Source organism: Sciscionella sediminilitoris, from assembly GCF_000737195.2.
Lineage (GTDB): Bacteria > Actinomycetota > Actinomycetes > Mycobacteriales > Pseudonocardiaceae > Sciscionella > Sciscionella sediminilitoris.
Genome location: NZ_JALM01000081.1, coordinates 112,888 through 165,804, shown reverse-complemented (window position 1 = coordinate 165,804; position 52,917 = coordinate 112,888). Strand labels below are relative to the sequence as shown.

49 protein-coding genes and 1 pseudogene (1 of these 50 only partly in view) are annotated in these 52,917 nt (G+C 69.7%); 37 read left to right on the top strand and 13 right to left on the bottom strand.

The genetic code is table 11. The annotated features are described in order from the left end of the window. Window positions 1–279 (bottom strand): annotated as a pseudogene (locus AD72_RS28070) (MFS transporter); the annotation flags it as partial. Window positions 280–409: 130 nt separating this feature from the next. Here AD72_RS28070 and AD72_RS28065 point away from each other — a divergent pair. Both AD72_RS28065 and AD72_RS28060 read left to right on the top strand, forming a co-directional pair. After that, window positions 410–1,423 carry a LacI family DNA-binding transcriptional regulator gene (locus AD72_RS28065; RefSeq protein ID WP_031469627.1) on the top strand — a complete coding sequence of 338 codons (1,014 nt, stop codon included), beginning with the start codon at window positions 410–412 and terminating at the stop codon, window positions 1,421–1,423. 8 nt (window positions 1,424–1,431) lie between these two features. Beyond that, the gene (locus tag AD72_RS28060; protein ID WP_037347545.1) at window positions 1,432–3,249 is read left to right on the top strand and encodes a glycoside hydrolase family 2 protein; all 1,818 of its coding nucleotides are present in this window, start codon (window positions 1,432–1,434) and stop codon (window positions 3,247–3,249) included. Between the two features lie 3 nt (window positions 3,250–3,252). Here the strand turns inward: AD72_RS28060 and AD72_RS28055 are convergent, their stop codons facing one another. Further along, on the bottom strand, window positions 3,253–3,954 hold the full coding sequence (locus tag AD72_RS28055; protein ID WP_051899100.1) for a M50 family metallopeptidase: 702 nt from the start codon (window positions 3,952–3,954) through the stop codon (window positions 3,253–3,255). A 78-nt stretch (window positions 3,955–4,032) separates the two neighbouring features. On the opposite strand from AD72_RS28055, the gene AD72_RS28050 reads away from it, so the two are divergent. Then, the gene (locus AD72_RS28050) at window positions 4,033–4,572 is read left to right on the top strand and encodes an AAA family ATPase (protein WP_031469624.1); all 540 of its coding nucleotides are present in this window, start codon (window positions 4,033–4,035) and stop codon (window positions 4,570–4,572) included. 10 nt (window positions 4,573–4,582) lie between these two features. Here the strand turns inward: AD72_RS28050 and AD72_RS28045 are convergent, their stop codons facing one another. Beyond that, window positions 4,583–4,921, bottom strand: a complete 339-nt coding sequence (locus tag AD72_RS28045; protein WP_031469623.1) for a cupin domain-containing protein — start codon at window positions 4,919–4,921, stop codon at window positions 4,583–4,585. 149 nt (window positions 4,922–5,070) lie between these two features. Between AD72_RS28045 and AD72_RS28040 the strand changes: the two genes are divergently transcribed. Both AD72_RS28040 and AD72_RS28035 read left to right on the top strand, forming a co-directional pair. Next, window positions 5,071–6,048, top strand: coding sequence for an adenosine deaminase (locus AD72_RS28040; RefSeq protein WP_231644996.1), 978 nt, complete (start codon window positions 5,071–5,073; stop codon window positions 6,046–6,048). A 160-nt stretch (window positions 6,049–6,208) separates the two neighbouring features. Beyond that, on the top strand, window positions 6,209–7,564 hold the full coding sequence (locus AD72_RS28035; RefSeq protein WP_031469621.1) for an MFS transporter: 1,356 nt from the start codon (window positions 6,209–6,211) through the stop codon (window positions 7,562–7,564). Here the strand turns inward: AD72_RS28035 and AD72_RS28030 are convergent. Next, on the bottom strand, window positions 7,561–8,241 hold the full coding sequence (locus tag AD72_RS28030) for a GntR family transcriptional regulator (RefSeq protein ID WP_031469620.1): 681 nt from the start codon (window positions 8,239–8,241) through the stop codon (window positions 7,561–7,563). The genes AD72_RS28035 and AD72_RS28030 overlap by 4 nt on opposite strands. 111 nt (window positions 8,242–8,352) lie before the next feature. On the opposite strand from AD72_RS28030, the gene AD72_RS28025 reads away from it, so the two are divergent. Genes AD72_RS28025 through AD72_RS28000 form a run of 7 tightly spaced genes read left to right on the top strand, consistent with a single transcriptional unit; the run spans window position 8,353 to window position 16,449 of the window. Continuing rightward, window positions 8,353–9,867: a fumarylacetoacetate hydrolase family protein gene (locus AD72_RS28025; protein WP_082469196.1), complete on the top strand. Its 1,515-nt coding sequence runs from the start codon at window positions 8,353–8,355 to the stop codon at window positions 9,865–9,867. After that, window positions 9,864–10,829 (top strand): 4-hydroxy-tetrahydrodipicolinate synthase, encoded by a 966-nt coding sequence (gene dapA, locus AD72_RS28020; RefSeq protein ID WP_031469618.1) that lies wholly within the window; start codon window positions 9,864–9,866, stop codon window positions 10,827–10,829. The genes AD72_RS28025 and dapA overlap by 4 nt, the downstream gene beginning before the upstream one ends. Before the next feature lie 2 nt (window positions 10,830–10,831). Then, on the top strand, window positions 10,832–12,343 hold the full coding sequence (hpaE, locus tag AD72_RS28015; protein WP_031469617.1) for a 5-carboxymethyl-2-hydroxymuconate semialdehyde dehydrogenase: 1,512 nt from the start codon (window positions 10,832–10,834) through the stop codon (window positions 12,341–12,343). Next, window positions 12,340–13,389, top strand: coding sequence for a 3,4-dihydroxyphenylacetate 2,3-dioxygenase (hpaD, locus tag AD72_RS28010; RefSeq protein WP_031469616.1), 1,050 nt, complete (start codon window positions 12,340–12,342; stop codon window positions 13,387–13,389). Before hpaE ends, hpaD begins: the two co-directional genes overlap by 4 nt. A 46-nt stretch (window positions 13,390–13,435) precedes the next feature. Beyond that, complete coding sequence (locus AD72_RS28005) at window positions 13,436–15,322, top strand: FAD-binding monooxygenase (RefSeq protein WP_031469615.1); 1,887 nt, start codon at window positions 13,436–13,438, stop codon at window positions 15,320–15,322. Between the two features lie 21 nt (window positions 15,323–15,343). Then, on the top strand, window positions 15,344–15,541 hold the full coding sequence (locus AD72_RS37740) for a hypothetical protein (protein ID WP_156365401.1): 198 nt from the start codon (window positions 15,344–15,346) through the stop codon (window positions 15,539–15,541). A gap of 59 nt (window positions 15,542–15,600) precedes the next feature. Beyond that, the gene (locus tag AD72_RS28000; protein WP_031469614.1) at window positions 15,601–16,449 is read left to right on the top strand and encodes a vWA domain-containing protein; all 849 of its coding nucleotides are present in this window, start codon (window positions 15,601–15,603) and stop codon (window positions 16,447–16,449) included. Here the strand turns inward: AD72_RS28000 and AD72_RS27995 are convergent. Continuing rightward, on the bottom strand, window positions 16,416–17,975 hold the full coding sequence (locus tag AD72_RS27995) for a PucR family transcriptional regulator (protein WP_031469613.1): 1,560 nt from the start codon (window positions 17,973–17,975) through the stop codon (window positions 16,416–16,418). The two genes, AD72_RS28000 and AD72_RS27995, sit on opposite strands and share 34 nt — an antisense overlap. Window positions 17,976–18,111: 136 nt before the next feature. On the opposite strand from AD72_RS27995, the gene AD72_RS27990 reads away from it, so the two are divergent. The 9 genes from AD72_RS27990 to AD72_RS27955 all read left to right on the top strand — a co-directional run bounded on the left by AD72_RS27990 (window position 18,112) and on the right by AD72_RS27955 (window position 26,863). Further along, window positions 18,112–19,350, top strand: a complete 1,239-nt coding sequence (locus AD72_RS27990; protein WP_031469612.1) for an NAD(P)/FAD-dependent oxidoreductase — start codon at window positions 18,112–18,114, stop codon at window positions 19,348–19,350. 18 nt (window positions 19,351–19,368) lie between these two features. Further along, on the top strand, window positions 19,369–19,545 hold the full coding sequence (locus tag AD72_RS37275) for a hypothetical protein (protein WP_197285096.1): 177 nt from the start codon (window positions 19,369–19,371) through the stop codon (window positions 19,543–19,545). Further along, window positions 19,542–19,964 carry a GreA/GreB family elongation factor gene (locus AD72_RS27985; protein ID WP_031469611.1) on the top strand — a complete coding sequence of 141 codons (423 nt, stop codon included), beginning with the start codon at window positions 19,542–19,544 and terminating at the stop codon, window positions 19,962–19,964. The genes AD72_RS37275 and AD72_RS27985 overlap by 4 nt, the downstream gene beginning before the upstream one ends. Window positions 19,965–20,096: 132 nt before the next feature. Continuing rightward, window positions 20,097–20,843 (top strand): SDR family NAD(P)-dependent oxidoreductase, encoded by a 747-nt coding sequence (locus AD72_RS27980; protein WP_037347542.1) that lies wholly within the window; start codon window positions 20,097–20,099, stop codon window positions 20,841–20,843. Continuing rightward, window positions 20,840–21,520 carry a GntR family transcriptional regulator gene (locus tag AD72_RS27975; protein WP_031469609.1) on the top strand — a complete coding sequence of 227 codons (681 nt, stop codon included), beginning with the start codon at window positions 20,840–20,842 and terminating at the stop codon, window positions 21,518–21,520. The genes AD72_RS27980 and AD72_RS27975 overlap by 4 nt, the downstream gene beginning before the upstream one ends. Then, entirely contained in the window at window positions 21,517–22,992 is a 1,476-nt protein-coding gene (locus AD72_RS27970) for a xylulokinase (RefSeq protein ID WP_051899099.1), read from the top strand. The genes AD72_RS27975 and AD72_RS27970 overlap by 4 nt, the downstream gene beginning before the upstream one ends. 20 nt (window positions 22,993–23,012) lie before the next feature. Beyond that, window positions 23,013–24,470, top strand: a complete 1,458-nt coding sequence (locus AD72_RS27965; RefSeq protein WP_051899098.1) for an FAD-binding oxidoreductase — start codon at window positions 23,013–23,015, stop codon at window positions 24,468–24,470. Window positions 24,471–24,493: 23 nt separating this feature from the next. After that, entirely contained in the window at window positions 24,494–25,543 is a 1,050-nt protein-coding gene (locus AD72_RS27960) for a zinc-dependent alcohol dehydrogenase (protein WP_051899097.1), read from the top strand. Window positions 25,544–25,561: 18 nt separating this feature from the next. After that, window positions 25,562–26,863, top strand: coding sequence for an MFS transporter (locus tag AD72_RS27955; protein WP_031469605.1), 1,302 nt, complete (start codon window positions 25,562–25,564; stop codon window positions 26,861–26,863). A 9-nt stretch (window positions 26,864–26,872) separates the two neighbouring features. Here the strand turns inward: AD72_RS27955 and AD72_RS27950 are convergent, their stop codons facing one another. From AD72_RS27950 to AD72_RS27940, 3 genes are all read right to left on the bottom strand, one after another. Next, window positions 26,873–28,105 carry a cytochrome P450 gene (locus tag AD72_RS27950; protein ID WP_031469604.1) on the bottom strand — a complete coding sequence of 411 codons (1,233 nt, stop codon included), beginning with the start codon at window positions 28,103–28,105 and terminating at the stop codon, window positions 26,873–26,875. 27 nt (window positions 28,106–28,132) lie between these two features. Continuing rightward, entirely contained in the window at window positions 28,133–28,867 is a 735-nt protein-coding gene (locus AD72_RS27945; protein ID WP_031469603.1) for a helix-turn-helix domain-containing protein, read from the bottom strand. Window positions 28,868–28,980: 113 nt separating this feature from the next. Continuing rightward, window positions 28,981–31,302 carry a transketolase-like TK C-terminal-containing protein gene (locus AD72_RS27940; protein WP_031469602.1) on the bottom strand — a complete coding sequence of 774 codons (2,322 nt, stop codon included), beginning with the start codon at window positions 31,300–31,302 and terminating at the stop codon, window positions 28,981–28,983. Window positions 31,303–31,473: 171 nt separating this feature from the next. On the opposite strand from AD72_RS27940, the gene AD72_RS27935 reads away from it, so the two are divergent. After that, a complete protein-coding gene (locus AD72_RS27935) occupies window positions 31,474–32,244 on the top strand; it encodes an IclR family transcriptional regulator (protein WP_231644995.1) in 771 nt (256 codons plus the stop codon). A gap of 46 nt (window positions 32,245–32,290) precedes the next feature. On the opposite strand, the gene AD72_RS27930 is transcribed toward AD72_RS27935, so the two are convergent. Together AD72_RS27930 and AD72_RS27925 are read right to left on the bottom strand one after the other, a co-directional pair. Next, window positions 32,291–33,391, bottom strand: coding sequence for an oxidoreductase (locus AD72_RS27930; protein WP_051899096.1), 1,101 nt, complete (start codon window positions 33,389–33,391; stop codon window positions 32,291–32,293). A 15-nt stretch (window positions 33,392–33,406) separates the two neighbouring features. Next, a complete protein-coding gene (locus tag AD72_RS27925) occupies window positions 33,407–34,219 on the bottom strand; it encodes an alpha/beta fold hydrolase (RefSeq protein ID WP_031469599.1) in 813 nt (270 codons plus the stop codon). Window positions 34,220–34,347: 128 nt separating this feature from the next. Here AD72_RS27925 and AD72_RS27920 point away from each other — a divergent pair, with 128 nt between their 5' ends. Together AD72_RS27920 and AD72_RS27915 are read left to right on the top strand one after the other, a co-directional pair. After that, entirely contained in the window at window positions 34,348–35,544 is a 1,197-nt protein-coding gene (locus AD72_RS27920) for a dipeptidase (protein WP_031469598.1), read from the top strand. Window positions 35,545–35,565: 21 nt separating this feature from the next. After that, window positions 35,566–36,867, top strand: a complete 1,302-nt coding sequence (locus tag AD72_RS27915) for an MFS transporter (protein ID WP_051899095.1) — start codon at window positions 35,566–35,568, stop codon at window positions 36,865–36,867. Here the strand turns inward: AD72_RS27915 and AD72_RS27910 are convergent. After that, window positions 36,857–38,275: an amidase gene (locus tag AD72_RS27910; RefSeq protein WP_031469596.1), complete on the bottom strand. Its 1,419-nt coding sequence runs from the start codon at window positions 38,273–38,275 to the stop codon at window positions 36,857–36,859. The two genes, AD72_RS27915 and AD72_RS27910, sit on opposite strands and share 11 nt — an antisense overlap. 83 nt (window positions 38,276–38,358) lie before the next feature. Here AD72_RS27910 and AD72_RS27905 point away from each other — a divergent pair, with 83 nt between their 5' ends. After that, on the top strand, window positions 38,359–39,243 hold the full coding sequence (locus AD72_RS27905) for a polysaccharide deacetylase family protein (protein ID WP_031469595.1): 885 nt from the start codon (window positions 38,359–38,361) through the stop codon (window positions 39,241–39,243). A gap of 22 nt (window positions 39,244–39,265) precedes the next feature. Here AD72_RS27905 and AD72_RS27900 read toward each other — a convergent pair whose 3' ends face one another. After that, window positions 39,266–40,249, bottom strand: coding sequence for a LysR family transcriptional regulator (locus AD72_RS27900; protein ID WP_231644994.1), 984 nt, complete (start codon window positions 40,247–40,249; stop codon window positions 39,266–39,268). A 45-nt stretch (window positions 40,250–40,294) separates the two neighbouring features. On the opposite strand from AD72_RS27900, the gene AD72_RS27895 reads away from it, so the two are divergent. Genes AD72_RS27895 through AD72_RS27885 form a run of 3 tightly spaced genes read left to right on the top strand, consistent with a single transcriptional unit; the run spans window position 40,295 to window position 43,440 of the window. Further along, complete coding sequence (locus AD72_RS27895) at window positions 40,295–41,446, top strand: acyl-CoA dehydrogenase family protein (protein ID WP_031469593.1); 1,152 nt, start codon at window positions 40,295–40,297, stop codon at window positions 41,444–41,446. 12 nt (window positions 41,447–41,458) lie between these two features. Beyond that, on the top strand, window positions 41,459–42,619 hold the full coding sequence (locus AD72_RS27890; RefSeq protein WP_031469592.1) for a CaiB/BaiF CoA transferase family protein: 1,161 nt from the start codon (window positions 41,459–41,461) through the stop codon (window positions 42,617–42,619). Continuing rightward, window positions 42,616–43,440 (top strand): HTD2 family dehydratase, encoded by an 825-nt coding sequence (locus AD72_RS27885; RefSeq protein ID WP_031469591.1) that lies wholly within the window; start codon window positions 42,616–42,618, stop codon window positions 43,438–43,440. Before AD72_RS27890 ends, AD72_RS27885 begins: the two co-directional genes overlap by 4 nt. Before the next feature lie 17 nt (window positions 43,441–43,457). Here the strand turns inward: AD72_RS27885 and AD72_RS27880 are convergent, their stop codons facing one another. Continuing rightward, the gene (locus AD72_RS27880; protein WP_031469590.1) at window positions 43,458–44,345 is read right to left on the bottom strand and encodes a LysR family transcriptional regulator; all 888 of its coding nucleotides are present in this window, start codon (window positions 44,343–44,345) and stop codon (window positions 43,458–43,460) included. A gap of 71 nt (window positions 44,346–44,416) precedes the next feature. Here AD72_RS27880 and AD72_RS27875 point away from each other — a divergent pair, with 71 nt between their 5' ends. The 9 genes from AD72_RS27875 to AD72_RS27835 all read left to right on the top strand — a co-directional run. After that, window positions 44,417–45,211 carry an amidohydrolase family protein gene (locus AD72_RS27875; RefSeq protein WP_037347536.1) on the top strand — a complete coding sequence of 265 codons (795 nt, stop codon included), beginning with the start codon at window positions 44,417–44,419 and terminating at the stop codon, window positions 45,209–45,211. Next, a complete protein-coding gene (locus AD72_RS27870) occupies window positions 45,208–46,575 on the top strand; it encodes an MFS transporter (protein WP_031469588.1) in 1,368 nt (455 codons plus the stop codon). Before AD72_RS27875 ends, AD72_RS27870 begins: the two co-directional genes overlap by 4 nt. Window positions 46,576–46,604: 29 nt before the next feature. Further along, window positions 46,605–47,498, top strand: coding sequence for a methylisocitrate lyase (gene prpB / locus AD72_RS27865; RefSeq protein ID WP_031469587.1), 894 nt, complete (start codon window positions 46,605–46,607; stop codon window positions 47,496–47,498). Between the two features lie 108 nt (window positions 47,499–47,606). Continuing rightward, window positions 47,607–48,704 carry a FecCD family ABC transporter permease gene (locus AD72_RS27860; RefSeq protein ID WP_031469586.1) on the top strand — a complete coding sequence of 366 codons (1,098 nt, stop codon included), beginning with the start codon at window positions 47,607–47,609 and terminating at the stop codon, window positions 48,702–48,704. 25 nt (window positions 48,705–48,729) lie between these two features. After that, window positions 48,730–49,521: an ABC transporter ATP-binding protein gene (locus AD72_RS27855; RefSeq protein WP_031469585.1), complete on the top strand. Its 792-nt coding sequence runs from the start codon at window positions 48,730–48,732 to the stop codon at window positions 49,519–49,521. A gap of 25 nt (window positions 49,522–49,546) precedes the next feature. Then, a complete protein-coding gene (locus tag AD72_RS27850; RefSeq protein ID WP_197285095.1) occupies window positions 49,547–50,530 on the top strand; it encodes an ABC transporter substrate-binding protein in 984 nt (327 codons plus the stop codon). A 46-nt stretch (window positions 50,531–50,576) separates the two neighbouring features. After that, window positions 50,577–51,374 (top strand): class I SAM-dependent methyltransferase, encoded by a 798-nt coding sequence (locus AD72_RS27845; protein ID WP_037347533.1) that lies wholly within the window; start codon window positions 50,577–50,579, stop codon window positions 51,372–51,374. Window positions 51,375–51,406: 32 nt separating this feature from the next. Continuing rightward, window positions 51,407–52,195 carry a class I SAM-dependent methyltransferase gene (locus AD72_RS27840; RefSeq protein WP_031469582.1) on the top strand — a complete coding sequence of 263 codons (789 nt, stop codon included), beginning with the start codon at window positions 51,407–51,409 and terminating at the stop codon, window positions 52,193–52,195. Between the two features lie 4 nt (window positions 52,196–52,199). Beyond that, window positions 52,200–52,917 carry the 5' portion of an MATE family efflux transporter gene (locus AD72_RS27835; protein WP_031469581.1) on the top strand. 659 nt of this gene lie beyond the right edge of the window, so only the first 718 of its 1,377 coding nucleotides appear in the window; its start codon is at window positions 52,200–52,202; its stop codon lies beyond the right edge, outside the window.

The following is a 52,917-nucleotide window of genomic DNA, read 5'->3' as shown; positions in this document are numbered from 1 at the left end:
CTTGCGGCCGAGCCGGTCACCGAAGTGTCCGAAGAGGACACCGCCGAGCGGTCTGGTGATGTAACCGAGCGCCCCGGTCGCGAACGCGGCCAGGGTGCCGAGCAGCGGGCTCACCTCGGGGAAGAACAGCGTGTTGAACACGACCGCCGCCGAGCTGCCGAACAGGGAGAAATCGAACCATTCGAAGGTGGCGCCGATGAAGCTCGCCAGCACCACCCTGCGCATCTTCGGTGGGGAATGCTCGGCCGGACGTGCCGGGCCGGGGTCGCGGTAAGCCATCCGGACCTCCTCGGGAGCTGAATTCAGTACAACGTTGTAACGAGTACTGCAGGCTATGTCAATACTTTGACGACCAGCGGGCGACCAGTTAGATTCAACGTTGTAACGCCGCGAATACTCGGAAGGTGGCATGGACGTCAGGCTCAGGGATGTCGCCGAGCGGGCCGCCGTCTCGGTGAAGACCGTGTCCAATGTGGTCAACGGTTCACCGCGGGTCGCTCCGGACACGCGCAGCCGGGTGCAGCAGGTGATCGAGGAACTGGGCTATCGGCCGAACCTCTCCGCGCGGCATCTGCGGCAGGGGCGTACCGGCATCATCGCGTTCGCGGTGCCCGACCTGAACGTCCCGTACTTCTCCGAGCTTGCCTCTTCGGTGATCGCCGAGGCGAAACAGCGTTCGGTCACGGTGCTGATCGAGGACACCGGGGGAGACCGGGAGGCCGAGAGCGCGATCGCGCAGGGGCTCAGCTCGAGCCTGATCGACGGGGTCATCCTCAGCCCGCTCGCCTTGCGCCGTGCGGATCTGGCCGGGGCCGGGCGGGTGCCGCTGGTTCTGCTCGGTGAGCGGGACTACGCGAAGGCCAGTGATCACGTGGTGATCGACAACGTCGCCGCGGCCCGGGAGGCCACCGCGCATCTGCTCGAGCTCGGCAGGAAACGGATCGCCGTGATCGGTGCGGACAGGCAGGAAACGGGGCGCCAGCGGGTGATCGGCTACCGCGAGGCGCTCGCGGCCCACGGGGTCCCGGCCGATCCGGAACTGATGCCGGTCACCGGGGAGTTCACCAGGGCCACCGGTGCCGAGGTGATGCGCCGCTTGCTGGAGTTGCCCGAACCACCGGATGCGGTGTTCTGTTTCAACGATCTGCTCGCCCTCGGCGCCCAGCGGGTGCTGCTGGCCTCGGGGCGCAGGATCCCCGAGGATGTGGCGATCGCGGGTTTCGACGACATCGAGGACGGCAGGTACGCGACCCCCAGCCTGACCACCGTGGCACCGGACAAGACGCAGATCGCGCGGCTGGCGGTCACCCTGCTGCTGGACCGCATCGAGACCGCGGAACCCGGGCGGCAACCGGTGCTCGCCCAGGCCGGGCACGAACTGGTGATCAGGGAAAGCACCTCGGCGGACAGGACCAAGGAGTGAGGACGACAGTGCACCCACGGCCGCAGCTGACCCGGGAACAGTGGATCGACCTGTGCGGGGAATGGGAGTTCGACTACGACGATGCCGATCGCGGCCTCGACGAGCGCTGGCAGGAGCGCCCCGGCGAGCTGTCCGCGCGGATCACCGTGCCGTTCCCGCCGGAGTCCGCGGCCAGCGGCATCGGGGACAAGGATCCGCATCCGGTCGTCTGGTACCGCAGGCTATTCACCCTGCCCGAGGGGGAACCGGAGCGGCGCTGGCTGCTGCATTTCGGCGCCGTGGACTACCGCGCCACGGTGTGGGTGGACGGCCGGATGGTGGCCGAGCACGAGGGCGGCCACACCCCGTTCGGCGCGGACATCACCGCGGCACTGCGCGAGGACACCGCGGAGCACGTGCTCGTGGTGCGCGCCGAGGATCAGCCCGCGGACGCGAGTCAGCCGCGCGGCAAACAGTACTGGGGCAGGCATCCGCAGGGCATCTGGTATCACCGCACGACCGGGATCTGGCAGCCCGTGTGGCTCGAACCCGTGGCGCGGCGGCACATCGAATCGGTGCACTGGACTCCGGACGCGGCACGCGGCAGTCTCGGACTGCGGGCCCGGATCGCCGGGAGCACCGGGGAACCGCTGAACCTGCGGGTGCGGGTCAGCCTCGACGGGGAAACGCTTGCCGAGGACAGCTACGGGGTCGCCGGGGACACCCTCGAGCGCGAGATCGTGCTGAGTGCCGCGCGCGTCGGCGAGGACCGGGACCGTCTCTTGTGGACACCCGAGCGGCCGACCCTGCTGACCGTGGAACTGACGCTCTGCGCGGGGCAGCGGGTGCTCGACGAGGCGGGCAGCTACGCGGGGCTGCGCGATGTGGGCGTGGACGAGCGGCGATTCCTGCTCAACGGGCGGCCGTACTTCCTGCGGATGGTGCTGGAACAGGGATACTGGCCGGAATCCCACCTCGCCGCACCGAGCGAGGACGCGCTGCGCCGCGAGGTGGAGCTGATCAAATCGCTCGGTTTCAACGGCGCGCGGATCCACCAGAAAACCGAGGATCCACGATTCCTGTACTGGTGTGACCGGCTGGGCCTGCTCGTCTGGGACGAGATGCCGAGCGCGTTCGTCTTCGATCAGGAGACCGTGCTCCGGACGACGCGGGAATGGTCCGAGGTGGTGCGCCGGGATGCCAGCCATCCGTGCGTGATCGCCTGGGTCGCGCTGAACGAGAGCTGGGGAGTGCCCGCGATCGCGAGCGATCCGGCGCAGCGGGATCACGCCCTTTCCCTGTACCACCTCACCAAGTCGCTCGATCCGACCCGGCCGGTGATCTCCAACGACGGCTGGGAACACCCGAAAAGCGATATCTGGAGCATCCACGACTACGCGCCATCCGGGGCCTCGCTGCGGGAGCGCTACGGGACCGCCGAGGCCATCGCCTCCGTGCTGCGCGACGGACAGCCCGGACCGCGCCGGGTGCACCTCGGGGACATCGAGGGAACCCGGCGGCCGGTGATGCTGACCGAGTACGGCGGCCTCAGCTATGTTCCGGACGCGGGGGAGGAGTGGTTCGGCTACGGCACGGTGGACTCGCCGGAGGAATTCCTCGCCCGCTACCGGGAACTGACCGAGGCGCTGCTGGACAGCCCGGAGGTGGCCGGGTTCTGCTACACCCAGTTCACCGACACCGAGCAGGAGACGAACGGCCTGCTGCGTGCGGACCGCTCGGCCAAGCTCGACGCGGCTGCCCTGCACGCGATCAACACCAGGGCGGCGCGGTCCACGCCGCAGGAGGAACTTGCGGCGGCGGTCAAGACCCCGCCACCGGAGTCCTGAAGCTCAGGGCCACAGCCGGATCGCGCCCTGCCAGGTGCACCAGCTGGCGAGCACGAGCCACCCGAGTCCCCAGACGAACGCGGGGACCCGGGTGAGCTCCGCGAGCGTGTCCGCGTCATCGCGCTTCATGGCCCTGGACCGCATCCTGGGCACCAGCACATCCATCAGCACGCCTTCGAAGCCGGTCGCGATCAGCAGCCAGGCGACCAGATAGGCGAGCGCCACGACAAGCCAGGACCAGGCGAACAACACCACGACCGCGAACAGCACACCGATGAGCAGCACGGTGATCACGGTCCGGGTGCCGCGCGCGGCGAACAGCACCAGCAGGCACAGCGCGAAGCCGCCGGTGAGTACCCAGGCCGCGTAGCCGTCGGCGAGCAGTTGCGCTGCGCCGAGCCCGAGCAGCGGCGGAAAGCAGTACCCCGCGAAGGCGGTGAGGGCGTGCGCGAAGCGACCGCTCGGGACATGCCGGGTGTGGCCGCTCTTGCTGCCGGTCAGCTGAATGTGCTGCACCCCGCCGCCGCTGAGCACGGCAGCGGCGGCGTGCCCGAACTCGTGGGTGAGCGTGCCGAGCACGTTGATCATCTGCAACCAGCGCGACCGCGGCCAGGCGACCACGAGCGCGATCGCGGCGGTCGCCGCGACCACCGACAACTCCGGTGCCGGGGAGACGGCCGTGATCCGGTCGGCGACGTCGAGCATGGCCGTTGTCTACCAGACGGGCCGGGCGCGGATAGGCTCGACGCCTCCGGGAACGCCGAAAGCCGAGAGGGGCACCGCTTGACCACGCGCCGATTGCTCATCACCGGTGCCAGCGGTTCCGGCACCACCACCCTCGGCAGGGAGCTCGCCGGGCGTGCGCAGGTGCCGCACGCCGACGTCGACGATTACTTCTGGATTCCCACGGATCCGCCGTACGTTCGGAAACGCGCGGAAACCGAGCGGATCGAGCTGATGCGGGCGGTGTTCCTGCCGCGCGCCTCCTGGGTGCTGTCCGGATCCCTGATGGGCTGGGGCGATTCGCTGATGCCGGTGTTCGACGCCGCGGTGTTCCTGACGCTGGACCCGGAGATCCGGATGCGGCGGCTGACCGAACGGGAAACCCTCCGGTACGGCGGGGCGGACACGGCGGCCTCCCGGGAATTCCTCGACTGGGCGCGCGGCTACGACGATCCCGGTTTCTCCGGGCGCAATCTGGCCAGGCACGAACAGTGGCTGGCCAGATTGTCCTGCCCGGTGCTCCGGCTCGACAGCCGGGCCACGGTGACCGAACTGGCGGAGTCGGTGACCCGGTGGCTGGAGCCCGCCGCCGTGCGCTGAACGGCTCCGGTCACTGGTGCAGTGCGACGGTGAGCAGGACCGCGGCGTCGGTGAGCGCGGTGAGCCCGTGCCGCTGCGGCGGGATGACCGCGAGATGCCCGTCCTCGAGCACCCAGGCGTCCTCGCGGGTGTGCAGCCGTACGGTTCCGGTCACCACGTAGAGGGTCGCGGCGATCGGTGAATCGTGCTCGTTCAGCTCCGCTCCCTCGAGCAGGGCGATGAGCGTGGCGCGCTGCGCGGTCCCGGAGACCAGGGTGCGGGCCGCGCGCCGGGCGGGATGCTGGTTGGCCTCCGCGAGCATGGCCGGTGCGAGGGTGCCGACGGCGGTGACGGCCGGATGGTGAGTCATCGGATGCGCTCCCAACCACAGGGCGGACAGCTGCTCTCAGCATGCCACGCTCCGTTCGCCGCGCAACACGGGCGAAATTCCGGTGCGCACCGGGTCTGGCATGCTCGCCGGTGGACCTGTGGAAGCCGATACGAGGGGATGGCCGCGGCGTGCTCGATTGCTCCGCCTTGCCGAAAGCCGAACTGCACGTGCACATCGAGGGCACGTTCGAACCCGAGATGGTGTTCGAATTCGCCCGGCGCAACGAGATCGCGCTGCCCTACGGTTCGGTGGCGGAACTGCGGGACCGGTACCGGTTCACCGATCTGGGCTCCTTCCTCGAGGTGTACTACGCGAACATGGCCGTGCTGCGCACCGAGCGGGATTTCCGCGAGCTGGCCACGGCCTACCTGCGGCGCTGCGTGGCCCAGGGGGTACGGCGCGCGGAGATCTTCTTCGACCCGCAGGCGCACACCTCCCGGGGTGTCCCGCTGCGTACCGTGGTCGACGGGCTGGTGCAGGCACTCGAGGCGGTTCCCGAGGTCTCGGCCGAGCTGATCCTGTGTTTCCTGCGTGATCAGCCCGTCGCCGCGGCCGAACAGACGCTGCGGCTCGCCGAACCCATGCTGGACCGGATCATCGGCGTGGGCCTGGATTCCGCCGAGGTCGGTCACCCGCCGCAGGAGTTCGCCCCGGTGTTCGAACGGGCCCGCGCGCTCGGCCTGCGCACCGTGGCGCACGCCGGTGAGGAGGGACCGCCGAGTTATGTCCGTGAGGCGCTGGATTCCCTTGGTGTGGAACGGATCGATCACGGTATCCGGGCACTCGAGGACGCCGGTCTGGTGGCCCGGCTGCGCGCGGACCGGACCCCGCTGACGGTGTGCCCGCTGTCGAACGTGCGGCTCGGCTGCGTGCCGGACCTGGCCGCGCACCCCTTGCCGCGGATGCTGGACGAGGGGCTGATGGTCACCCTCAATTCCGATGACCCCGCGTATTTCGGCGGCTACGTCGCGGAGAACTTCACCGCCGTCGGCGCGGCGTTCGACCTCACCGAGACGCAGCTGCGCGAACTCGCGGCGAATTCGCTGCGCGCCAGCTTCCTCGAGGAGTCCGCACGGGCGGAATTACTCGCCGAACCGATCCCGTAGTCCGTCCCGGCCGGGCCGATCTTCCCCATTCGGGCTAGTCGTCGTGTACGGTTTCGTATACGATCTGGCGATCAGCTGCCCGGTTCGGCGTGACGGCTCTGGGGTAGGCCTCCCGCTCCGTGCAGGGCTCGACGCAGTTCTCGGACAAGGGAGTCTGGACATGTCCCAGCTTGCTGGCCGGCGCGCCGAACGGCGGGTCGCCATCGCGACCGTGGTCGGCACCACCGTCGAGTGGTACGACTTCTTCCTCTACGCCAGCGCCGCGGGCCTGGTGTTCAAACAGGCGTTCTTCGCGCCCGCCGGGCCGAGTATCGGTATCGTGCTCTCCTTCGCCACGGTCGGCATCAGCTTCCTGTTCCGGCCGCTCGGCGCGTTCCTCGCCGGGCACTTCGGCGACCGGCTCGGCAGGCGCGCGGTACTGGTCACCACGCTCATCGGGATGGGCGGGGCGACCACGCTGATCGGGTTGCTGCCCTCGTACGCCTCGATGGGCATCGCCGCGCCGATCCTGTTGGTGTTGCTGCGGATTCTGCAGGGTGTCTCGGCCGGCGGGGAATGGGGCGGCGCCGTGTTGCTCGCGGTCGAGCACGCGGAACCGGAACGCCGGGGGCGCACCGGTGCCTTCCCGCAGATGGGGGTGCCGATCGGGCTGTTGCTGGCCAACGGGATGCTCGCGCTGATGGGAGTGCTCGCTCCAGGGGACGCGTTCACCGCCTGGGGCTGGCGGATCCCGTTCCTGCTCAGTTTCGTGCTGGTGCTGTTCGGCTACCTGGTCCGGCGCACCGTGCAGGAGAGTCCGGTGTTCGCGGAGATCGCGCAGCGGCGCCAGCAGGCCTCGGTCCCGATCATCACCCTGTTCCGCAAGCACGCGCCCCTGGTGCTGCTCGCCGCGTTCACCTTCGCGGGGAACAACGCGGCCGGGTACATGACCACCGGTGGTTACATCCAGAACTACGCCACCGATCCGGACGGGCCGGTGCGGCTGGCCCGGGGGCCGGTGCTGCTCGCGGTGACCGCGGCGGCCGCGCTGTGGCTGCTGACGACCTGGGTGGGCGGGGTGGCCTCGGACCGGTTCGGCAGGAGGAACGTCTACATCCTCGGCTGGTTTTTCCTTCTCGCCACGGTGTTCCCGATGTTCGCCCTGGTCGACACCGGGAACGTCTGGTTGCTGTTCTGCGGTCTCTGCCTGTTCACCGTCGGCATCGGGCTGACCTACGGGCCGCAGGCGGCCTTCTTCGCGGAGCTCTTCCCGGCTTCGATCCGGTTCTCCGGAGTGTCCATCGCCTACGCGCTCGGCGCGATCATCGGCGGTGCGTTCGCGCCGACGATCGCCACCGCACTGGTGCAGGCGACCGGAACCACCGTCTCGGTCGGCGTCTACCTCGCCGGGATGGCGGTGCTCGCGCTGATCGCCACGCTGCTGTTGCGCGATCGCAAGGGAATCGACCTGGGCCCGGACAACGAGGCGGAACAGGCGAGCGGGGCGATCCGCGGCCGCTCCGCGATCGGGCGCTAGCCCGCTCGCCCGGAGCCGTGGTCGTGCTGGAAGCGCAGGAAGGCGTCCAGGGTCGCGGTGCGGTGCCTGCGGGCGGCGAGCTCGACCTCGATCGGGTCGGTGCCCTCGGCGATCAGCTCGACGATGTGCTCGTGCTCGGCGACCGATTCCACCGCCCGGCCCGGGACGAAGCTGAACGTGGAATCGCGCAGCATCCGCAGCCTGCTCCAGCCGCGCCGCACCAGATCGGTGATGTGCTCGTTCGGGCAGCGGCCGAACAGGATCGCGTGGAACTCCTCGTTGAGCTCGGTGAACCGGCGCGGGTCGAAGTGCTCGAGGCTGTCCCGCAGCCGCTCGTTCACCGCGTGCGCCCTGGCGAGGTCCTCCTCGGTGAGCAACGGCGCGGAGAATCCGGTCGCCGCGCCCTCCACGACCGCGAGGGTCTGCATCGTCGTCACGTATTCGCCCTCGTCCACCAGGGCGACCTGGGCGCCGATGTTCTTCTCGAAGGTCACCAGTCCCTCGGCTTCGAGGCGGCGGATGGCCTCCCGGACCGGTACCGTGCTGATACCGAGTTCACCGGCGATCTGGCTCAGCACGAGGCGGTAGCCGGGAGTGAAGCGGTGCGAGACGATGCGATCGCGGAGCCACTCGTAGGCCAGTTGGGACTTGCTGTTGGCCGGTACCTCGGTGGTCATGGCTCCTCGTTTCGCTGGCTTGGCATTCCATCATGCCCGAGCGGCGGTGTCCGCTGAGCGCGGCACGCCCTCGATCTTGAGATCAGATATCTCATCGTATACGATTTGGCCATGACGTACGACGCCGTCCGTTCGCCCACCGAAGGTTCCGCTGCTGCCGGGGAACCGGTCCGGCACCCGCTCGTCGGGCGCCCGGGCAAGGTGATCGCGCTGCACCTGAACTATCCCTCGCGGATCGCCCAGCGCGGCAGGGCTCCGGCCAAGCCGTCGTACTTCCTCAAGCCCGTGACTTCGCTGGCGGCCAGCGGGCAGACCGTGGAACGCCCGCCGGGTGCCGAGCTGCTGGCCTTCGAAGGGGAGATCGCGCTGGTCATCGGGAAGACCGCGCGCCGGGTCACGCCGGAACAGGGCTGGTCCTGCGTGGCCGGGGTGACCGCGGCCAACGATCTCGGCGTCTACGATCTGCGCGCCGCCGACAAGGGGTCGAATCTGCGCTCCAAGGGCGGTGACGGCTACACCCCGCTCGGCCCGGAGCTCATCCCGGCCGCCGCGATCGATCCCGCCACGCTGCGGGTGCGCACCTGGGTCAACGGCGAGCTCGAACAACAGGACTCGGCGGGCACCGTGGTGTTCCCCTTCGCCGAACTGGTCGCCGACCTCTCCCAGCTGATCACCCTCGAGCCCGGGGATGTGGTGCTGACCGGGACACCGGCGGGTTCCTCGGTGGTGGCGCCCGGCGATGTGCTCGAGGTGGAGGTGGATGTCCCGGACAGCGAGCACCGCAGCGGGCGGCTGCGCACCACCGTCGCCGAGGGCACGCACCCGCTTCCGGAGTACAGCGCGCAACCCGCGGTGGATGATCACCAGCGGGCCGAGGCGTGGGGGAGCCGCGAGGCCGCCGGATTGCCCGCGCCGTTCGAACTCACCGGGGAACTGGTGGCGAAACTGCGCACGGTCGGGGTGGCCACCCTGTCCGCGCAGCTGCGCAAGCACGGCTACAACCAGGTCTCGATCGACGGGGTGCGCACCAACCATCCCGGGCGGAAACTGATCGGGCGGGCCCGCACACTGCGGTTCGTCCCGGCCCGCGAGGACCTGTTCCGCGAACACGGTGGCGGGTACAACGCACAGAAACGGGCCTTCGACGCGCTGGGCCCCGGCGAGGTGCTCGTGGTCGAGGCGCGCGGGGAACGCGGCACCGGAACGGTGGGCGACATCCTGGCCCTGCGCGCCCAGGTCAACGGCGCGGCGGGGATCGTCACCGACGGCGGGGTGCGGGACTGGGCCGCGGTCGCCGAGCTGGACATCCCCACGTTCTCCGCAGGCCCGCATCCGGCCGTGCTCGGGCGCCGCCATGTGCCGTGGGACCGCGACATCACCGTGGCCTGTGGCGGCACGAGCGTGCAGCCGGGTGACGTGATCGTCGGGGACGACGACGGGGTCCTTGTCATCCCGCCCGCGCTGCTGGACACGGTGCTCGACGCCGCGATCGAGCAGGAGTCCGAGGAGGAGTGGATCGCCGCGCGCGTCGCCGAGGGGGCCGCCGTGGACGGGCTCTACCCGCTGAGCGGGCAGTGGCGGGAACGCTACGAAGCAGAGCGCACAACGAGGAAGGAATCCGAATGAGCAACCGAGCAGGTGCCTGGCGTACCCGTCCCGAGGAACTGACCGGATCCATCGCGCCCGTGGTGACCCCGTTCACCGCCGACGGCGCGGTGGACCACGCCTCGCTGGCGAACCTCGTCGAATGGCAGCTCGAGCAGGGCTCCGACGGGGTTTCCATCGGCGGCTCCACCGGTGAGCCGAGCGCGCAGACGGTCGCCGAACGGGCGGAGGCGATCCGCACCGTGGTCAAGACCGCCGGCGGGCGCGCCCCGGTCGTCCCGGGCACCGGTTCGGCGAAGCTGGACGAGACCATCGAGCTGACCGGTGCGGCCTACGATGCGGGCATCGACGCGGCACTGATCATCACGCCGTACTACGCGCGCCCCACCCAGGAAGCGCTGTACGTCTGGTATTCGCGGATCGCCGCCGAGTACCCGGATCTGCCGATCATCGCCTACAACGTGCCGAGCCGGACCGCGGTGGAGATCGCCCCGGAGACGGTCGCCCGGCTGCACCGGGATGTGCCGAACTTCGTGGGGGTCAAGGAGACCACCAAGGACTTCGAGCACTTCTCGCGCGTGATCAAGGCCGCGGGCCGGGATCTGCTGGTGTGGTCCGGGATCGAGCTGCTGTGCCTGCCATTGCTCGCGCTCGGGGGCACCGGGTTCGTCAGCGCCACCGCGAACATCGCCCCGGCGGCCACCAAGCGGATGTACGAGGCCTTCCACGCCGGACGGCTGGAGGACGCGCTGGACATCCATTATGGCCTGCATCCGCTGGTGGACCTGATCTTCGTGGAGACCAACCCGGCGCCGGTGAAGTGGGTGCTGCGCGAGCGCGGGCTGATCAGTTCCGAATACGTGCGGCCGCCGCTGATCACGCCGACCGAACCGGGCAAGGAGAAGATCCGCGCACTGCTCGCGGACGGCGCCGATTATCTGTCGCCGGTCGAGCAGAACAACACCATCGACGGAGGGGAATGAGCATGGCCGTGCAGCATGTGCCGGAGAACCTGCCGGAGCGGATCCGGCACTTCATCGCCGGGGAGTTCACCGACAGCATCGACGGAGACACCTTCGGCGTCCTGGACCCGGTCTCCAACGAGAACTACCTCGAAGCGGCGGCGGGCAAACAGGGCGATATCGACCGCGCCGTGGCCGCCGCGCGTGCCGCCTTCGACGAGGGCCCGTGGCCACGAATGCTGCCGAGGGAACGCGCCCGGGTGCTGAACCGGATCGCGGACATCGTGGAGTCCCGCGATGAGCGGCTCGCCGAACTGGAGACCTTCGATTCCGGGCTGCCCATCACCCAGGCGCTCGGCCAGGCACGGCGCGCCGCGGAGAACTTCCGGTTCTTCGCGGACCTGATCGTCGCCCAGTCCGACGACACCTACAAGGTGCCGGGCAAACAGGTCAACTACGTCAACCGCAAGCCGAAGGGCGTCGCCGGGCTGATCACGCCGTGGAACACCCCGTTCATGCTGGAGAGCTGGAAGCTGGCGCCCGCACTGGCTTCCGGTTGCACGGTGGTGCTCAAACCCGCCGAGTTCACCCCGCTCTCGGCGAGTCTGTGGCCGGAGATCTTCCGCGAGGCCGGGGTGCCGGACGGGGTGTTCAACCTGGTCAACGGAATCGGCGAGGAAGCCGGTGACGCGCTGGTCAAACACGAGGACGTGCAACTGATCTCGTTCACCGGGGAGTCCGCGACCGGGAAGCTGATCTTCGCGAACGCCGCGCCCACGCTCAAGGGCCTTTCCATGGAGCTCGGCGGCAAGAGCCCGGCCGTGGTGTTCGCCGACGCCGATCTGGACGCCGCGATCGACTCGACCGTGTTCGGGGTGTTCTCGCTGAACGGGGAGCGCTGCACCGCGGGCAGCCGGATCCTGGTGGAGCGCGCCGTCTACGACGAGTTCGTCGCGCGGTACGTACGGCGGGCGGAGAACATCAGGGTCGGCAACCCGCACGATCCGGCGACCGAGGTCGGCGCGCTGGTGCACCCCGAGCACTACGCGAAGGTGACCGAGTACATCGAGATCGGGAAGACCGAGGCGAAACTGGCCGCGGGCGGGGGCCGTCCCGCCGGGCTGGAATCGGGCAACTACGTGGCACCGACCGTGTTCGTGGATGTGCCGCCGAGCGCGCGGATCTTCCAGGAGGAGATCTTCGGGCCGGTCGTGGCGATCACCCCGTTCGACACCGAGGAGGAAGCGCTGCGGCTGGCCAACGACGTCAAGTACGGGCTCGCCGCGTACGTGTGGACGGCGGACCTGGAGCGCGCGCACACTTTCGGGCAGGGCATCGACGCGGGCATGGTCTGGCTCAACTCGCACAACGTGCGGGATCTGCGTACTCCCTTCGGCGGGGTCAAGGCCTCTGGGCTCGGGCACGAGGGCGGCTACCGGTCCCTGGACTTCTACTCCGACCAGCAGGCCATGCACATCTCGCTGGCGCCCGTGCACACCCCGAAGTTCGGCGCAGGAGAGGAGGACCGGGGATGAGCAGCACGCCACCCGACATTCTCCGCTGCGCCTACCTGGAGCTGGTGGTCACCGATCTCGCGGCGTCCCGGGAGTTCTATGTGGACACTCTGGGGCTCGTGGTCACCGAGGAGGACGAGAACGCGATCTACCTGCGTTCGCTCGAGGAGTTCATCCACCACAATCTGGTGCTGCGCAAGGGACCGGTGGCCGCAGCGGCCGCGTTCGCGTTCCGGGTGCGCACCCCGGAGGACGTGGACCGCGCCCAGGCATGGTTCGCCGCGCGCGGCTGCCGCACCGAACGCCGCGCGGACGGTTTCGTGAGGGGAATCGGCGACGCGGTGCGGGTCACCGATCCGCTCGGGTTCCCGTACGAGTTCTTCTACGAGGTCGAACACGTGGAGCGGCTGGCCTGGCGCTACGACCTCTACACCCCGGGCGCCCTGGTGCGGCTGGACCACTTCAACCAGGTCACCCCCGATGTGCCGAAGGGGCGGGAATACCTGGAGGAACTGGGTTTCCGGGTCACCGAGGACATCAAGGACGAGGAAGGCACAACCTACGCGGCCTGGTTGCGGCGCAAGGACACCGTGCACGACACCGCGCTCACCGGCGGGGACGGTCCGCGACTGCACCACGTGGCGTTCTCCACCCACGAGAAGCACAACATCCTGTCCATCTGCGACAAACTCGGGGCGCTGCGCAAGTCCGACGTCATCGAACGCGGTCCGGGACGGCACGGCGTGTCCAATGCCTTCTACCTCTACATCCGTGATCCGGACGGGCACCGGGTGGAGATCTACACCCAGGACTACTACACCGGTGACCCGGACAATCCCGTGGTGACCTGGGACGTGCACGACAATCAGCGGCGCGACTGGTGGGGCAATCCGGTGGTGCCCTCCTGGTACACCGAGGCCACCCCGGTGCTCGACCTGGACGGTGAACCGCAGCCGCTGCAGCAGCGCACCGACAGCAGCGAGATGGCCGTGACAGTGGGCGCCGACGGGTTCTCCTACACGCGCAAGGACGAGAGTTCGGGTTTCAAACTCGGCAATTCCCTGTGACCGGCACCGGCGCGTGCACTGCGGAGAGAGGTACTGAGGAGCAACGGTGCAGTTTCACCACCATGGATACGTCTCCGGCGATCCCCGGGTGCAGCCCGCGGCGGGCACCGGGATCGACCGGCCCGCGGAGCTTCCCGATGAGGTCGATGTGCTCATCGTGGGCAGCGGGCCCGCGGGGATGATCGCGGCCGCCCAGCTGGCCCAGTTCCCGAGCGTCGTCACGCGGATCGTCGACCAGCGCCCGGGGCGGCTGGAAATCGGTCAGGCGGACGGCATCCAGGCGCGCAGCGTGGAGACCTTCCAGGCCTTCGGGTTCGCCAACCGGATCGTCGAGGAGGCCTACCGGATCACCGAGATGGCCTTCTGGAAACCCGATCCGGAGCACCCGGAGAACATCGTGCGCGCCGCGCTGGCACCCGATGACCCGGAAGGGGTGAGCGAGTTCCCGCACCTGATCGTCAACCAGGCGCGGGTGCTGGACTACTTCGCCGAGTCGGCACGGAACGCACCCGCGCGCGTGGAACCGGACTACGGCTACGAGTTCGTCACGCTCGATATCGCCGAACAGGGGGAGTACCCGGTCACCGTGACCCTGCGCCGGGACGGGGAACCGGAACGGAGGGTCCGCGCCAAGTACGTGATCGGCTGCGACGGCGCGCGGAGCAGGGTGCGCGAATCGATCGGCCGCGAGCTCACCGGGGATCAGGCCAACCACGCCTGGGGTGTGATGGATGTGCTCGCGGAGACCGATTTCCCCGACATCCGCACCAAATGCGCGATCCAGTCGCACGACGGCGGCAGCATCCTGCACATCCCGCGCGAGGGCAATCACCTGTTCCGGATGTACGTGGACCTGGGCGAGGTGCGCGAGGACGACGGCGGAGCGGTGCGGAACACCACGCAGGAAGAGGTGGAGGCGCGCGCCAACGTGATCCTGCATCCGTACACGCTGCGGGTGAAACACGTCGCCTGGCGCAGCGTGTACGAGGTCGGGCACCGGCTCACCGACAAGTTCGACGATGTACCGGCCGAGCTCGTCGGTGCCCGCACGCCCCGGGTGTTCATCACCGGGGACGCCTGCCACACGCACAGTGCCAAGGCGGGGCAGGGCATGAACGTGTCCATGCAGGACGGCTGGAACATCGCCTGGAAGCTCGGGCACGTGCTGGACGGGCGGGCACCCGAGACGCTGCTGGACACCTACTCCGCGGAGCGCCAGGTGATCGCGCAGGACCTGATCGAGTTCGACCGGCGGTGGTCGAGCCTGATGGCCGCGAAGCCGGACGAGCTCGACGATCCGGCCGAACTGGAGGAGTTCTACGTCAAGACCGCCGAGTTCCCCGCCGGGCTGATGACGCGCTACGAGCCCTCGATGATCGTCGGCGCGGACAACCACCAGGATCTGGCGGGCGGATTCCCGGTCGGCAAACGGTTCAAGTCCCATCCGGTGACCCGGGTCTGTGACGGGAACCCGGTGCATCTCGGCCACCATCACCGCGCCGACGGGCGCTGGCGGATCTACGTGTTCGCCGACCGGTCCGCGGCCGGTGACCCCTCGGGTGCCACCGAGTTCGCCGAGTGGATCAGCGGATCCGCGGACTCGCCGGTGCGCGCGTACTCGCCGCCGGACGGGGACGTGGACGCCTGGTTCGATGTGAAGGTGATCTATCAGCAGCCGCACACCGGTGTGGATCTCGGCCGGGTGCCGCGGGCGTACCTGCCGAAGGTCGGCCCGTATCAGGTGGTCGACTACGAACTGGTCTACGCCGCAGATCCGGACGCGGACATCTTCACCGCGCGGGAGATCGACCGGGACGGCGCGATCGTGCTCGTCCGCCCGGACCAGTACGTCGCCGGGGTGTTTCCGTTGCGGGCGACCGGGGAACTGGCGGAGTTCTTCGCCGGGCTCTGCGGGGTTGCCGAGGGCAGGTGACGGACCGGTGATGAGGTCGGTGTGAAGCGTTCCGCGGCACCGGTAACACGGGCGCGGGCGGCGGCGACACACAGGATGAGCCGTTATCGAACGGTGACCTCCCTGGCCAGCCCTGACCCCGAAAGCCGATCCATCGTGCAGGAAATCATCGTCATCGCCGTTCTCATCCCCGTCTTCCTGGTGCTGGTGCTCGCCGGTCGCGGTCAGCACGATCACTGATCACCGCGGGATGCGGGGCGTTCACCCGCTCCGCATCCCGGGTGCGGTTCACTGGTGGGGTGGGCATCGATGGATTCGGGAAACCGCTGTGGTTCGTGCTGCTCGTGCCGATCGCCGCGCTGGTGCTCGGTTATGTGCTGCTGGCGCGCAGACACCGGCTGCCGCCGACCGGGCACGCCGGGGCCGTACTGGGCTTGCTCGGCTGTCTCGCGCTGACCATCGGGTTCGCCGAACCGCTCGCGCCGAACCCGGTGCCGCGGAATCAGGGAGAGCTCACCCTTGCCCTGGACGGAGCACGCCCGGGACACGGACTCGCCGCGGCGAACGGGCTCGTCTGGACCACCACCCCGGGGATCGCGCTCGGCCTGGTGACCGGTTCACCTGCCATCGCCGTCCCGCCGACCCCGGAACGGGCGCCGATCCTGGCCGCGCTCGAACGGGCGGGTCAGGAACACAGCGCGGGACAACCGGACATGGTGGCCGAGGCGCTGCGGGTGACCCGCTCGACGGTGCCCGCGACCCCGGTGCCGGAGCGGATCCTGCTGCTCGGGGACGGTACCGGGATCGGGCCGGAGGAGTTCGCCTCGGCGGCGGAGTGCGCGCGGGCGCACATCCCGGTGGACACCTTCCGCGTCGGTGCCGCGGATCGGGGCAGCGGCCCGGACGCGCTGCGCAGGCTCGCGGCGGTGTCCGGCGGGACCTCGGTCAAGGCGGACAGTGTCCCCGAACTCCAGCAGGCCTACTCCGCGCTGCGCGACCGGATCGGCTACGACGTGGTCCGCTCCAGTGTGAGCAGGCCGTTTCTCGGGATGGGGGTGGCGGCGCTGATCGCGGCCGCCCTGCTCGGGCTGTTCGCCGGTGAACGGGCGCGCGCTCATTCGTTGTCCAGGGGTGCCCCGGCCTCCTGATCCGCGGCCGCCAGCATGATCATCATGGCCAGCCTGCGCTGCGGGTCGTCCAGGTCGAGCGCGGTGACCTCGCCCATCCTGCGCAGCCGGTGCCGCACCGTATTGGGGTGCACGTCCAGCCGCTGCGCGGTGCTGGGCAGTTCGCCCTGGGTGAGCAGCCAGGCCCGCAGGGTCGGCAGGTACTCGGTGCCGTGCGCGGCGTCGTGGCCGGCGAGATCGGCGATCGGTCCGCGGCTCGGGGTGCGCCCGGAGGCCGCGGCGGTGCGCAGCCGCTGCAGCACGATCCGGTCCCAGGACTCGTCGTAGCAGACCGGCGGGGTCGTCGGCGCGCTGCTGTGCAGTGCCAGGCTCTCCTCGGCCTCCCGCCTGCTCGCGGCCAGTTCGGCGGGCAGGGCCGGGGCGCCGATCCCGGCCGTGGCGTCGACGTGCGCGGGCAGGCTCGCGAACAGCTCGGCCAGCCAGTCCTGGGCGGGCGTGGGGTCGTCGCCGCAGGGCAGGACGGTGTAGACGCCCGCGCCGAACAGGGCACTGCGCCCCGGGCGGGACCAGCCGAATCCGGTGGTGGCGTGCTCGAAGGCGAGCATGATCGCGGCATGCCGTTCCCCGCCCGCGTGCGCCTGCACGGCGATCACCCGCGCGGGCCCCGGTGGTAGGCCGAGCTTGCCGATCACCGCGCCGGGATCCGGCCCGGCCTCCAGCAGCTGGATCACCAGTTCGGACTCCACCTGCCGTTCCAGGTCGGCGCTCACCCGGGACCGCAGCAGGTGCAGCGCCACCGTGTGCGCGCTGTCGCACAGCAGCCGCGATGGCGTGCTCGACAGCGGCGCGTCGCAGGTCACCCAGAGCGAGCCGAGCAGTTCCCGGCCCGCCCGCACCGCGATCACCATCCGCCCGCGCAGCCCGTGTTCCGGGGCGGCCGGGACGAACAGCGGCGCATCGGAATTCGCGAGGTGCGTGAACACGCCGCGCTTCTCGAACAGTTCGCGGACCGCCTCGGGCACCCGCCTGCCCAGGATCGTCTCGTGCCGCACCGGATCGGCGTCGTGCTGCCTGCTGGAGTAGGAGATCACCCGGCAGAGCCGGTCCTCGATGGTCACCGGGGCGCCCACCGCGGCCGCGACCGTGTCGGCGAGGGCGAACAGATCACTCGGGCCACGGCCGGACTCGGTCTCCCGGCCCTCGAAGACCATCCCGTACACGACCTCGGCGAGCTGGCTCCAGGACACCGCGGGATCGGCGGTCAGCACCGCGATCCGGTGCCCGGCCGCCACGGTGCCCAGTTCCGCGGCCGTTTCCGGATCGGTGCGCACCACGAGCACCGCGGCCCGGGCCGCCTCGGCCAGCCGCACGGCCTCGGCCGGATCGGGAACACCGACCGCGAGGAACACATCCCCGGTCGCGGGCGTCTCCTCGGTGCCGTCGTGCATCGCCACGCTGCGCAGGTCGGTCTCGCCCGCGGGCCGGGGCCCGACCAGCCGGGCGCCGTAGCCGCCGAGCACGGTGATCAGGCGGTGCAGTTTCACCATCGGTTCCCGATCCTCCGTACCGGTGGAAATCCGACAATTCCGATGCCGTCGATTGTACGAAGACGACAACACCTCGGGCGCTCCGGTCGGCCACGCTCGGTGTTAACCGAACGGCGTACAGACATGGAGGTGGCGAATGGCGGGAACGACCGGTGAGCCGAGGTCCGCGGTGGTGGTCGGGGCGGGGGTCGTCGGCCTGTCCACCGCCTGGTTCCTGCAGGAGCGCGGGGTCGAGGTCACCGTGGTGGACCGGGAAGGGGTGGCCGCCGGGGCTTCCTGGGGGAACGCCGGTTATCTGTCGCCGGGCCTCGCGGTTCCGCTGAACGAGCCCGGGGTGCTGCGCTACGGACTGCGCTCGCTGCTCGATCCGGGCGCCCCCTTGCATGTACCGATGACCCCGGATCCCGGACTGTGGCGCTTCCTGCTGCGGTTCGCTGCGCACTGCGGTTGGGGGAGCTGGACCCGGGCGATGCGGGCGAACCTGCCGCTGAACGAGGAGTGCCTGGAGGCCTTCGACGTGCTGACCGCCAATGGGGTGGCGGCGCGGACCGAGCGGGCACCGATCACCGCGGTGTTCGAGAACGGCCGGGAGGCGGTCGGGCTGCTGCGCGAGTTCGAGCGGCTCACCTCGGCCGGGCAGGAGCTCGGCTATGCCGCCCTGACCGGACCGGAGGTGCGTGCGCAGCTGCCGCAGCTTTCCGAGCGCATCGGCGCGGGGATCCGGCTGGACGGGCAGAGCTACGTGGACCCGGGCGGGTTCGTCGCCGCGCTGGCCGATGCGGTGCGCGAACGGGGAGCGCGGATCCTGGCTCCGTTCGAGGTCGTCGAGGCGGGCCGGATCGGGGTGCGTACGCGGGCCGGCGAGTTCCTCGGCGCGGACGCGGTGGTGCTGGCGACCGGAGCCTGGTTCGGCGGCCTCGCTAAGGACTGGGGTATCCGGGTGCCGGTGCGGGCCGGGCGCGGCTACTCGTTCACCGTGCCGACCGAGGAACCGGTACCCGGTCCGATCTACCTGCCCGGGGTACGGGTGGCGTGCACGCCGTACCAGGGCGCGCTGCGGGTCGCCGGGACCATGGAATTCCGCGGCCCGGACGATCCGCTCTACCAGGCCAGGATCGAGGCGATCATCGCCTCCGCGCGCCCGCTGCTGACCGGTGTGGACTGGGAGCGGCGGCACGACGAGTGGGTGGGACCGCGGCCGGTGAGCCCGGACGGCCGCCCGCTGATCGGCGCGGTCGCGCCCGGTTGCTATGTGGCGGGCGGGCACGGCATGTGGGGCTTCACCCATGGACCGGTCACCGGGCGGCTGCTCGCCGAACAGATCACCACCGGCAAACAACCCGAGGTGCTGCGCGCCTTCGATCCGTTGCGGTAACAGGGAAGGAATGAGGTCATGTCGGTATCGCATCCGGAGAACGGGGCCGCGCTCGGTCCGGCGGAGCTCGCCGAACTGCACTGGCTGCGTTCGGAGAACGAACTGTTGCGCACCGAACGGGACGCGCTGGTCCGGCTCGCGACCGGATTCGCCAAGGATGTCGGGCTGCTGCGCGGAAAGGAAGAGGACCGATGACGACCTGGCTGAGTGAGCAGGACTACGCCCGGTTGCGCGCCGAGCTGGCGGAGCTCACCGATGCCGGTGCCACGGAGCAGACCGGTGGCCCCGACCATCGCGGCGCGCGCATCCGCACCCTGCGGGCACTGCTGGACGACGCGGTGGTGGGCACTCGGCCACCGGACGACGGGATCGCCGAGCCCGGCATGGTGCTCACCGTCCGGTTCGACGACGATCCGGAACCGGAGACCTTCCTGCTCGGCGCCAGCGCGGGCGAGGACAGCGCGCTCGCCGCGTATTCGCCCGAATCGCCGCTCGGTGCCGCCGTGCTCGGGGCCCGGCAGGGAGAGCGGCGCGCCTATCAGGTGCCCAGCGGGGCCACGGTCGGAGTGACCCTGGTTCGCGCGGTGCCCTACGGAGTGGATTCCCCGCACTGAACACGGCGGCTGCCCGGAGCTCTCCGGCGCGGGGAGCCCCGGGCGACCGCCTGACCGTTCTCCCCGGCACCCGTTGACTCCCTGGTACCCAAGCCTGTATACAAGCTTGGGTACAGATTCTTGGAGGGTGTCATGACAGCGGAGCAAGCCCGGACGGTGCTGGTCACCGGCGGCGCATCCGGTATCGGCGCGGCCTGTGTCGCCAGTCTCGCCGCGCGCGGTGATCAGGTGTTCTGTGTGGACCGGGAGATCCCGGAGCGCACGGTTGCCGGGGTGGAGTACCGGCGCGGGGATGTGACCGATGAGGCGGGGGTGCGGGAGCTGATCGACGGGATCGGCACCCTGCACGGTCTGGTGACCTGTGCGGGGATCACCCACCGCGAACCGGCGCTCTCCCTGGCGATGAGCGATTTCCAGCGGGTACTGGATGTGAACCTGCGCGGCACCTTCCTGTGTGCCCGGACCGCCGCCGAGGCGATGACCGAGGGCGGATCGATCGTCACGATCGCCTCGATGCTGTCCCACTACGGCACGCCGAACCTGGCCGCGTACTCGGCGGCCAAGGGCGGCGTGCTCGCGCTGACCAGGGTGCTGGCCGTGGAGTGGGCGAGCGCGGGTATCCGGGTCAACTCGATCAGTCCCGGCTATGTGCGCACCGAGTTCATGGCCGGTGTGCTGGAACGGAATCCGGAGTACGCCGAGCAGATCCGGGCGCGCACCCCCGGCGGAAGGCTGGCCGAGCCCGAGGAAGTCGCCGAGACGGCCGCCTGGCTGCTCGGCACCGGATCGGGATTCGTGACCGGGCAGGACATCGCGGTGGACGGCGGAATTCTCGCGGGTGACCGCCGCCTGGCCGGTGTGGCGAAAGGCGGCGTATGAGCAAGCAGTCGTTGTCCGCGCGGGTGTACGACCAGCTGCGGGCGAGCATCGTCGAACTGCGGCTGACCCCCGGGCAGCGGCTCAGCGAGAACCGGCTCGCGGACCGGCTCGGGGTGAGCAGGACACCGATCCGGGAGGCGCTGCACCGGCTGGCCGACGACCGGCTCGTGGTGCGCAACGAGGAGGGTGGCTTCGAGGTCGCGGTGCTCAGCCATCACGACGTGGATTCGCTGTGCGATCTGCTCGAGGTGGTCGACGCCTATCTGTTCGGCCGCGCGGCACGGCTGGCGGGGACCCGTCCGGAACAGGCGGAGGCGCTGCGCGGGCTGGCCGAGCGCATGGGATCCGCTGCCGAGCAGACCGATCTGGACGCGTGGAGCGCGGCGGACTCCGAGTTCCACCAGACCGTGAACACCTTGGCGGACAACGAATGGGCCAGTGAGGTCGCGCTGCGTTCGCGCTCCCGGCTGCACCGCTTCTGGCTGAACCACTCGGCCCGCAGGCAGCGCCTGCAATCGTGCAGCGCCGAACACGTGGAGCTGGCGCTCGCCGTGGCCGAGGGGGACAGCGAGCGGGCGGCCACCCTGGTGCGCGGGCACATCGGGCACATGCGGGAGAGCCTGCACGGTCTGCTGGACGCGGCCGCGCCGTTGTTCGGATCCGGGGACTGGCCATGAGTCTGCTGCTCGGTATCGATCTCGGGCAGACCTCCACCAAACTGATCGCGCTGCGGCCGGACGGCACGGTGGCCGCGACCGCCAGCGCGGGCTATCCGGTGCACTATGCCGGAGCGCACGGGGTGGAGCAGGAACCCGACGACTGGGTGCGCGCCGTGGGCACCGCGTGCGCCGAACTGTGCACGGCGATCGACCCGGCCGAGATCCGGGCGATCGGACTGAGCTCGGCGGCCCATCACGGGGTGCTGCTCGACGAATCGCAGCGCCCGGTGCGGCGGGCCATCCTGCTCACCGACGGGCGTTCCCAGCCGCAGGCACGGGAACTGGAAAGCCTTGCCGGGCAAGAGATCCTGGAACGCTCCAGGAACGCGGTCTCCGCATCGTGGACGCTGGCGCATCTGCGCTGGATCGGTGCGCACGAACCGGAAGCCCTGGCCAGGGCGCGGAAGCTGGTGTTCGCCAAGGACTACGTGCGCCTGGCGCTGACCGGGGTGCTCGCCACCGACCGGATCGAGGCCGAGGGGAGCATGCTCTACGCGGCGCGGACCGGGGACTGGGATCCGGAACTGGTGCGCCTGGCCGGAATCGGTGCCGAGCTGCTGCCGCCGATCCACGAACCGTCCGAAGTGGTGGCCGAGCTTTCCGCGCGCGGCGCGGAGATCACCGGTCTGCCACGCGGGATTCCGGTGGTCGCGGGGGCTTCGGACACCGCGGCGGAGGCGTTCGCCGCCGGTGCGGTGCACCCGGGTGACGCGGTGATCAAACTCGCCACGGCGGGGAACGTGAACGTGATGACCGAGCACCCGCGGCCCTCGCGGAACTGGCTGACCTACAGCCATCCGGTTCCCGGGCTCGCCTATCACTGCCAGGCCACGAATTCCGCGGCGACCGCGCTCGGCTGGTGGCAGCAGCGCTGCGGTCTGCCGTTCGCGGAGCTGCTCGCCGAGGCGGAGCAGAGCGTTCCCGGCGCGGGCGGGGTGCTGTTCCACCCGTATCTGCTCGGCGAGCGATCCCCGGTGTGGGACGCGGATGTGCGGGCCAGCTTCACCGGGATCGGCGCCGCGAGCACCCGAGGGGACCTGACCCGCGCGGTACTCGAGGGGGTTGCGCTCTCGCTCGCCGAATGCCTGCAGGGCTATCGCGCCGAGGGCGTGCGGGTGCCGTCCGCGGTGATCATCGGCGGCGGTGCGCGAAACCCGTTGTGGCGCCAGATCGTCAGCGATGTGCTCGGTCTGCCGCTGCGCTATCCGGCGCTCGCCGATTCCTCGGCCGGTGCCGCGATGCTGGCCGGGATCGGCACCGGCGTGCTCCCCGCCCCGGCGGGCGGGCTCGCCGAACTTCCCCCGCTGGACGAACACATCCCGGATGAGGCGGCCACCGCGGGCTATCGGCGGCTGCTCGGGCTCTACACCGAGATCCGGACCCGGCTGGCCGATGTCCGGACCCGGCTGGCCGAAATCAAGTACCAGTGACAACACGAGGAGAGAATCCGTTGAGCGAGAAGGACGCGCGCCTTCGTTACCGGCACCAGACCCTGCGCCACGAACTGGGCGCGGTGGTCGGCCACGAGCGGGTCAGCTCGGACGCCGAAGAACTGCGCGAACAGGCCATGGACTGGTCCTGGTACGCGCGCTACCTCGAATACCGGGACATTCCGGTGCCGACCGCGGACGTGGTGGTACGCCCGGACACCGCCGAACAGGTCGCCGAGGTACTCCGGATCGCCTATGACCACGGGGTCGCGGTGGTTCCCCGGGGCGGCGGCTCGGGAACCCAGGGCGGCACCCTGGCGCCGTTCGGCGGGATCGCGCTCGATCTGCGCGGGCTCGACCGGATCACCGAGATCGACCGCACGAGCCTGACCGTCACCGCCGAATCCGGAACCGATGGCGCGGAACTCGAGGCCGCGGTGAACGCCGAGGGCCTGACCCTGGCGCACTATCCGGGAAGCGCGCACCGCGGGGCGACCCTCGGCGGGTATCTCGCTGCCCGCGGTTCGGGCGTGGTTTCCACCAAGTACGGCAAGGCCGAGGACATGGTGCTCTCGGTGGAATCCGCGCTCCCGCCGGGAAGGCTCGTGCGCACCCCGGCCACCCCGAGCCATGCGGCGGGACCGGGCCTGCTTCCGCTGCTGGTGGGGGCCGAGGGCACGCTCGGAGTGCTGACCAGTGCCACCATGCGCCTCGATCCGCTCCCGGAAGCGCGCGCCTTCCTGAGTTTCGGCTTCGCCGATGTCGATGCCGGTCTGCGCGCGGGGCGGGAGATCATGGCCGCACGCTGGCGTCCGGCCGCGATGCGGCTCTACGACCCGGCGGGCACGGAATACCTGCGGCGCAGCGTGGAGATCGGCACCGACGGCGTGGTGCTGCTGGTGGTCTGCGACGGCGCGCAGCGGCTGGTGGACCTGGAAACCGAGGAGATCACCGCGCTGGTACGCAATGCGGGCGGCACCGAACTGGGCGAGCAGGCGGCACGCACCTGGTGGGACGGCAGGGAGAACCCGCACGCCGAGTCGAACGCGCCGAAACCGCCGCTGCTGTACGGCACCGCCGACGCCTGCTGCACCTTCGACCGGATCGGTGAGCTCTACGCCGCGAAGAAGAAGGTCGTGGAAGACGAGTTCGGCGCGCGCTACACCGCGCACTTCTCGCACTGGTACCCGTGGGGCGCGATGATCTACGACCGGTTCTATGTGGACAGTCCGCCCGCGGACCCGGACGAGGCGCTCGCGCTGCACGACCGCATCTGGGACCGGCTCGCCGCGACGAACCTGGAATGCGGCGCGGTGCTCAACGATCACCACGGAGTGGGCGCGAAACTGGGCCGGTTCATGCGGGCGCAGTACGGCACCGGTTTCGACGTGTTGTGCGACATCAAGCGCAGCATCGACCCGCGCGGACTGATGAACCCCGGGAAGCTGGGTTTCCCGGTCCCGGAGAACCTTCGCTGAGCGGCTGGACAAGGAGCGAGAGCATGGACAGTGCTGTCCGGGATTCCCGAACATCCGGGATCGCCTATCTGGACAAGGACCGGATCGCGACCGTCGGTCCGGGAGAACTACCCGCCGAGCGCCCGGGAACCGGTGTCGGTGATGTGTGTCTGGACGTGGCCTACACCGGCATCTGCGGAACGGATCTGCTCGTGTGGCACGGCGGGCTGCAGCGCGTGGTGCCGCCGGTGGTGCTCGGTCACGAGTTCGTCGGCCGGATCGCCGAACCGGGTTCGAGCGGGCTGGCCGTGGGCGCACCCGTTGCGGTGGAACCGTTGCTGCACTGCGGATCCTGCTGGGCCTGCCGGAACGGGGCCGCGCACGTCTGCCGGAAGCTGCGGCTGATCGGGGTGGATGTGGACGGCGGAGCGGCCGGGCAGGTCCGGGTGCCTGCCGGGAAACTACATCCCCTTCCCGCCGATGCGGATCTGCGCACCTTCGCGCTGACCGAGCCGACCGCGGTCGCGGTGCACATGGTGCACCGCTCGGAATTCCGCGATGGCGACTACGTGCTGATCTTCGGCGGTGGCCCGATCGGCGCGCTGATCGCCTTGGTGGCGCGGGAAAGGGGAGCGCGCGGCCTGGTGCTCGCCGAACCCAATCCGGTGCGCCGCGGGCTGTTGAACGAACTCGGGATCCGCACCGTGGATCCGGACGAGGTCGCCGGAATCGTGGAAACCGAGACCGATGGCGAGGGCGCGGACGTGACCTTCGACGTGACCGGGCATCCCTCGGCGATCGCGGTGGCGCCGCTGCTGACCCGGGTGCGCGGCACCGTGCTGGTCGGCGGACTGTTCGGCACCCCGCCGGAGGTGCCGCTGCAACCGGTGACGTTACGCGAACAGCGTCTCGTTGGCGCCCGGGTCTACACCCCGGAGCACATGGACGAGGCGATCGCATTGCTCGCCGCGGGCAGGCTTCCGGTCGACGGCCTGATCACCCATGAGGTCGGGCTGGACGAGGCCGAGCGGGCGTACCGGATGCTGGACGCCGACCGCTCGGCGATGAAGGTCCTCATCCGCGTTCGTCCCTGACCCGTATTGGAGCCGATGATGTCCACTCCAGCGCAGGCCTCGACGAGCGGGGCCGAACGGACCCGTGGCCTGCTGCGCCCGGTGATCGGTGCCTCGATCGGGAACGCCATCGAATGGTTCGACTATTCGGTCTACGGCTACCTTTCCGCGAGCATCGCCACGGTGTTCTTCCCCAAGGCGGATCCCTCCGCCGCGCTGCTTTCCACCTTCGCGGCGTTCGCGGTCGCGTTTCTCGCCCGTCCGTTCGGCGGGTTGTTCTTCGGTTCGCTCGGGGACCGGCTCGGGCGGCGCAATGTGCTCGCCACGGTGGTCCTGCTGGTCAGCGGTTCCGCCTTCGCGGTGGGGCTGTTGCCCGGGTACCAGTCGATCGGGGTGGCGGCACCGATCCTGCTGGTGCTGTTGCGGCTGCTGCAGGGTTTCTCGGCGGGCGGCGAGGTGGCCGGTTCCACCGCGTTCCTCGCCGAGTACGCCCCGGACCGGCGGCGTGGTTACTGGATCAGTTTCCAGAACTTCTCCGCCTTCTGCGGGGCGCTGCTCGGTTCGGCCCTGGTCACCGTGCTGACCAGCACCCTCGGGCAGGACGTGGTCACCGCCTGGGCGTGGCGGATTCCGTTCCTGGTCGCCGCGCCGCTCGGGCTGGCGGCGCTGTATCTGCGGCTGCGCCTGGACGACACACCGGCGTTCGCGCGGTTGCGCGAGCAGGGTGTGGTCGCGAAGGCGCCACTGCGCGAGACGGTGCGCGGCAACGGGGCGAACATCGCCCGGGCCTTCGCGCTTTCCGCGGCGCACAATGTGCCGTACTACCTGATCCTGACCTATATCCCCACCTATCTGGCCACACACACCGATCTGCTCGGCGGTTCCTTTCTCGCGGCGGGCGTCGCCCTGCTGGTGGCGATCCTGGTGCTGCCACTGGCCGGGCGGATCTCCGACCGGATCGGGCGCCGTCCGGTTGCCGCGGCCGCCGCACTCGGTTACGTGGTGTTGTCCTATCCGCTGTTCGTCCTGCTGAACACCGGGGACCTGACCGCGGTGCTGCTCGGACAGGCGGTGCTCGGTGTCCTGTTCGGTACCTTCGGCAGCGCACCGTTCGCGATGATGGTGGAGCTGTTCCCCACCAGGACCCGCTACAGCGCCATGTCCGTCGGCTACAACCTGGCCGCCGCGGCGCTCGGCGGGACGGCTCCGCTGATCGCCTCGCTGCTGGTCGAGGTCACCGGGGACAGCCGTTCGCCCGCCTACTACCTGATCGCGGGCGCGCTGCTGGCACTGGTCGCGATTCGCAGTTCCCCGGAGACGGCACGGGATCCGCTGCGCTGATTCTCGAGCTCAGGTGGCCGGACGGACCTCGTCCCAGGAGACCGGCAGCCCAACCGGTCCGTAGACCGAGGTGTCGGTGCGGAACTCGATCTCCTCGAGCGGCTGCGCCAACCGCAGCGAGGGGATGCGGCGGGGCAGGGTGGCCAGCACCGCGGTCAGTTCCATCCGCGCGATGTGCTGGCCCGGGCACTGGTGCGGGCCGTGCCCGAAAGCGAGGTGCTGGCCGCGTTCCCGGGTGAGCGCCAGCCGCTCGGGTTCGGCGAACCGTTCCGGATCGTGGTTGGCCGCCTGTGCCGCGGCCACCACGTAATCGCCCGCCGCGACCGGGGTTCCGCCGATCTCGGTGTCGGCCGTCGCGACCCGCAGCATCCCGGAACCGGCGCCGAGCAGGCGCAGCAGTTCCTCGGTGGCGTTGGCGGCGAGCGAGGGATCCTCGCGGAGTGCGGCGAACTGTTCGGGATGACTCAGCAGAGCCAGAGTGCCGTGCGTGATCGCGCGGGCCGTGGAGTCGAACCCGGCGGCGAGCAGGGCGGCCGCGATCTTGGTCAGTTCGAGTTCGGTGAACGGCTGCGCGGATTCCGCTGCCTTGGCGGCCATCACGCTGATCACGTCCTCGCCGGGTTCCCGCATGCGTTCGGTGACGAGGCCGTGCAGGTATCCGAACAGCGCGAGCTGGGCCGCGCCGAGATCGGCGGTATCGGTGCGGCCGTCGAACAGCGTGCCCGCGAGTTCGGCGAACCGGGATCGGTCGGCGGCGGGAACATCCAGCAGCTCGGCGATCACCGAGGAGGTGAGCGGATTCGAGAACCGCTCGTGCAGGTCGAGCGGCGGGGTGGCGCCCGCCAGTTCGTCCAGCAGCCCGTCGAGGATGCGTTGCACGATCGGCCGGAATAGCTCGGTCCGTTTGACCGTGCTGATCGCGGGGCCCATGACGCGCCGGAAGCGCAGATACTCCGTGCCGTCCATGCGGTGGAAGTCGCCCTCTTCGACCGGGGCGTCCGGCGGCTGGTTGGCGAGCAGGTGACCGGCCATCCCGCCGCGCGAGCTGAACCGTACCGGATCCCCGAGCACCTCACGGACATCGGCGTACCGGGTGACCAGCCAGGCCTCGATTCCGGTCGGGCAGGTCACCCTGGTCACCGGTGAATGCCTGCGGAGTGCGGCGATCTCGGGCGCGGGCCCGAACGGGCAGGCCCGCTCATCGGGCACCGGCAATGGGCGGGCGGTGTTCGGGGACGACATCGACTCTCCTTCGGACGGGTGTGCGCCTCAACTCTGTTCCTCGGCGGCGAGCAGGGCACCGAGCCGGGCCATGACATCCACCTGCGCCGGGTTGTAGATCTCCGCGAGGGCCGTTCCTGCGGTCTGTTTGGCGAACTGTTCACCGCGCGGGGCATCGGCGGGCAATGTGCGCAGTCCGGGATGCTCCCGGTAGAGCGAGCGCACGAAGGGAACCATGCGCTCGGCCAGTTCCGCACGGGTCCGCTCGCCGGCGTCGGCGGGCAGGTTCTCGAATTCGGTGGCGGTGGGATCGGTGACGGGGTTGCGCATCAGGCCGGTGTAGGCCTCGATGCCTTTCGGGCCGAGTATCCGGCTCAGCACGGTGAAAAAGGAGCGCTCCGTCTCGGAGATCGGCTGGTTCGCCGCCGCGGTGGCGAACTCCGCTGGCAGATCGGCGGGGACCGACTCCGCCAGGATGAGGCCGAGCTCCACCCTGGCCCGCTGCAACCGTTCGATGGTGGCCGCGAGTTCGGCGTCGAGAGTGCGCAAGGCCTCCTCGGGATGGTGCTCGGTCTCGCCCATCTCGGCGATCTGGGGCAGTGAGAAGCCCAGGTCCACGAGGCGTTTGATGCGCAGTAGCCGGACCAGGTGCGGCACGCCGTACTGCTTGTAGCCGTTGGCGCGGCGTTCGGGTTCGGCGAGCAGGCCCACCTCGTGGTAGTGCCGAACGGCCCGCAGGCTGGTTCCCGCGAGCTCGGCGATCTCCCGCGTACTCCACGCCATGACGTCCCACTCCGTTCGGCCGTTCCGACCCCGCCATTCCAAACCATGCCGTCGCGGCATGGTCAAGAGCGAGTCCCGTATTCGGCCGAAAGTGGGCTATGTCACGTCCGTGGTCAGGCGAGGTCGAGTGCGGCGCGGACGATGCTGTCGGTGTCGATGCCGTGCTGGCGGTAGACGTCCTCGAGCGAACCGGACTGGCCGTACCGGGTCACGCCGAGTGCGGTGGTCGGCACCCGGTTGACGGTGGCGAGGAAGGACAGGGTGTGCGGGTGCCCGTCCAGGACGGTGACCAGCGGCCTCGCCCGGTCCGCGGGAAAGACTTGGTCCAGGATCCAGGAATCGGCGTCCTCGTGCCCCTGGCGGGCGCGCACCGCGCGGTAGAGCAGGTCCGGGCTGGTGACGCAGATGACCTCGGCGGGGATCCCGTTCGCTTCGAGCCGGTCGGCGGCGGCGAGCGCCTCCGGGGTGACCGCGCCCATCGCGGCGATGCTGATCCGAGCGTCCTCGCGGCGCCGCAGTGGGTACGCCCCGGCGACGACCTGGCGCCTGCGGCGTTCGCGCGCCGCGGGGTCGGCGGGCAGTTCCGCGAGCGCCTGATCCACCGGGCGGGTGGACAGCCGTAGATAGGCCGAGCTGCCGTCGGGTTTCCCGAGCTGGGCGAGCGCGGCGAGCAGGGTCCATTCGGTGTCGATGGCGAACGCCGGTTCATAGGTCACGCAGCCGGGCTGTTCCAGGCCGATCGAGGGGGTGGTGATCGACTGGTGGGCGCCGCCCTCGGGGGCAAGCGAAACCCCGGACGGGGTGCCGAGCAGGATGGACTGCCCGCCCGCGTAGATGCCATAGGACCACGGTTCCAGGGCACGTTCCACGAACGGGTCGTAGAGGATGCCGATCGGCAGCAACGGTTCGCCCCAGCGGCTCCAGGTGGCGCCGAGTTCGCCGAGCAGGCTCACCAGATTGGTCTCGGCGATCCCGAGCTCGATGTGCTGCCCGGCCGGTTTCTCCCGCCAGTGCAGGATCGTCTCGGCGTCATCGGCGAACCAGTCGTGCCGCTCGTCCGGGGACCACACGCCGACCTTGTTCACCCAGCCGCCGAGATTGGTGGTGGAGCTGACATCCGGGCTGACGGTGACCACGCGCCCCGCGGTTTCCGGTGCTTCGCGGGTCAGGTCGAGCAGCACCCGGCCCAGCGCGGCCTGGGTGGTCGCCGTCCCGGTCGGGGTGCGCCCGATGTCCGCCGGTACCGGGAGAGGGGTGCGTGCCTCGGTTCGCGGGCGCTGCAGGCGTTCCGCGGTGCGCGCACACAGGATCCGGGCCGCGCTGCCCTCCGGGAAACGCTGCCACGGCCGGTCCGGGTCGGTGCCGAGCCGCGCGGCCAGCTCGCCCAGTTGTTCCTCGGTGAGCAGTGCCGAGTGGTTCTGCGGATGTCCCTTGGTGGCCAGTCCGTATCCTTTGACGGTGTAGGCGAAGATGACCGTGGGGCGGGTGTCCTCGATCGCCTCGAAGGCGTCGTCGAGGGCGCCGAGGTCGTGCCCGCCGAGGTTCGCCATGGCCTCGATCAGGGTGTCGTCGGGGAGTTCGGCGAGCAGTTCGGTGATCCGGGCGGCGTCCTGGCCGGTTCCGGGCAGGCGCTGGCGCAGCTCCCGGGCGGGGCAGCGCAGCAGCCGCTGGTATTCCGGATTGGTCATGGCATCGATGCGTTGCCGCAGCGCCGTTCCGCCGGGGCGGGTGAACAGTTCCTCGAGCAGCTGCCCGTACTTGCAGGTGATCACCTGCCAGCCCGCCGCGGCGAACATCCCCGCCAGCTTGTCGGCGGCGATACCGGGGACGACGCGGTCGAGCGACTGCCGGTTCAGGTCCACGATCCAGACGGTCTCGCCCAGTTCGGCGACCGTCGGGTCCAGCACGGCCTCCCACACCGCGCCCTCGTCCAGTTCGGCGTCCCCGACCAGCGAGTACTGCCTTCCGGTACCGGTGTTTCCGCCGCGGGAGTTCACATAGCGCCGGGACACCGCGCCCCACATCGGCGCGGTGGCACCGATTCCGACCGAACCCGTCGAGTAGTCCACCGGGTCCGGATCCTTGCTGCGGCTGGGATAGCTCTGCAGGCCGCCGAACTCGCGCAGCCGGGGCAGATAGGACTCGTCCAGCTCGCCGAGCAGATAGTTGATCGCGTGCAGCGCCGGTGCGGCGTGCGGTTTCACCGAGACCCGGTCCTGCGGGCGCAGCCTGCGGAACCACAGCGCGGTCATGATGGACACCATCGAGGCCGAGGAGGCCTGATGACCGCCGACCTTGAGCCCGCTCGGGTTCGGCCGCACCCGGTTGGCGTGATGGATGATCGCCGAGGAGAGCCACAGCACCCGCTGCTCGATTTCGCGCAGTGCCTGGAAATCGGTGTCGCGGGACTGCGGGCTGATCGCCGGGCTGCTCATGGCCGGTACTCCGATCTGTGCTGTCATGCAGAACAATGTTCTATAATCTGGCACAGAGGATACTCATTCCGGCGCGCCGGTGCCACCGGGTGTCGTGCCGGAATGCGGGACGGTTTGCCGGAGGCTTGGTAAGCTCCGGCACTCGACAGCGAACGAAGGCGTCAGGTGACGGTGACCGAGAAGACGAACAGCAGCGCGATGAACAGCGTGCTGAGCACCCTCCGCGTGCTCGAGGAGGTCGCGGCGCGCCAGCCGATCGGGGTTTCCGAGCTGGCGCGGGTGATGGAGATCCCGAAGAGCTCGGTACAGCGCTGCCTCGTCACGCTCCAGCAGGCGGGCTGGCTGCGCATCGTGGATCCCGAGCGCACGCGGTGGGGTGTGACGATGAAGGCGCTGGCGATCGGGCTGCGCGGGGCGGGCGAGGAGGACCTTCGGGAGCTGGCCAAGCCGGTGATCAAGCGGCTGGCCGCGGACACCGGTGAGACGGTGCACTTCGCGTTGCGCGACGGGGACGACATCGTGGTGATCCTGCGTGAGGACAGCACGCATGCGGTCCGCGTCTTCGTGGAAGTCGGGGCGCGGCTGCCGCTGCGCGCGACCTCGGCGGGAGTGGCGATCCTGGCCGCGCTCGGCGAGGACGAGGCCAGTGAGGTGCTGGGCCGCGAGGTCAAGGATTTCCCGGAGCCGCTGCCGAGCGTCACGGAACTGTGGGCCGCCATCGACAGGTCCGCCGAGCGTGGTTATGCGGTCAACATGTCCGCCTGGTACCGCCCGCACGTGGCCTCGATCGGGGTGGCCGTCACCAACGCCGCCGGGCGGCCCATCGCCGGAATCACCCTGTCCATCCCGGAACTGCGCTACGAGCCCGAGCACGAGGAAGAGCTGGCGCAGCTCGTCCGTGCGGCGGCGGCCGAGATCGGCGAACAGGTCTCGGCCGTCTGAGAGCACGTCTGAGGGCATGTCCGAGGCACGTCCGGGAGTGCGGTGCTCAGAACGCGCGGTGGTACTGCTTCGGCCAGGACTCGCGCGGTTCGGCGTTCCGCGCGCGCAGCGCCCAGTACGGGTCGCGCAGGATGGCCCTGCCGACCAGTACCGCGTCCACGAGGCCGGGGATCGCCTCGTCGAGCTGGTGTGCCTCGGTGAGCAGTCCGGAGGCCGCCGTCCGGATTCCCGCGGCCCGGAACCGCGGCCCGTACGCCGCGTTGTGCAGTGGCTCGGTCAGGCGGCGGGCGGCCGGGGACAGCGCGCCGGAGGACAGGTCGACCATGTCCACCCCGGCCGCGGTCATCCGGCTCGCCACCTGCAGCATGTCCTCGACCGTGAGTCCGCCGTCCATCAGGTCCTCGGCGGGCAGGCGCAGCAGCAGCGGTTTGTCCTCGGGCCATCCGGAACGCAGCGCCCGCACCATCTCCAGCGGGAACCGCATCCGGCCTTCCAGGTCCCCGCCCCACTCGTCGGTGCGGTGATTCGCCAGCGGGGAGAGGAACTCGTGCAGCAGATATCCGTTGGCCCCGTGGAATTCCAGCGCCTCGTAACCGGCGCGATGGGCATAACGGGCCGCCTGTTCGAGATCCCCCAGCACCCGTGCACCGTCCGCGGCGGTCATCTCGGCGGGCACGGCGAGATCGGCGAACGGGACCGGTGAGGGCCCGATCGGCTGCCAGCCGCCGTTTTCCGGGGCCAGCGGGCTCCGGGTTCCGGTGTTGTCCCAGGGAACACCGTGCGAGCTCTTGCGCCCGGCCGCGCCGAGCTGCAGCGCCGGGATGGAGCCGATGGTCCGGATCGCGTTCGCGAGCCGCCGATGGCCCTCCAGCTGGTTTTCGGTGTACAGCCCGAGATCCCCGGTCGTGGTGCGCATATCGGGTGCGACGCCGGTGCATTCCACGAACACCATGCCGACGCCGCCCGCGGCCCGCGCACCGTAGTGGGCGAGGTGCCAGTCCGTCGGTGCGCCGTACTCGTCCGCGGAGTACTGGCACATCGGGGAAAGCCACACCCGGTTGGGCACGGACAGCTCCCGGAGCCGGATCCCGGTCCACGCCGCGGTGGCCGTGGCCGTCGATGCTGTCTGTGTCGCTGCCTCTGTCATGAATACCTCCGGTTCTCAAGCGTCTCGATCACTCGAGGGCACGGCGAGCAGCAACTCCGCGGTCTGCTCGGGCGCCTCGAGGTGGAAGTGGTGGCCGCCGAGTTCGTGCACGACGAACTCGATCCGGTCGCCGTAGCGGTCGACCGCGGACGGGTCCAGCAGTCCGCGCACGGCGAGCGTGCTGACCGGTGCGGACACGGCGGCGAGCGCCTCGTCCATGTCCCAGCGCAGGATCCCTTCCAGGGCAGGGATTCCCACCGATTCGGGAATGCCCGCCATCTTCGCGAAGATCTCCTCGGTGAAGCCGGGATCGGCGCCCGGGACCGAGCCCATGTCGACCAATCCCCGCACGCCCGCGGGGAAATCGGCCGCGAACTCGTCGAGCAGCCGCCGGGCCGCGGTCTCCGCGACCGGCGGGTAGAGCGAAAGATAGTGGAACGTGTCGATGCCGATCACCCGCTCGGCCACCGCGGGCCGCAGCCGGGCGAACTCGACCGCCACCGCCCCGCCCATGGAGTGCCCGACCACGGTGGCGTGCCCGACGCCTTCCGCATCGGTGACCGCGGCGACATCCCGGGCGAACTCCGTCATGCTCCAGACCTCGCGGGTGGAACGGGAATCACCGTGCCCGGGGAGGGCGACGGCGATCACCCGGTGGTCCTCGGGGAGGTTGGCCGCCAGTGCGGTGAAGTCCGCGCGCCGGCAGCCCCAGCCGTGGATGAGGACCCAGGTGTGCCCGGCTGCGGGACCGCGCACCGTGTAACGGATCGAGGTCGTGTCGTTCCGTTCTACGGCACGCACGGCGCCGAACTCACTCTGCGTGGACATATCAACCCCGTTCTGTCTGCTCGCTGGGCCTGTCGATCGGACAACACGAGACGATAGCCATTTGTTCCCTTCTGCAGCACGACGTTTCGTATTATGGTACATCGACATTCGCAGCAAGGGAGGCGATGATGCCAACCAAGCGGTACACCGGTTACCAGTCCTTCGCGTATCTGGAAGCGGGGACGGACTACCCCGAGTTCACCCCCGCGGCCGATGTGGATCGGTTGCCCGCGCACGATCTCGGGCTGAGCTCCGGGGAACGGGTGCGGGCCGAACGGCTGCTGACCGAGAACATCGCGGTGTCCCTGCACGATCACCCGGTCCGGCTGCCCCGCGACACCCGCGCCGAACTGCTCGCGTGGAACCGGGAAGCACGGCTGGCCTACGGCTACGAGGGGCTCAGCCGCTCCGGGCTCGACGCGGTGTTCGACAACCTCGGCTGGGGTGCGTGCGAGTCCCGGAACGGGTGGAAGTGGGACGACGTCATCACCGATCTCGGCATGCGGTTCTGCGATTTCGCCCACCAGGACTACGTGATCCGGGCCGAATCGGTGGCCGATATCCGGCGCGCGCACGCCGAGGGACGGCTTGCCGTCATCGCCGGGCTGGAGGGAGCGGCCCTCATCGAGAACGAGATCGACCGGCTCGACGTGCTCTACGGGCTCGGCGTCCGGCAGATCGGGATCGCCTACAGCGAGGCGAACGCGCTCGGCGGCGGGCTGCGCGAGACCCGCGACGGTGGGCTGACCGCGCTCGGGCGGCGCGCGGTCCGCCGGATGAACCAGCTCGGGATGGCCATCGACGTCTCGCACGCGGGGGACCGGACCGCGCTCGACGTGATCGAGGCCAGCGAGGTGCCCGTACTGATCACCCACGCCGGGGCCAGGGGACTCTGGGACACCCCGCGGATGAAACCCGACGAGGTCATCCGGGCCTGTGCCGAATCGGGCGGCATGATCGGCATCGAGGCCGCCCCGTACACCACGGTCAGCCCGGGCCATCGCAGGCACGGCATCGAGTCCGTGATGGATCACTTCCGCTACTGCGCCGAACTCGTGGGCATCGAGCACGTGGGGTTCGGCCCGGACACCTTCTTCGGTGACCATCTGGACCTGCACGACGTGATGAGCCGGAGATGGGGAGTCGCCGACACCATCCGCTCCGGCCCGGAGTTCGAGACCGTCGACGCGGTCGCCGGGCTGGAGAACCCCGGGGAGAACTTCCGCAACATCACCGGATGGCTGGTCAAACACGGCTTCGGCGATGCGGAGATCGCCGCGGTCATCGGCGGCAACGCCCTGCGTGTGCTCGACGAGATTTGGTAACCCCTTCCCCACGGAGTTGTGATGCAACAGCAGGCAAAACACCGGAAAGTCCTCGGCGCCGCGATGATCGGGCACGCCGTGGAGTCCTACGATTTCGTCATCTACGGATCCTCGGCGACGATCATCGCGAAACACTTCTTCCCCGCGGGGAACCCGGCGCTGGCGATCCTGTCCACGCTCGCGGTCTACGGCCTCGCTTTCGTGGTGCGCCCCCTCGGGGCCGCCGTGTTCGGCAGTGTCGGCGACCGTCTCGGCAGGCGCGCTGCGCTGTCCTGGGTGGTGCTGATCATGGCGGTGTCCACCGCGGCGATCGCGGCGCTGCCCGGCTATGCGAGCGCGGGGATCGCCGCGCCCATACTGTTGCTGTGTGCCCGTCTCGCGCAGGGCATCTCGATGGGTGCGGAATACACCAGCGCGGCCTCCTATGTGATGGAGCAGGCGCCACCGGCCAGGCGCGGGCGCTGGATCAGTGTCGTGGGCAGTGCCACCTTCATCGGCTCCGCCTTGGCGACCTTCGCGCTGCTGGCCCTGGAACTCGTCTCACCGGCCGCGTACGCGGACTGGAGCTGGCGGCTGGCCTTCCTGTTCGGCGGGATCATGGCCCTCGTCGGGCTCTACATGCGGCTGCGCCTCGACGAGACGAGCACCTTCCGCGAACTCGAGGCCGAGGGGGAGACCTCGGCCCGGCCGGTGCGGGACAGTTTCCGCCAGTGGCGGGTTTTCCTGCTGCTGTTCGCGATCTTCGCGCTGCTCGCCGTGCTGGTCCACAATCTGCTCGGGTATCTGCCCACCTATCTCACGACCACCGGTGGACTCGGCGGGCGCACGGTGCTCATCGCGGGCGGTGTCGCGCTCGTGGTGTGCGCGGGCGTGTGCCTGCTCGCCGGGATGTTCGCCGATCGCTTCGGGCGCAGACCCTTGCTGCTCGGCGGGGTGGCGATCGCGGTCGCCGGTTCGGTGCCCGCCTATCTGCTCGCCGGCGGCGGCACCCTGGTGTCCACCCTGGCGGCCGAGATCCTGCTCGTCGTTCCGGCCGCACTGGTCACCATCGCGGCCACGACCATCGCGGTGGAACTGGTGCCGCCGCGGGTGCGCGCCACGAGCACCGCGCTCGCCTACAACGTGGCCTACGCGGTGTTCGGCGGGACCGCGCCACTGCTCGGTGCACTGCTCACCCAGCGATTCGGGCAGCTGGCCCCCGGCGCCTATATCGCGGTGGTCGCGGCGATCGCGCTCGTCATCCTCGTCCTCGCGCTCCCGGAAACCCGTGACCGGGCGGCAAGCGATTTCCGGGAGCATGCAAGGAAATCCGTCACACGCTGACCGGGGTGAGCGCCGCACCCATCCAGCGGGCGATGGCGACCATCCGGGCATCCGTGCCCGGCTGGCCCATCACCTGCAGCCCGAACGGGAGACCGCCGACCGCCATCAGGGGAACGTTCACCGCGGGTGCGCCCAGCAGGGAGCTCGGGAAGTTGAACGCCGGATCCCCGGTCGGCCACCGGGCGGGTGGTTCACCGGGAACATCGCCGAGCCATTGCGGAGCGGAACCACTGGAGGTCGGTGCGATCACCGCGTCCACGCGCGGTCCCAGCTGCGCGTGGGCGGCCTGTACCGCGGCCCGGTCGCGCAACGCCTCCTCGTACCCCGCGGCGCCCAGGTTCTCGGCGGCCTCGATGAAGAACCGCTTGGCGCGCGCACTGACGCCGTCGGGGTTGTCCGCGACCACATCACGGAACGCCCAGTAGTGTTCCCAGGCGAGAATTCCGCTGCCGAGTTCGGCCGCACCGAGCAGGGCTTGTTCGAACCGTTCCAGCACGGGGTCCCCGGTGCGTCGCAGCACGGTCACCCCGGCCGCCGCCAGCTGCGCGAGAATCTGCTCGAAGGCGCCCCGGCTGGTGGCATCGAGGCGTTGCCAGCCCTCGGTTTCCAGTACGGCGAGGGTCAGCGGGCGGTGCGCGGGCGGCGGGGTGGCGGGCCCGGAGAGCGCGGGCTTGCCCGGATCACCGCCGGCGCGGGAGGCGATCGCGATCGCGATCTGCCACATGTCCTCCGGGCAGCCGGCGAGCACCCCGTGCGCGGTCATGCTCGCGGTCTGGCGCTCACCGCGGTTGATGGCGCCCTGGGTGGGTTTGAGTCCCCAGTTGCCGTTGTAGCTCGCCGGTCGCATCAGCGAGCCCCCGGTCTGGGTGGCGATGGTGGCCGGAACCATCCGGGCCCCGACCGCGGCCCCCGAGCCGGAGGAGGAACCGCCCGGAGTGTGCCGCGGATCGAAGGGGTTCGTGGTCGGACTGGGTTCCGGGCCGCCGAGCTCGGTGGTCACCGTCTTGCCCAGGATCACCGCGCCCGCCTGGCGCAGCGCCCAGACAGCCGCGTTGTCGTGTTTCGGGAAGTTCCCCGCGAACGCGGCGCAGCCCATCTGGGTCGGCATGTCCCTGGTCTGCAGCAGATCCTTGATGCCGATGGGGAGCCCGTCGATCGGGGAGAGCTGTTCGCCGCGCCGCCAGCGCCGGGTACTGGCCGCGGCCTGTTCACGGGCGCCGGACTCGTCGAGCACCACCCAGGCCCGGACGACGGGCTCGCGCTCGGCGATCGTCGCGAGGCACCGTTCCAGATAGTCGCTCGGGGAATCGGTGCCCGCGCGGAAATCCCGGACCGCGGTGTGGAACCGCAGGCCCTGGAAAGTGGCCGGGTCGTATCCGGCTTCGTTCCCGGTGATCGCGGAATTCATGGCTTCTCCTTGTTGCCTGTGAGCAAGGTCGGACTACAATGTGGCACGTCGTATCGTATCGCAGAACAGCAACGGAGGAGAGTATGAGCGAGCTGGAACCGTGGCAGTGGGACGAGCCGACCTGGCGCGGGCATGTGGAGAAGGTGCGGGCCGGACGTCCGCTGGTGCCGGATTCCTGGCCGGGTGGCGCCAAGGTCGCGGTGGCCCTGTCCTTCGATGCCGACCACGAGACGCCGATGCTGCGCGACGGCGAGGTGTCCCCGGGCAAGCTGTCCCAGGGTGAGTACGGAGCCCGGGTCGGTGTGCCGCGGATCATGCGGCTGCTGGACCGGTTCCGGGCGCCGGCGACGTTCTTCATGCCCGCCGTTTCCGCGCTGCTGCACGAGAACGAGGCCAAGGCCTATGTGGACGCCGGGCACGAGATCGCGCTGCACGGCTGGATCCACGAGCGGAACACGGTGCTGCCACCCGGAATCGAACGCGAACTGGCGTTGCGGGCCATGGACACGCTGGAGAAGGTCTCCGGGATGCGCCCGTCCGGTGTGCGCACCCCGTCCTGGGATTTCTCCCCGCACACCCTGGCGATCACCCGGGAACTCGGGCTGGCCTACGACTCCTCGCTGATGGCCGACGACGACTGCTACGAGATCCTCGCCGAGGGCGAACCCACCGGGATCGTGGAACTGCCGGTCGAGTGGATCCGCGATGACGCGGTGTACTTCAACATGGAGCGGTTCAGCGCGCTACGGCCTTATACGCCGCCGCGCGGGGTGCTCTCGCTGTGGCGCGACGAGTTCGACCTGGCCTATGCCGAAGGCGGGGTGTTCCAGCTGACCATGCACCCGCACATCATCGGGCACCGGTCCCGGATCGCGATCCTGACCGAGCTGCTGGAGCACATCGGCGCGCACGAAGGCGTGTGGTTCGGCACGCACGCCCAGGTCGCCGAGTACGTCTCCGGGCTGTGACGGGCTAACAGGCTGTGACGGGCTAATCGGATACCAGTTCGGCCGCGGGCCAGCGCTGATCGGTGACGGCGATACCGATCTGGCTGGCGACCTCGCGCGCGACGATGTCCACCGCGGCCGGTACCCGCCCGGTGCGGGGCATGGCCAGCACGACCGTGCGCCACACCTCCGGCTCGGTCAGCGGCGCGGCGCACAGCAGCCCGGTGGCGATCTCCCCGGTGAGCCCGACGGCGGGCAGGATGGTCCAGCCGTGCCCGGCCTGCGCGAGTTTCTTCTGCAGTGCCATGGAATTCGTGCTCACCGTGCCGTCCAGGGCGAGGCCTGCCCGCCGGGCACCGCCGTCGATCAGGGTGCGCAGCCCGTGCCCGGTCGTCGGCAGGACCAGTGGGTGCGCCGCGGCTTCGGCGAACGGCACCGGGCGATCCCGGCGCAGCCCTGCCGGTGCGGGCGCGGCGATCCAGAGCTGTTCGCGGACCAGTTGGGTCACGTTCAGCGAGGGTGAACCGGTGATGTTGTACTGCAGGCTCAGATCGAGATCGCCCTCGTCCAGCCAGCGCTGCAGGTGTCCCGAATAGGCGGTCTGCAGCCGCAGTTCGATCCCGGGATGGTCCTGGCTGAGGCGTGCGACGAGCGGTTCGGCGAGCAGTTCGGCGGTACTCTCCAACAGGCCGAGGGTGACGATCCCGGTCACGACTCCGGGTGTGGGGGCGAGCTCGGCGCGAGCGCGATCGAGTTCGGTCAGCGCCCGGCGGGCCCGCTCCACCAGGGCGCTCCCTGCCTCGGTGGTGCGCATGCCGGTGCGGGTGCGGTCGAACAACGGGACGCCGAGCTCGTCCTCGAGTGCCTTGATCTGCCGGGTCACCGCGGGCTGGACCAGGTGCAGCAGTTCGGCGGCGCGGGTCACGCTGCCCGCCTCCGCGACGGTCACCAGTGCGTTGAGCTGTTTGAGGTCCATCGCAACCGCGCATATCTCCATCAGGAAAAGGTATTTCTCAGCTCGGGTCATAGTAATCCATGATGGAATCGAGAACGAGGAATGGGAGGGCACCCGATGGACGGGCTCGAGGAGGAGGAAAACGCGATCGTCGCGCTGGTCGGCGAGTTCGTCGATCGGGAGGTGAAACCGGTCGCACAGGAACTGGACCACAGCAACACGTATCCGGAGAAGCTCATCGAACAGATGAAGGAGATGGGCATCTTCGGGCTCGCGATCCCGGAACCCTGGGGCGAGGCCGCGGTCTCGGCGCAGTGCTATGCGGCGGTCACCGAGGAGCTGGCGCGCGGCTGGATGAGCCTGGCCGGTTCGATGGGCGGGCACACCGTGGTGGCGAAGCTGCTGCTGGCCTTCGGCACCAAAGAGCAGCAGGACAGGTACCTGCCGCGGATGGCGACCGGCGAGATCCGGGCCACCATGGCGCTGACCGAACCCGGTGGCGGCTCCGATCTGCAGGCGATGCGCACGGTGGCGCGCCGTGAAGGCGAGCAGTACGTGGTGAACGGCGCGAAGACCTGGATCACCAACGCGCGCCGCTCGCAGCTGGTGGCGCTGCTGTGCAAGACCGATCCGGACGCCGACCCCCCGCACAAGGGGGTGAGCATCCTGCTTCTCGAGAAAGGGCCTGGTTTCCAGGTCTCCCGCGATCTGCCCAAGCTCGGCTACAAGGGCGTGGAGAGCTGCGAGCTGTCCTTCGACGATGTCCGGGTCCCGGCGGACGCGTTGCTCGGCGGCACGGAGGGCCGTGGTTTCGCGCAGATGATGCGCGGCCTGGAGATCGGCCGTATCCAGGTCGCCTCCCGCGCGCTCGGAGTCGGCCAGGCGGCGCTGAACGACGCGCTGCGCTACGCCCAGGAGCGGGAGAGCTTCGGGCAGCCGATCTGGCAGCACCAGTCGATCGGCAACTACCTGGCGGACATGGCCACCAAACTGGAGGCCGCGCGCCAGCTCGTGCAGCACGCGGCGCGCCGTTACGACTCCGGGGAGCGCGCCGATCTGGAGGCCGGGATGGCGAAGCTGTTCGCCTCGGAGACGGCGATGGAGGTCGCGCTCAACGCGGTGCGCATCCACGGCGGCTACGGCTATTCCACCGAGTTCGACGTGGAACGCTACTTCCGGGATGCGCCGCTGATGATCGTCGGTGAGGGCACCAACGAGATCCAGCGCAATGTCATCGCCCGGCAGCTGATCAAGCGCCACCGCATCTGAAGGGGGCACGGCATGTCCGGACCGCTGAGCGGTATCACCGTCCTCGCACTCGAACAGGCGGTGGCCGCCCCGTTCGCCACCCGCCAGCTCGCCGATCTCGGGGCGCGCGTCATCAAGGTCGAACGCCCGGCCGCGGGCGACTTCGCCCGCGGCTACGACCGCGCCGTGCACGGACAGTCCAGCTACTTCGTCTGGCTCAACCGCGGCAAGGAAAGCGTCGAGCTCAACATCAAGGACCCCGCGGACCGGGCGGTCCTGATGCGGATCCTCGCCGAGGCGGACGTGTTCGTGCAGAACCTCGCCCCGGGCGCGGCCGACCGTCTCGGACTCGACGCGGTCACGCTGCGCGCCTCCCGGCCCGAACTGATCCACTGCTCGATGTCCGGCTACGGCCCCGAAGGCCCCTACCGCAGCAAGAAGGCCTACGACCTGCTCGTGCAGTGCGAGGCCGGACTGGTGATGGCCACCGGAACACCGGAGTTACCGTCGAAGGCCGGGTTCTCCATCGCCGACATCGCCACCGGGATGTACGGCTACAGCGGCATCCTGACCGCGCTCTACGAACGTGAGCGCACCGGGCGGGGCGCCACACTGCGGATCGCGATGCTCGACGCGCTCGGCGAATGGATGAGCCAGCCCGCCTCCTTCGCGCACTACAGCGGAACACCGTCGCGGCGAACCGGGGCGAAGCATCCCTCGATCTCGCCCTATGGCCCGTATCGCACCGGCGAGGGGACGGTGTTCCTCGGTATCCAGAACGACCGGGAATGGTCCGCGCTGTGCCACACCGTGCTCGAGCGTCCCGAACTGGCCGGGGATCCGCGGTTCCGGTCCAATGTGGACCGGGTGGCGAACGATGCCGAACTGACCGCGGTCATCGAGTCGGTGTTCGCCGGATACACCGCGGAACAGGCCGTGGAACTGCTGGAGCGCGCGGGAATCGCCAATGCCACCCTGCGCACCCCGGACGAGCTCCTGGAACATCCGCAACTGCGGGCGCGGGACCGCTGGCGCCAGGTGGACACCCCGGAGGGTCCGGTCCGCGCCATGCTCCCTCCGGTGGAATCGGACACCGGGGAACCGCCCATGCGCCCGGTCCCGGCGCTCGGCGCGCACAACGAATCGGTGCGCGCCGATTTCGGCCCACAGCAAGCCGGGGAGTCGGCACGATGAGTGAAACCGTTGAGCGAGAAGAACTCCTGATGCCCGGACCGGCCCAGGCTCTCGGCGCGCTGCTCGGCGTTCCGGTGCCCGATCTGGCCGGTGGCGCGGGAATTCCGCTGCTGTGGCACTGGATCTACCTGCTCGACCACCCGGCACAGTCGGACCTCGGCCCGGACGGGCATCCGGCGCGCAACACCGTGCCCGCGCCACCGAAACCAGGGCAGCGGCGGATGTGGGCGGGTGGCCGAGTGCGCCAGCACGGCGAGCTGCGCTGCGGTGAGCACGCGAACCGGCGCACCAGAATCCTGTCGGTCGAGGAGAAACAGGGGCGCTCCGGTCCGCTGACCTTCGTGGTTGTCGGGCACCGGATCGAGCAGGCCGGTCGGCTGATCGTGGACGAGGAACAGGACATCGTGTACCGGCCGATCCCGGAACGGGGTGCCACGACCGGGGAACCGGATTCCACCGTGCCCGTGGCGCCGGGGGAGTGGGCGGTCGATGTCTCGCCGGTGCTGCTGTTCCGTTTCTCCGCGCTCACCTACAACGCGCACCGCATCCACTACGACCGCGACTACTGCCGGGACGTCGAGGGCTATCCGGGACTGCTCACCCACGGCCCGCTGCAGGCGATCGTCATGGCCGAGAAGGCCCGCGACGGCGGGCCCTCTGCGCACACCGCGTTCGACTACCGGCTCGTCTCCCCGCTGTTCGACCATCAGGGCATGGTGGTCAGCGCGGTTCCCGGAGAGCCGGGAGAGACGGTCAGCGCGGTCCGGGACATCCACGGGCGGCAGACCGCGAGCGGCAGGCTCCGCCCGCTGCACCGCTGACTCCGCCGGGGGAAACGCTACTGGTCGCGCAAGGCCCGGCGGCCCGCGCTGCGCAGGAAATCCACGATCACCTGCGGTGTGGTCCTGCTGTGCGCGAGGGACAGGCGCAGGTCCCGCAGCGGCGTGCGCGGCCGGTGCGCGGTGAGGATTCCCGCCTCCAGGTCGGCGCGCACCAGCCAGTGCGGGAGGAAACCGATCCCGCCACCGGCCGCGACCAGTCCGCTGGTGACCGGGAGGCTGTTGCAGGTGCTGAAGTTGGGCAGCGGAATGTCCGCCTCGCCGAACCAGCGCGCCACTATCCCGTGGATGGCCGAGGGCGGCGGATTGATCAGGATCCGCTGCCCGGCAAGGTCTTCCGGTGCGATCCGCTCGGGGAGTCCGCGGTTCCCGTTGCTGACGATGGTCAGCGCGGTGTTGCCGAGTTCCTCGACGCGCACGTGCTCGCTCGGTTCGGCGTTGCTCATGAACGCGAGGTCCAGCTCGCCCCGGTCGAGCATGCGGGCCAGTGCGACGCTGGACGAGGCGGTGAGGCGCACATTGACCTCGGGGTGACTGCGTTCCAGCCGTTCGAGCACCCTCGGCAGGCAGGTCATGGCGAACAGGTCCGAGGAACCGAGGCGCAGTGTTCCCTGCCACGGATCGCCGGCGCGCAGCCGCTGCCCGAGTTCCTCGAGCAGGGCGAGCTCGCGTTCCGCGTAGTGCAGCAGCAGCGTCCCGTCCGCGGTGAGCCCGACCGCGGTGCCCCGCCGGTGGAACAGCGCGGTACCGGCGGCGGTCTCCAGCTGGCGGATGCGCAACGAGATGGCGGGCTGGCTGAGCCCGAGGCGTTCGGCCGCCGCGCGGAAGGTGCCGAGCCGGACGATCCAGACGAACGCCTCCAGCTGACGCGGCGTGATATCCAGCATAAGGGAAACTTATCAGAAATGACGTGGATAACTGATCAACGTGAACGGGCTCGTTGCCTAGCATCGGGGACGTGAATTCAGCGTCGAAGCATGGTCCCGCCGTCACCGGGGTGGACACCCACGTGCACATCCTGCGGGTGAACGCGAGCCTGGCCGCCGACCGGCATTCCGCGCCGAGCAGGGACACCACGGTGCCCGAGCTGTTCGGCCTGCTGGACGCGCAAGGGCTCTCGCACGCGGTGCTCACCGCCCCGAGTTTCTACGGCGAGGACAACACGGTGTTGCTGGACGCCCTGGCACAAGGGGAATCCCGGTTGCTCGGCACGATCACGGCCGGGCCGGAGACGAGCGTGGTGGAGCTGCAACGGCTCGCCCGCTCCGGGGTGCGCGGGATCCGCTGCAATCTGATCGGCCGTCCGGAAACCGGACTGCGGACCCTGGCCGAGAAGGCGGCGGCCACCGGGTTGCATCTGGAACTGCTCGCCGAGGCGGACCGGATCCCCGCGCTCGGGGCGAGCGTGCTCGCGGCCGGTGGAGTGCTCGTGCTGGACCATTTCGGACTGGACGCGGACCTGGGCTTCGTGCTCGAGGCGGTCGCGGGCGGCGACACCTGGGTGAAGCTCTCCGCGCCGTATCGGCTGCCGAACCGCGCGGTGGCCGCGGATCGGGCCGCGGAACTGCTGGCGCACCGGCCCGATCGCCTGCTGTGGGGCAGTGACTGGCCGTGGGTCAGCCACGAACACGAGGGCTTCGGGTATTCCTCCACAGTGGACTGGCTGGGCGAATGGGTTCCCGAGGAACACCTGCGCCGGGCCGTGCTGGCGGACAATCCGGCGCGGCTGTTCGGATTGGCGGCGGCCGGATGAGCGCGCCGAACGCCGCGGGCAGGCTGGACCGGCTGCCCGCCTCCCGGTTTCTGTGGGCCTGTTTGGTGCTGATCAGCCTCGGGGTCTTCTGGGACACCTACATGCTCTATTCGATCGGGCCGCTGTCCTCGGCATTCGTGAAGGCGGCGCACCAGGAGCAGCTGGCGACCCAGATCCCGACCGCGCTGTTCCTCGGCACCTTCATCGGTGCGGTGCTGCTGGGCCGGATCGCCGACCGGATCGGCCGCGCCCGGGCGTTCACGCTCAATCTCGCGGTGCTCGCGATCGGTGCCTGTGTGGCCGCGCTGGTTCCGGTGAACTTCCTGCTGTTGCTGGCGATTTTCGTGGCCGGTATCGGAACCGGTGCGGAGATCCCGCTCTCGGTGACCTACGTACAAGAGCTCGCCCCCTCCGCGCGCCGAGGTCGGCTCAGCTCGCTGATGCTGGCGATCGGCTTCCTCGGCGGCACCACGGGTGGGCTGATCGCGGCGGCGATGGCCGAGGTATCCGGCGGATTCCGGATCGGGCTGCTGATCGCCGCGGCGGGTGCGCTGCTCACCATCGGGCTCCGGCTCTGGGTCCCGGAATCGCCGCGCTGGCTCGAACGCAGGGGCCGTCATGCCGAAGCGGAGGCGGTGCTGCGGCGGATCGAGTCCGCGGTAGCGCGCGGGACCGGTGCTGAACGGCTTCCCGAACCGGCGGCGCCGCCCGCGGTTCCCGAGGCCCGCGCCGTCTCGACGACGACCCTGCTCAAACCCGCCTATCTGCGCAGGACGCTGAGCGCCTGGCTGATCGAGCTCTGCCAGGGATTCGGCTCCTACGGATTCACCACCTTCGTTCCGGTGATGCTCTACGCGCGCGGCTACGATCTGGTGCACGCGGTCGGCTACACCGCGCTGATCCAGCTCTCGTATCCGGTCGGCACACTGCTGTCCTCGTTCATCACCGACCGGATACCGCGCAAATGGGGCATGGCCGCGTTCTACACGCTCAATGTGGGCGTCGGCATCGGGTTCTACTTCGCGGGCACGGACTGGCTCGTCGTGCTGTGCGGATTCCTGACCTCCATGCTGATCTTCATCGACGGCCCCTTGCTGCACACCTATGAGGCCGAGATCTATCCGACCGAGCTCCGCGCCCGCGGTGCCGGAACCTCGTTCTCGATCAGCAGGCTCGGCGGTTTTCTCGCGCCGCTGGCCGCTTCGGCGATCATCGCCGCGCTCGGGGTCGAGGCGGCGGGGCCGTATCTGATCGTGATCGCCGGAGCGAGCTGGCTGGCCTGCGCACTGTTCGCCGCGCTGCTCGCCGTCGACACCAGCACCCGCAGCCTCGAACGGCTCGCGGAACCCGAACCCGTATCGTGACCCGGTTCGTCAATCAGGGAGGACTGTCCATGTTGCACTCCACGAAAACCCCGGCGCAGAAGCGGGCCGCGTTCCGCGAACGGCTGCGCGGCGGCGAACTGCTCCGGTTGCCCGGTGCGTTCAACCCGCTTTCCGCGAAACTGATCCAGGACAAGGGGATGGAGGGGGTCTATCTCTCCGGTTCGGTGATCGCCGCCGATCTCGGGCTCCCGGACATCGGGCTGACCACGCTGACCGAGGTCGCCGGGCGGGCCGGGCAGGTCGCCAGGGTCACCGAGCTCCCGGTGCTCGTGGACGCGGACACCGGATTCGGTGAGGCGATGAACGTGGCGCGCACGGTGCAGTGCATGGAGGATGCCGGGGTGGCCGGGATCCATCTCGAGGATCAGGTCAATCCCAAGCGATGCGGGCACCTGGACGGGAAACACGTGGTGCCCCTCGCGGACGCGGTACAGCGGATCCGCGCCGCGGTGCAAGCCCGCCGTGATCCGAACTTCCTGATCATGGCGCGCACCGATGCACGCGGGGTGTCCGGAATGGACGAGGCGATCGAACGCGCGAAGGCCTATGCCGACGCGGGGGCGGACGCGATCTTCCCCGAGGCGATGACGGATCTGGAGGAGTTCGCCGCCATGCGCGCGGCCGTGGATGTGCCGATCCTGGCCAATATGACCGAGTTCGGCAAGAGCGAGCTGTTCAGCACCGCGGCCCTCGCCGAGGTCGGCGTCAACCTGGTGATCTTCCCGGTCTCCCTGCTGCGGCTGGCCATGGGCGGCGCCGAACGCGCGCTGGACACGATCACCGAACACGGCACGCTGGAGTCCCTTGTGCCCCAGATGCAGACCCGCGCCCGGCTCTACGAACTGCTCGACTACGAGTCGTACAGCCAGTTCGATTCGGGCGTGTACGACTTCACCGTCTGAGCCGACGGTCCGCGCAGCGCGGCACCCGATGGGTGTTGCGCGCACCCCAGCACGCTCGTGTAGGCTTACTGAAAATGATTGTCATCTTCAGTCGAGCCTGGGGGTCGCATGTCGCAGTATCGGTCGTCGCCCATCGCGTGGGGTGGTGCAGGTGATGACCTGGAACACGCGCGGCGACGGCGGCACACTCTCACCTGGCTTGGCGGTCTTTCGCTGATCCTGCTCGGTACGATTCCGGTGGCGGTCGGGATCGGACCGGTGGGTGTTCCGCCGGGCACCGTGCTCCGGATCGTCGGGCACCATCTGTCCGGCCTGCCCGCGGTGCCGGACTGGCCCGGGTCGGCGGACACGATCGTCTGGCTGGTGCGCATTCCGCGGGTGCTGCTCGGGATCGCGGTCGGAGCCGGGCTCGGCATGACCGGTGTCGCGCTGCAGGCCCTGGTGCGTAATGTGCTCGCCGATCCCTACATTCTGGGTGTGACCTCGGGGGCATCCACCGGGGCGGCCGCGACGATCCTGTTCGGGGTCGGCGGCGGCATGGGGGCGGCGGGCCTGACCGGGAGTGCCTTCATCGGCGGTGCCGCGGCGACCGCCCTGCTTTTCCTGCTCGCCAGGGTCGGGGGACGGATCACCTCGATCCGGCTGCTGCTGGCGGGGGTGACGATCGGCTTCGTGCTCTCCGCGGTGACCAGCTTCCTGATCTTCCTCTCGGATGCCCCGGATGGTGCGCGCGCGGTGCTGTTCTGGTTGCTGGGTTCACTGGCCAGGGCGCAGTGGTCGTCGATCGGGATCGCGGTCGTCGTGGTACTGGCCGCGCTGATCCTGCTCGTGCTGTGGGCGCGCCGGTTCGACGCCTTGGCGGTCGGCGACGACAGCGCGCGCACCCTGGGAGTCTCACCGGACCGGTTCCGGGCGCTCTCGCTGGCCCTGGTCTCGCTGTGCGTGGGCGCCGTTGTCGCGGTCGCCGGGGGAATCGGGTTCGTGGGCCTGGTGGTACCGCACATCGCGCGGCTCTGCGTCGGCGGGGCACATCGGCGGGTTTTCCCGGTGGCCGCGCTGATCGGCGCGATATTCCTGGCGTGGGCGGACGTGTTCGCGCGGGTGGCCTTCGCCCCGCGAGAACTACCGCTGGGCATCGTGACCGCGGTGGTCGGCGCGCCCTTCCTGGCGGTACTGGTCCGCCGGTTCTATGCGGGAAATGTATGAGCGGCAAGGGAAAGGGGACTGTGCGGTGATCACGGCTGAGCGGGTGTCCTTCGCCTACGCGGAAACCCCGGTGCTCGACGAGGTCACGGCGACCGCGGGGGACGGCGCCATGATCGGGCTGATCGGGCCGAACGGCAGCGGCAAGACGACCTTGCTCCGGACCCTCTACGCGGCGCTGCGACCGGGATCCGGCCGGGTGGAGGTGGACGGAACACCCGTGGCGCAACTGCGGCCGATCGAACTCGCCCGGCGGATCGCGGTCGTCGCCCAGGAAAGCGCGCCCGAACTGCCACTGACGGTGGTGGACATGGTGCTGCTCGGGCGCGCACCGCTGCGCTCGGTTTTCCAGTCCTACAGCCGGGAGGATCACCGGAAGGCCGCTGCGGCGCTGTACCGGGTGGGCGCCCGGGAGCTCGCGGAACGGTCCTTCAACACCCTGTCGGGCGGCGAGAAACAACGGGTGCTGATCGCCCGCGCGCTGGCGCAGGAAGCCGACCATCTGCTGCTGGACGAGCCGACCAACCACCTCGACATCCGTTACCAGCACGAGATTCTGGCCCTGGTGCGGACCTTGGCGATCACCACCGTCGTGGTGCTGCACGACCTCAACCTGGCCGCGCGGTACTGCGATCGGCTGGTGCTGCTCGACGGTGGCCGGGTGGTGTCCTCGGGTGAGCCGGACACCGTGCTCCGCCCGGAGGTACTCGAACCGGTCTATGGGGTGGCCGTGCGGCGGTTCGAGGAACCGGACTGTATTCAACTCGGTTTCCGGCCGCATGCCGGGAAACCGGACTACGAGGCGACACCGCGGGCCTGATGGCCGGCGAGGAAAGGAAGACGTTGTGCGATCCGGAATGAAGGTCGCCGGTGCGGCCTCGGTAGCCGTGCTCGTGCTGAGTGGTTGCGGTGCCGGTGATTCCGCGGGCCGTTCGCCGGGCACTGGGAACGGTTTTCCCACTACGGTCCAGAACTGCGGTCACCGAGTGCAGATCGAGCGCAAACCGGAACGGGTGGTCGCGCTCGGCCCTTCGGAGGTGACGTCGCTGTACTCGGCCGGTGCCGCGGGAAAACTGGTCGGCCGGGACGATGCGGGGATGAAGAGCGCCCCGTACACCTCGGAGATCCGGTCCGCGGTGCGCAAGGTTCCGCAGCTGGGCTCGGGTGGTGAACTCACCAGGGAGAACCTGATCGCCATGCAGCCGGATCTGGTCGTGGGCTCGGTCAGTGAGTCGATCACCCCGGAATCCCTGGAGGCGGTGGGGATCCCGATGCTCAGCCTGCGCGGGAACTGCGGCTCGAACCACGCGCCCGGGGCCAGCGACGGCACCGCGGACTTCGCGGATGTGTTCAGCGATCTGCGGCTCTACGGCCGGTTGCTGGGCACCGAACCGCAGGCCTCCGCCGCGGCCGGGAGCATGCGAGAGCGGATCGAACGAGCCACCTCGACCGCACCGCTGCGCGGAAAGACCGCGGCCGCGGTGATCGTGTTCGACAATTCCCTCGAAGCATACGGCCGCCGTTCGATGGCGCACACCCAGCTCGCCGCGCTCGGCGCCAAGGATGTGTTCGGGAACGCGGACAGCCGGGTGTTCGAGGCGAACATGGAGGAGATCGCCGCGCGCAATCCCGATGTCCTCATGATTCTCTCGTACAGCGACACCGCGGAAGCGGCCAGGAAGAAGTTCCTCGCCCTTCCGGGAGCCTCGAATCTGGCCGCGGCGCGCAACAACGCGCTGTTCGTCCAGCCTTACGAGTACTCGTCCCAAGGCACCCTGTCGGTGAACGGTCTGGAGAACATGGCCCGGAACATGCCCCGGCAGCACTAGCGCGCCGAGCACCATTGCCGAACAACGACAACCTCATGGAGAATGCATGACCTTCACCGAAACACTCCCGGCCCTGGTGTGGACGGATCTGCTCGAGCGCTGGGATGCGCAACAGAGCGTCTACGTCCCGGGAAGGGAACGCGGATTCGAGGCGATGCTGTCGGTACTCGACGCGCTGCTTCCCGAGGAGATCGTGGTCCTGGACCTGGCCGCGGGCCCTGGTTCGCTCAGCAAACGCCTGCTGGAGCACCGGGAGAACGTGAGCAGTGTCGCGGTGGATCTGGATCCGGTGCTGCAGACCGTGGGCCGGGGCGCGCTCGGTGATATGGGCGGACGCCTGCGCTGGGTCACGGCCGATCTGCGCGAGCCGGACTGGACCGATCGGCTGGCGCAGCGGCGGTTCGATGCGGTGCTCTCCTCGACGGCGCTGCACTGGCTCACCCCGGACGCGCTCACCGAGCTCTACGAATCCCTAGCCGGGCTGCTGCGCCCGGGCGGGATTTTCCTGAACTTCGACGGATTCCCGTTGTCCAGTCCCGCATCCGGCTACGCGGCGGCGGCCAGGGCGATCGACCGTGCCCGCCAGGACCGTGCCCTTGCCGCGGGTAGCGAGGCCTGGCAGGACTGGTGGGAGGCCATGCGCGCGGTGCCCGAACTGGGCGAGGCCTTCGCCGAACGTGATCGGGTGCTCGCACCGGCCCGTGGCCGCTTGTTCTCCGGTTCGGATCGGCCGGAGGGCACCACCCTGGAAAGTCACGAGTCGGCACTCAACGCCGCCGGCTTCACCGAATTCGCCGTGATCTGGCAGGACTTTCACCGCAAGATCTTCCTGGCCGCGGCTTAGCGTCCGGCTCACCGACACCGAGGGAATCAGGCGTGGACCCGAAACTCACGAATTATCTCTATCGGAATCCCGAACTCTACGATTATGTGTTCCGCTACGCGGAGACGGGTGACCAGCTGAAGAAGATGTGTCATGCCCTGCTGGTGCGCAATGGCAAGGAGCCGCCGAGTTCGATTCTCGATATCGGCTGCGGGACGGCTTTCAAGCTCGCGTATCTGCGGGATCAGGGTTATGACTGCACCGGTGTGGATTATCAGGAGGCGATGGTTTCCTACGCCCGGGAGCAGTACCCGGACATGCGGTTCGAGGTGGGGGACATCCGGGATGTGCGGGTGGGCGGCAGGTTCGATGTGATCACCTGTCTCGGCTGGGTGATCGAGAATGTGCACTCCTGCAGCGATATCGCCAAGGCGATGGGCACCTTCGAAGCGCACGCGAAACCCGGGACGTTGCTGGTGTTCGACACGCACAATCCCATCGGGGATTTGCACGGTCTGGGTTCGCGCAGGGATTTCTCCATCGATCTGGAGGGTTTCAAGGCGACCGGTCAGGCCTCGTTCACGGTGGACCGCCGCAACCAGATCCTGACCAGGCACCGGACCTGGTCGTTGCCGGAAGGGGCGACCGAGGAGGACCTGGCGCGCTACCGGTTGTTGTTCCCGATGGAGCTGGAGCGCTATCTCACCTCGCACGGTTTTCGTGACATCGAGATGTACGACAACACCGAGATGACACCGACCGAGCTCGAGGGATCGATGCTGTATGTCACCGCGATCTACGGCGGCGCGACCGGCCGGGCGGTCCCGCCACCTGGGGAGTGACGGCGTGACCGTGACGGAAACCGCGCCACGCAACGGATTCCGCCCGTTGCTCGCGCTCGGCACCCGGCTGACCGGGGTGCAGCTGGCCCAGGTCGCCCTGACCACCACCGATATCGCCATGATGGGCACACTCGGGGTCAGGGCGGTCGCCGCGGGCGGACTGGCCGCGCTGCTCTACAACCAGATCCGCACCATGACGGTCGGCATGGTCACCCCGGCGGGCAATCTCGTCGCCGGGACGCTCGGCAGGCACGAATCCGGTGCTGCGAACGGGGAGCGGGCGGTGCACGAGGAGGTCCGCGGCGTGGTGCGGGCCTCGTTCGCGGTGGCCACGGTGGTCGGTGCACTGGCCGCCGGGGCGGTCATCGGGATCGGCTGTGTCCTGCCGTGGTTCGGCCAGTCCGCGGATGTGGTGGCGGTCGCGTTCCCGATGATGGCCGCCCTGGCACCCGGGCTGATCCCGATGCTGTGGCTGCAGGTGCTGCGGCAGTTCGCGGTCGGCATGCACCGGGCCGGTTCGCTGCTCGGGGTCACGATCGCCTCGATCGGGGTGAACCTGGTCCTGGACGGCGGTTTCCTCTACGGCTGGCTCGGCCTCCCCATCATCGGGGTGACCGGGATCGGCCTGGCCACCGCGCTGGTCCAGTTGCTGAGTTTCCTGGCCTACCTGCTGATCGTGCGCCGCGATCCGCACCTGAGGCCCGCGCTCTCGCTGCGCGGCT

Coding starts and splice junctions, on each gene's coding strand:
- AD72_RS27980 (WP_037347542.1), top strand. CDS start 20,097: ATGACAGCGGAGCAAGCCCGGACGGTGCTGGTCACCGGCGGCGCATCC.
- AD72_RS27950 (WP_031469604.1), bottom strand. CDS start 28,105: ATGTCGTCCCCGAACACCGCCCGCCCATTGCCGGTGCCCGATGAGCGG.
- AD72_RS27845 (WP_037347533.1), top strand. CDS start 50,577: ATGACCTTCACCGAAACACTCCCGGCCCTGGTGTGGACGGATCTGCTC.
- AD72_RS27985 (WP_031469611.1), top strand. CDS start 19,542: ATGACGACCTGGCTGAGTGAGCAGGACTACGCCCGGTTGCGCGCCGAG.
- AD72_RS27970 (WP_051899099.1), top strand. CDS start 21,517: ATGAGTCTGCTGCTCGGTATCGATCTCGGGCAGACCTCCACCAAACTG.
- AD72_RS27885 (WP_031469591.1), top strand. CDS start 42,616: ATGAGTGAAACCGTTGAGCGAGAAGAACTCCTGATGCCCGGACCGGCC.
- hpaE (WP_031469617.1), top strand. CDS start 10,832: ATGGCCGTGCAGCATGTGCCGGAGAACCTGCCGGAGCGGATCCGGCAC.
- AD72_RS27930 (WP_051899096.1), bottom strand. CDS start 33,391: ATGACAGAGGCAGCGACACAGACAGCATCGACGGCCACGGCCACCGCG.
- AD72_RS27915 (WP_051899095.1), top strand. CDS start 35,566: ATGCAACAGCAGGCAAAACACCGGAAAGTCCTCGGCGCCGCGATGATC.
- AD72_RS28030 (WP_031469620.1), bottom strand. CDS start 8,241: ATGACCACCGAGGTACCGGCCAACAGCAAGTCCCAACTGGCCTACGAG.
- AD72_RS28025 (WP_082469196.1), top strand. CDS start 8,353: ATGACGTACGACGCCGTCCGTTCGCCCACCGAAGGTTCCGCTGCTGCC.
- AD72_RS27945 (WP_031469603.1), bottom strand. CDS start 28,867: ATGGCGTGGAGTACGCGGGAGATCGCCGAGCTCGCGGGAACCAGCCTG.
- AD72_RS27895 (WP_031469593.1), top strand. CDS start 40,295: ATGGACGGGCTCGAGGAGGAGGAAAACGCGATCGTCGCGCTGGTCGGC.
- AD72_RS28065 (WP_031469627.1), top strand. CDS start 410: ATGGACGTCAGGCTCAGGGATGTCGCCGAGCGGGCCGCCGTCTCGGTG.
- AD72_RS37275 (WP_197285096.1), top strand. CDS start 19,369: ATGTCGGTATCGCATCCGGAGAACGGGGCCGCGCTCGGTCCGGCGGAG.
- AD72_RS28035 (WP_031469621.1), top strand. CDS start 6,209: ATGTCCCAGCTTGCTGGCCGGCGCGCCGAACGGCGGGTCGCCATCGCG.
- AD72_RS27960 (WP_051899097.1), top strand. CDS start 24,494: ATGGACAGTGCTGTCCGGGATTCCCGAACATCCGGGATCGCCTATCTG.
- AD72_RS27860 (WP_031469586.1), top strand. CDS start 47,607: ATGTCGCAGTATCGGTCGTCGCCCATCGCGTGGGGTGGTGCAGGTGAT.
- AD72_RS27940 (WP_031469602.1), bottom strand. CDS start 31,302: ATGAGCAGCCCGGCGATCAGCCCGCAGTCCCGCGACACCGATTTCCAG.
- AD72_RS27975 (WP_031469609.1), top strand. CDS start 20,840: ATGAGCAAGCAGTCGTTGTCCGCGCGGGTGTACGACCAGCTGCGGGCG.
- AD72_RS28045 (WP_031469623.1), bottom strand. CDS start 4,921: ATGACTCACCATCCGGCCGTCACCGCCGTCGGCACCCTCGCACCGGCC.
- AD72_RS27990 (WP_031469612.1), top strand. CDS start 18,112: ATGGCGGGAACGACCGGTGAGCCGAGGTCCGCGGTGGTGGTCGGGGCG.
- dapA (WP_031469618.1), top strand. CDS start 9,864: ATGAGCAACCGAGCAGGTGCCTGGCGTACCCGTCCCGAGGAACTGACC.
- AD72_RS27870 (WP_031469588.1), top strand. CDS start 45,208: ATGAGCGCGCCGAACGCCGCGGGCAGGCTGGACCGGCTGCCCGCCTCC.
- AD72_RS27955 (WP_031469605.1), top strand. CDS start 25,562: ATGTCCACTCCAGCGCAGGCCTCGACGAGCGGGGCCGAACGGACCCGT.
- AD72_RS27890 (WP_031469592.1), top strand. CDS start 41,459: ATGTCCGGACCGCTGAGCGGTATCACCGTCCTCGCACTCGAACAGGCG.
- AD72_RS27925 (WP_031469599.1), bottom strand. CDS start 34,219: ATGTCCACGCAGAGTGAGTTCGGCGCCGTGCGTGCCGTAGAACGGAAC.
- AD72_RS28055 (WP_051899100.1), bottom strand. CDS start 3,954: ATGCTCGACGTCGCCGACCGGATCACGGCCGTCTCCCCGGCACCGGAG.
- AD72_RS27905 (WP_031469595.1), top strand. CDS start 38,359: ATGAGCGAGCTGGAACCGTGGCAGTGGGACGAGCCGACCTGGCGCGGG.
- AD72_RS27995 (WP_031469613.1), bottom strand. CDS start 17,975: ATGGTGAAACTGCACCGCCTGATCACCGTGCTCGGCGGCTACGGCGCC.
- AD72_RS27900 (WP_231644994.1), bottom strand. CDS start 40,249: ATGACCCGAGCTGAGAAATACCTTTTCCTGATGGAGATATGCGCGGTT.
- AD72_RS27920 (WP_031469598.1), top strand. CDS start 34,348: ATGCCAACCAAGCGGTACACCGGTTACCAGTCCTTCGCGTATCTGGAA.
- hpaD (WP_031469616.1), top strand. CDS start 12,340: ATGAGCAGCACGCCACCCGACATTCTCCGCTGCGCCTACCTGGAGCTG.
- AD72_RS27910 (WP_031469596.1), bottom strand. CDS start 38,275: ATGAATTCCGCGATCACCGGGAACGAAGCCGGATACGACCCGGCCACT.
- AD72_RS27880 (WP_031469590.1), bottom strand. CDS start 44,345: ATGCTGGATATCACGCCGCGTCAGCTGGAGGCGTTCGTCTGGATCGTC.
- prpB (WP_031469587.1), top strand. CDS start 46,605: ATGTTGCACTCCACGAAAACCCCGGCGCAGAAGCGGGCCGCGTTCCGC.